This is a genomic window from Oleiagrimonas sp. MCCC 1A03011 (assembly GCF_003267965.1).
GTDB classification, from domain to species: domain Bacteria; phylum Pseudomonadota; class Gammaproteobacteria; order Xanthomonadales; family Rhodanobacteraceae; genus Oleiagrimonas; species Oleiagrimonas citrea.
This window is the reverse complement of the sequence record NZ_MSPY01000001.1, coordinates 450,870-508,540: the sequence shown is the minus strand read 5'-3', so window position 1 is coordinate 508,540 and position 57,671 is coordinate 450,870. Positions and strand designations below refer to the sequence as shown.

The 57,671-nt window shown below is 65.8% G+C and carries 41 protein-coding genes and 2 pseudogenes (2 of these 43 cut by a window edge); 24 read left to right on the top strand and 19 right to left on the bottom strand.

Going from position 1 to position 57,671, the window contains the following annotated elements:
- The 5 genes from BTJ49_RS02305 to BTJ49_RS02285 form a co-directional block, all read right to left on the bottom strand.
- Positions 1 to 1,176: the 5' portion of a peptidylprolyl isomerase gene (locus tag BTJ49_RS02305; RefSeq protein WP_113063726.1), read on the bottom strand. It extends 174 nt beyond the left edge of the window; the window shows 1,176 of its 1,350 coding nt (coding positions 1–1,176); its start codon is at positions 1,174 to 1,176; the stop codon falls past the left edge of the window.
- Positions 1,177 to 1,311: 135 nt separating this feature from the next.
- Positions 1,312 to 3,729: an LPS assembly protein LptD gene (lptD, locus tag BTJ49_RS02300; RefSeq protein WP_113063725.1), complete on the bottom strand. Its 2,418-nt coding sequence runs from the start codon at positions 3,727 to 3,729 to the stop codon at positions 1,312 to 1,314.
- A 151-nt stretch (positions 3,730 to 3,880) separates the two neighbouring features.
- Positions 3,881 to 4,798: a histone deacetylase family protein gene (locus BTJ49_RS02295; protein ID WP_206098362.1), complete on the bottom strand. Its 918-nt coding sequence runs from the start codon at positions 4,796 to 4,798 to the stop codon at positions 3,881 to 3,883.
- 7 nt (positions 4,799 to 4,805) lie between these two features.
- Positions 4,806 to 5,372: a cob(I)yrinic acid a,c-diamide adenosyltransferase gene (locus BTJ49_RS02290; protein WP_113063723.1), complete on the bottom strand. Its 567-nt coding sequence runs from the start codon at positions 5,370 to 5,372 to the stop codon at positions 4,806 to 4,808.
- 10 nt (positions 5,373 to 5,382) lie between these two features.
- Entirely contained in the window at positions 5,383 to 5,955 is a 573-nt protein-coding gene (locus BTJ49_RS02285; RefSeq protein ID WP_146742237.1) for a DUF6580 family putative transport protein, read from the bottom strand.
- A gap of 97 nt (positions 5,956 to 6,052) precedes the next feature.
- Here BTJ49_RS02285 and ubiH point away from each other — a divergent pair, with 97 nt between their 5' ends.
- The 4 genes from ubiH to BTJ49_RS02265 all read left to right on the top strand — a co-directional run bounded on the left by ubiH (position 6,053) and on the right by BTJ49_RS02265 (position 11,828).
- A complete protein-coding gene (gene ubiH, locus BTJ49_RS02280; protein WP_113063721.1) occupies positions 6,053 to 7,261 on the top strand; it encodes a 2-octaprenyl-6-methoxyphenyl hydroxylase in 1,209 nt (402 codons plus the stop codon).
- Positions 7,258 to 8,475 (top strand): FAD-dependent oxidoreductase, encoded by a 1,218-nt coding sequence (locus BTJ49_RS02275; protein ID WP_113063720.1) that lies wholly within the window; start codon positions 7,258 to 7,260, stop codon positions 8,473 to 8,475. Before ubiH ends, BTJ49_RS02275 begins: the two co-directional genes overlap by 4 nt.
- 63 nt (positions 8,476 to 8,538) lie before the next feature.
- Complete coding sequence (locus tag BTJ49_RS02270; RefSeq protein WP_113063719.1) at positions 8,539 to 10,140, top strand: tetratricopeptide repeat-containing sulfotransferase family protein; 1,602 nt, start codon at positions 8,539 to 8,541, stop codon at positions 10,138 to 10,140.
- A gap of 389 nt (positions 10,141 to 10,529) precedes the next feature.
- Positions 10,530 to 11,828 carry an IS4 family transposase gene (locus BTJ49_RS02265; protein WP_240601692.1) on the top strand — a complete coding sequence of 433 codons (1,299 nt, stop codon included), beginning with the start codon at positions 10,530 to 10,532 and terminating at the stop codon, positions 11,826 to 11,828.
- Here the strand turns inward: BTJ49_RS02265 and BTJ49_RS02260 are convergent.
- The gene (locus BTJ49_RS02260; protein WP_113063718.1) at positions 11,804 to 12,805 is read right to left on the bottom strand and encodes a polyprenyl synthetase family protein; all 1,002 of its coding nucleotides are present in this window, start codon (positions 12,803 to 12,805) and stop codon (positions 11,804 to 11,806) included. The two genes, BTJ49_RS02265 and BTJ49_RS02260, sit on opposite strands and share 25 nt — an antisense overlap.
- A gap of 125 nt (positions 12,806 to 12,930) precedes the next feature.
- Here BTJ49_RS02260 and BTJ49_RS02255 point away from each other — a divergent pair, with 125 nt between their 5' ends.
- From BTJ49_RS02255 to BTJ49_RS02245, 3 genes are all read left to right on the top strand, one after another.
- Positions 12,931 to 14,133, top strand: a complete 1,203-nt coding sequence (locus BTJ49_RS02255; RefSeq protein WP_113063717.1) for an MFS transporter — start codon at positions 12,931 to 12,933, stop codon at positions 14,131 to 14,133.
- A 261-nt stretch (positions 14,134 to 14,394) separates the two neighbouring features.
- Positions 14,395 to 14,919, top strand: coding sequence for a single-stranded DNA-binding protein (gene ssb / locus BTJ49_RS02250; RefSeq protein ID WP_113063716.1), 525 nt, complete (start codon positions 14,395 to 14,397; stop codon positions 14,917 to 14,919).
- A gap of 187 nt (positions 14,920 to 15,106) precedes the next feature.
- A complete protein-coding gene (locus BTJ49_RS02245) occupies positions 15,107 to 15,517 on the top strand; it encodes a VOC family protein (protein ID WP_113063715.1) in 411 nt (136 codons plus the stop codon).
- A gap of 15 nt (positions 15,518 to 15,532) precedes the next feature.
- On the opposite strand, the gene BTJ49_RS02240 is transcribed toward BTJ49_RS02245, so the two are convergent.
- The 7 genes and pseudogenes from BTJ49_RS02240 to pgmB all read right to left on the bottom strand — a co-directional run.
- Positions 15,533 to 16,924, bottom strand: coding sequence for a sigma-54 dependent transcriptional regulator (locus BTJ49_RS02240; protein WP_113063714.1), 1,392 nt, complete (start codon positions 16,922 to 16,924; stop codon positions 15,533 to 15,535).
- 87 nt (positions 16,925 to 17,011) lie between these two features.
- Positions 17,012 to 18,073: an alpha/beta hydrolase gene (locus tag BTJ49_RS02235; protein ID WP_113063713.1), complete on the bottom strand. Its 1,062-nt coding sequence runs from the start codon at positions 18,071 to 18,073 to the stop codon at positions 17,012 to 17,014.
- Positions 18,074 to 18,089: 16 nt separating this feature from the next.
- Entirely contained in the window at positions 18,090 to 19,346 is a 1,257-nt protein-coding gene (locus tag BTJ49_RS02230; protein WP_113063712.1) for an MFS transporter, read from the bottom strand.
- A 79-nt stretch (positions 19,347 to 19,425) separates the two neighbouring features.
- Positions 19,426 to 21,711 carry a glycoside hydrolase family 65 protein gene (locus BTJ49_RS02225; RefSeq protein ID WP_113063711.1) on the bottom strand — a complete coding sequence of 762 codons (2,286 nt, stop codon included), beginning with the start codon at positions 21,709 to 21,711 and terminating at the stop codon, positions 19,426 to 19,428.
- A gap of 132 nt (positions 21,712 to 21,843) precedes the next feature.
- A complete protein-coding gene (locus tag BTJ49_RS02220; protein ID WP_113063710.1) occupies positions 21,844 to 24,354 on the bottom strand; it encodes a TonB-dependent receptor in 2,511 nt (836 codons plus the stop codon).
- Positions 24,355 to 24,451: 97 nt separating this feature from the next.
- Positions 24,452 to 24,595 (bottom strand): annotated as a pseudogene (locus tag BTJ49_RS15930) (IS701 family transposase); the annotation flags it as partial.
- A pseudogene (gene pgmB, locus BTJ49_RS02215) lies at positions 24,573 to 27,452 on the bottom strand (beta-phosphoglucomutase); the annotation flags it as partial. The pseudogenes pgmB and BTJ49_RS15930, both read right to left, overlap by 23 nt.
- A gap of 302 nt (positions 27,453 to 27,754) precedes the next feature.
- On the opposite strand from pgmB, the gene BTJ49_RS02210 reads away from it, so the two are divergent.
- Positions 27,755 to 28,714, top strand: coding sequence for a LacI family DNA-binding transcriptional regulator (locus BTJ49_RS02210; protein WP_113064012.1), 960 nt, complete (start codon positions 27,755 to 27,757; stop codon positions 28,712 to 28,714).
- A 27-nt stretch (positions 28,715 to 28,741) separates the two neighbouring features.
- Here BTJ49_RS02210 and BTJ49_RS02205 read toward each other — a convergent pair whose 3' ends face one another.
- Positions 28,742 to 30,337: a HAMP domain-containing sensor histidine kinase gene (locus BTJ49_RS02205; RefSeq protein WP_113063708.1), complete on the bottom strand. Its 1,596-nt coding sequence runs from the start codon at positions 30,335 to 30,337 to the stop codon at positions 28,742 to 28,744.
- Between the two features lie 284 nt (positions 30,338 to 30,621).
- On the opposite strand from BTJ49_RS02205, the gene sucC reads away from it, so the two are divergent.
- The 3 genes from sucC (at position 30,622) to BTJ49_RS02190 (ending at position 34,518) form a co-directional block, all read left to right on the top strand.
- On the top strand, positions 30,622 to 31,782 hold the full coding sequence (sucC, locus tag BTJ49_RS02200) for an ADP-forming succinate--CoA ligase subunit beta (protein WP_113063707.1): 1,161 nt from the start codon (positions 30,622 to 30,624) through the stop codon (positions 31,780 to 31,782).
- 13 nt (positions 31,783 to 31,795) lie between these two features.
- Positions 31,796 to 32,668: a succinate--CoA ligase subunit alpha gene (gene sucD, locus BTJ49_RS02195; protein ID WP_113063706.1), complete on the top strand. Its 873-nt coding sequence runs from the start codon at positions 31,796 to 31,798 to the stop codon at positions 32,666 to 32,668.
- 200 nt (positions 32,669 to 32,868) lie between these two features.
- On the top strand, positions 32,869 to 34,518 hold the full coding sequence (locus tag BTJ49_RS02190) for an NAD+ synthase (RefSeq protein WP_113063705.1): 1,650 nt from the start codon (positions 32,869 to 32,871) through the stop codon (positions 34,516 to 34,518).
- 9 nt (positions 34,519 to 34,527) lie between these two features.
- Here the strand turns inward: BTJ49_RS02190 and BTJ49_RS02185 are convergent, their stop codons facing one another.
- Entirely contained in the window at positions 34,528 to 35,346 is an 819-nt protein-coding gene (locus BTJ49_RS02185; RefSeq protein ID WP_113063704.1) for an outer membrane protein assembly factor BamD, read from the bottom strand.
- A 69-nt stretch (positions 35,347 to 35,415) separates the two neighbouring features.
- Between BTJ49_RS02185 and rluD the strand changes: the two genes are divergently transcribed.
- From rluD to clpB, 3 genes are all read left to right on the top strand, one after another.
- Positions 35,416 to 36,375: a 23S rRNA pseudouridine(1911/1915/1917) synthase RluD gene (gene rluD, locus BTJ49_RS02180; RefSeq protein WP_113063703.1), complete on the top strand. Its 960-nt coding sequence runs from the start codon at positions 35,416 to 35,418 to the stop codon at positions 36,373 to 36,375.
- Positions 36,376 to 36,448: 73 nt separating this feature from the next.
- On the top strand, positions 36,449 to 37,201 hold the full coding sequence (gene pgeF, locus BTJ49_RS02175) for a peptidoglycan editing factor PgeF (protein WP_113063702.1): 753 nt from the start codon (positions 36,449 to 36,451) through the stop codon (positions 37,199 to 37,201).
- Positions 37,202 to 37,284: 83 nt separating this feature from the next.
- On the top strand, positions 37,285 to 39,870 hold the full coding sequence (clpB, locus tag BTJ49_RS02170) for an ATP-dependent chaperone ClpB (protein WP_113063701.1): 2,586 nt from the start codon (positions 37,285 to 37,287) through the stop codon (positions 39,868 to 39,870).
- A gap of 67 nt (positions 39,871 to 39,937) precedes the next feature.
- Here clpB and BTJ49_RS02165 read toward each other — a convergent pair whose 3' ends face one another.
- The 4 genes from BTJ49_RS02165 to BTJ49_RS02150 all read right to left on the bottom strand — a co-directional run bounded on the left by BTJ49_RS02165 (position 39,938) and on the right by BTJ49_RS02150 (position 47,518).
- Entirely contained in the window at positions 39,938 to 41,092 is a 1,155-nt protein-coding gene (locus tag BTJ49_RS02165) for an NADH:flavin oxidoreductase/NADH oxidase (protein WP_113063700.1), read from the bottom strand.
- Positions 41,093 to 41,103: 11 nt separating this feature from the next.
- Positions 41,104 to 42,366 carry an MFS transporter gene (locus BTJ49_RS02160; protein ID WP_113063699.1) on the bottom strand — a complete coding sequence of 421 codons (1,263 nt, stop codon included), beginning with the start codon at positions 42,364 to 42,366 and terminating at the stop codon, positions 41,104 to 41,106.
- 33 nt (positions 42,367 to 42,399) lie between these two features.
- The gene (ggpS, locus tag BTJ49_RS02155) at positions 42,400 to 44,730 is read right to left on the bottom strand and encodes a glucosylglycerol-phosphate synthase (RefSeq protein WP_113063698.1); all 2,331 of its coding nucleotides are present in this window, start codon (positions 44,728 to 44,730) and stop codon (positions 42,400 to 42,402) included.
- Positions 44,731 to 45,085: 355 nt separating this feature from the next.
- A complete protein-coding gene (locus BTJ49_RS02150) occupies positions 45,086 to 47,518 on the bottom strand; it encodes a TonB-dependent receptor (protein WP_113063697.1) in 2,433 nt (810 codons plus the stop codon).
- A gap of 272 nt (positions 47,519 to 47,790) precedes the next feature.
- Here BTJ49_RS02150 and BTJ49_RS02145 point away from each other — a divergent pair, with 272 nt between their 5' ends.
- The 10 genes from BTJ49_RS02145 to ybgC all read left to right on the top strand — a co-directional run.
- A complete protein-coding gene (locus tag BTJ49_RS02145; protein WP_113063696.1) occupies positions 47,791 to 48,084 on the top strand; it encodes a zinc ribbon domain-containing protein in 294 nt (97 codons plus the stop codon).
- A gap of 481 nt (positions 48,085 to 48,565) precedes the next feature.
- Complete coding sequence (locus BTJ49_RS02140; RefSeq protein WP_113063695.1) at positions 48,566 to 49,129, top strand: DUF3011 domain-containing protein; 564 nt, start codon at positions 48,566 to 48,568, stop codon at positions 49,127 to 49,129.
- A gap of 138 nt (positions 49,130 to 49,267) precedes the next feature.
- Positions 49,268 to 51,037 (top strand): aspartate--tRNA ligase, encoded by a 1,770-nt coding sequence (gene aspS, locus BTJ49_RS02135; RefSeq protein ID WP_113063694.1) that lies wholly within the window; start codon positions 49,268 to 49,270, stop codon positions 51,035 to 51,037.
- 138 nt (positions 51,038 to 51,175) lie between these two features.
- Positions 51,176 to 51,823, top strand: a complete 648-nt coding sequence (locus BTJ49_RS02130) for an alpha/beta fold hydrolase (protein WP_113063693.1) — start codon at positions 51,176 to 51,178, stop codon at positions 51,821 to 51,823.
- Between the two features lie 55 nt (positions 51,824 to 51,878).
- Entirely contained in the window at positions 51,879 to 52,616 is a 738-nt protein-coding gene (locus BTJ49_RS02125; RefSeq protein WP_113063692.1) for a YebC/PmpR family DNA-binding transcriptional regulator, read from the top strand.
- A gap of 87 nt (positions 52,617 to 52,703) precedes the next feature.
- Positions 52,704 to 53,222, top strand: coding sequence for a crossover junction endodeoxyribonuclease RuvC (gene ruvC, locus BTJ49_RS02120; protein WP_113064011.1), 519 nt, complete (start codon positions 52,704 to 52,706; stop codon positions 53,220 to 53,222).
- On the top strand, positions 53,219 to 53,818 hold the full coding sequence (gene ruvA, locus BTJ49_RS02115; protein WP_113063691.1) for a Holliday junction branch migration protein RuvA: 600 nt from the start codon (positions 53,219 to 53,221) through the stop codon (positions 53,816 to 53,818). The genes ruvC and ruvA overlap by 4 nt, the downstream gene beginning before the upstream one ends.
- Before the next feature lie 14 nt (positions 53,819 to 53,832).
- Positions 53,833 to 55,746 carry a potassium transporter Kup gene (locus BTJ49_RS02110; protein ID WP_113064010.1) on the top strand — a complete coding sequence of 638 codons (1,914 nt, stop codon included), beginning with the start codon at positions 53,833 to 53,835 and terminating at the stop codon, positions 55,744 to 55,746.
- Positions 55,747 to 56,054: 308 nt separating this feature from the next.
- Positions 56,055 to 57,098: a Holliday junction branch migration DNA helicase RuvB gene (gene ruvB, locus BTJ49_RS02105; protein WP_113063690.1), complete on the top strand. Its 1,044-nt coding sequence runs from the start codon at positions 56,055 to 56,057 to the stop codon at positions 57,096 to 57,098.
- Positions 57,099 to 57,431: 333 nt separating this feature from the next.
- Positions 57,432 to 57,671 carry the 5' portion of a tol-pal system-associated acyl-CoA thioesterase gene (gene ybgC, locus BTJ49_RS02100; RefSeq protein WP_113063689.1) on the top strand. The gene runs 180 nt beyond the window's last position, so the window shows 240 of its 420 coding nt (coding positions 1–240); the start codon lies at positions 57,432 to 57,434; its stop codon lies beyond the right edge, outside the window.

Below are 57,671 nucleotides of genomic sequence, written 5' to 3'. Positions count from 1 at the left end.
CTCGCGCACGCCGAGGCGCTGCACAATGTCCCAGACGCCCTTCTGCACTTCGAAGGGCTTGGACACCTGGCCGTCCTGCAGCGAATCCAGCTTCTGCTGAATCGAGGCGCCCCACGCATTGGCGGGGAACCAGTCCATGTCGCCGCCGGCGTTGGCGGTGGTGTCATCGTCCGAGTTTTCCTTGGCCAGCTTGGCGAAGTCCTCGTGCTTGTCGACAATGCGGCGATAGAGGTCGTTGATCTTCTTCTTGACCTGCGCCTCGGTCACCAGCTCGGTCGGCTTGATGAGGATCTGGCGCGCGTGATACTCGGTCACGACCTTGGCCTGCGGTGCACGGCGTCCGATCAGCTTGAGAATCTGGAAGCCGTTCGGGCCGCGCAGCGGCGGGGTGACCTGGCCGGGCTTCATCTTCGTCACGATGTCGACGAAGGCCGGCGGGATTTCGTCGAGGCTGCGCCAGCCGAGGTCGCCGCCCTTGAGGGCATCGTCGGCATCGGAATAGCGGATCGCGGCGGAATTGAAGTCCATGCCGCCGTGGATCGCGTTGACGGCCGCCTCGGCCTTGTTCTGCGCGGCCTGCAGATCGCTGGCTGAGCCGCCGGACGGCATGCTGACGCGGATGTGCGCCAGGTGCACCTCACCGCCCGAATAGGCGGGGTTCTTCAGCATGTTGTCGATCTCGGCATCCGTGATCGACACGTTGTTGCGGATGACCGAGTCGCGCAGATGCTGGACCATGACCTGCTCGGCCAGTTGCTGCTGGAACTGGGCGAAGCTGCCGCCCTGCTGCGTGATGGCGCTGCGCAGCTGGTCGACGGTCATGTTGTTCTGCTTGGCGACATTCTCGGTAGCCTGGTTGATGTCCTGGTTGGACACACGCACGCCCTGTTCGGCGGCTTTCTGCACCTGCAGCTTCATGAGGATGAGGCGCTGCAGGACCTGACGCTCGAGGATCTGGTGCGGCGGGAGCTGCTCGGAATGACCGGCATACTGCTGCATCACCGTCTGCATGGCCTGGTCCAGATCGCTCTGCAGAATGACGCCGTCGTTCACGACGGCGACGATGCGGTCGATCATCTGCGGCTGCTTGCTCTGCGCCTGAGGCAGCAGTTGCGCATGCAGCGGCGCGGCAGCCAGTGCCAGAAGAATCAGGAGGGACGTGACAATCTGCTTCATCGGAATCGTGCCCTGATGGGTCCGTGGGGCACCCCGCGGGTGCCGGTTTGAGTCGGGCGGTCGCGCGTCGGGCCCGTTCTGAATGCTGCGTGGGTGGCGGTTCGCGGGGGCGCCGAGGCCTCCAGGCGCGACCGCTTACTGATAGCCAAGAATAGCACGGTGCAGGAAGCTCTCGGTCTGTGGTGTGGTGCTGCCCAGGCCCTTGAACTCGATTTCCAGCATGATGGCGTTGTTGGTGTTTCCAAGGTTGTCGCGCACGTAATGGTGCCCGACCAGCCGGATGGCGACGCAGCAGCTGTCGTACTCGACGCCGGCGACGGCTTCGAGGGTCTTGGGGTGGCCGCGGTGCCATTGCGGGTTGGTGCTGACCGAATCACGCAGGGAAACATTCCAGCGACCCAGCAGACGCCAACGGGCCGATACGGGGTAGACCACAGAAGTGTCGAACTGTTCCAGGAACCGGTTGCGATAGCGGTAGGCGAAGTTGAATACGCCGTCCGCGCCCACGCGACGCTGCACGCCGAGCGTAGCAACCTGGTTGTGGCGGGTGTTCGGACTCCACTGGTAGCTGCTGTTGAGGCGCCAGTCATCTGAGAGCTTCAGCGACAGCTGACTGACGTAGGCCGAACCGCTGTAATCGGTCGCTGGCGTGTTCGGCGTCAGCTGCACCCGTTGAGGCTGCAGGTATCGGATCTGTCCGAAGCTGATCGAGGCACGCTCGTCGCCGTTTTCGTCCAGCAGGCGGGAGGTGACGGCCGCGGTCAGATTGTTCGCATCCATTTGCCGATCGGCGCCGGAGAAGCGATTGGTCGTGAACAGCTGCCAGAAGTCGAAATTCATCAGGCGCGTGTCAAAGCGTGGCAGATCGTTCTGGTTGCGGTATGGCACGTACAGATAGTAAAGGCGCGGTTCCAGTGTCTGGGTGTATTCATGGCCGAACAGGCTCGTGTTGCGCTCGAAGTAGAGACCGCTGTCGACGCTGTAGATCGGCAGCGAGCGCGATGGGGTCCGGTTCGGGTAGGTGTACGTGGTGTACTGGTTGAAGTCGCCGATCAGGTCGTAGCGCGTGTAGCGGTAGGCGATGCGCGGCTTCACGAACCAGGCGGCGCCGCCCAGCGACCAGGAGAGATAGGGCTGCAGGTCCAGTCGGTTGCCTTCGAGCGAGCGTATGCGGCGGAAGGCGACAGCCTCGCTCCTGAGACCGAAGTCGAGGTTGCGCGAGAGCGGAACATCCATTCTGAACACGCCGCGCGGCCAGCGTCTGTACTGCAGGTTTCGTTCGGTGAGCTGCGGGTCGACGCTTTCATAGCGGTCGACGCCAATGGCTGCGTTCCACCAGTCGCCGTGGCCGAGCAAGTATGCATTGGAGGCGAGTTCCGTGGTGGAGGCGCGGACGAGGTCGGAACTGAAGTCCTGGAAGTAGTACCGGTCCGATGCGTGCTTGTAGACCGTGGAGAAATTCCAGTTCTTGCCGAGGTTGGTGCGGTGATGGAAATCGATGAAGTAGCGATCCGCACCGTCGGAGAGATCAGAACGCACCTTGTCGTTGTGGTCGCTGCCGGCGTTCTTGTCGTTGGGCAGGTAATCGACATTCAGGACGCCGCGGCCGAGATCGGTCAGGTAGCGGAATTGCGAGCCGAGCATCACGCCACGATCGCTGTAGATTTTCGGCGTCAGCGTGGCGTCGTAGTTCGGCGCCAGGTTGAGGTAGTACGGCTGGCTGTACATGAAGCCGGCGTTGGAGCTGTTGCCGAAGGTCGGGTACAGAAAACCGCTCTTGCGCCGATTGTCGATCGGGAAGCTCATGTACGGTAGATACAGGATCGGCACATGGTGATAACGCAGCGTGGCGTGATGCGCCACGCCGACGCCGGTCTGCTTGTTCAGGTCGATCTGCTTGGCGCGGAATTCCCACACGCGATCACCCGGGTCGCATGTGGAGTAGGTGGCCTGTTTCAGTTTGCTGTGCTGCGGATCGAACAGCCATGCCGTGTCGGCGGCGCCGTTGCCGTGCGATTCCAGCAACTGGTACTGGACACTGTCGGCGGTGCTGCGGTCCGGCATCGTCGTGCCCTGGATGCGGTGCGCCGACAGCAGCATGGTGCTGTCCTGGTAGCGCACGTTGCCTTGGGCATTGTAGGCCGTGGTGGTGTCGTTGTAGTCGACATGATCAGCGCGCAGCAGCTGGTCGTAGCGCTGCAGGCGCACCTGTCCGTCCAGCCGGTAGACAGAGCGGTTCGAGCTGTCCACGTGCGCGGCGCGTACATCTGTCTCGGCCTGCTCGCGACCGGTGGTGTCCTGCGGCAGCCCCGGCTGGTAGAAGTTCAGCAGCGCGTTGGGACGGCACAGCGCGTAGCTGACTGGGCGCGGCGGGCAGAACAGCGATCCCAACGGACAGGGCGGCGGCGATTTCTGGCCGCGCATCACGGGCGGCACAGGCGCGGTTGCTGGGGCCTCGGGCGCATCCTGGGCGTGCGCGGCGCTACTGGCAGCTAGAGCAATGGCCAGGGCGAGCAGGCGTCTGCGGGGCGGGGCGGGCAGGCGGGTCGACAAGGCCCGGTCTCCTCAGTGTTGATATCGGTTCAGGCCACGACCGCAGCGGCGCACGGCGCCGGTCGTACGGCAACTTAACGGACGTACGCTAGCAGAAACCGCGTTCGGACGGCAGCGCGTGCGAAGGAAGCGCGGTTTCGATGCGTCGGGATCAGCTCATGAGTTCTTGAACGTGTGCGGCGCTGGAGGCGGCGAGAGCGCTGAGGTCGTAGCCACCTTCCAGGCTGGACACTAGGCGTCCGCCGGCATGTGCGTCCGCGAGCTGCATGAGTCGGCTGGTCAGCCAGGCGAAATCCTCGGCTTCCAGTTGCAGTTCGGCCAACGGGTCCCGCCGGTGTGCGTCGAAGCCCGCGGAGACCAGCACCAGTTGCGGACGGAAATCGTGCAAGCGCGGGAGCAGAAGGCCGTCCCAGATCTGGCGGAATTCCTGCGATCGCGTGCCTGGCGGAAGCGGTGCGTTGACGAGATTGCCGACGCCAGTCTCGGTCGCCTCGCCGGTGTCCGGGTACAGCGGGGCCTGGTGGCTGGAGACGTACAGCACCTTTGGCTCGCGCGCAAAGATGTCCTGCGTGCCGTTGCCGTGATGCACGTCGAAATCGACGATGGCGATGCGTTTCAGGCGATGCTCGGACAGGGCGTGCGCCGCTGCCACTGCGACGCTGTTGAACAGGCAGAAACCCATCGGCGTCTCGGCGGTAGCATGGTGGCCGGGAGGTCGCACGGCGCAGAAGGCGCGCTCGCAGGCTCCTGACATGACGGCGTCGACGGCAGCGATCACCGCGCCGGCGGCGCGCAGCGCGGCTTCGGCCGAGTCCGCCGACATCACCGTGTCCTCGTCCAGGCGCAGGCGATGTTCATCGGGGCGCGCTTCGAGCACGCGGGCCAGATGCTCGGGCGTGTGCACACGCAGCAGCTGTTTTCGACTGGCGCGCGGCGCTTCGACACGGTCCAGCGCGGCGAAATGGTCGTGATCGAGTGCATCGAGCACGGCGCGCAGGCGGGCCGGCGATTCGGGATGATCCGGGCCGGGATCGTGCAGCAGGCACGCCGGGTGGGTGTAGAGCCGGATCAAGGCTTCAGGAAGCCGGTTTCTTGCGCCGCTCGTGCTGCCAGAGCACTTCGCCATGCCCGCTGGCGCGAGCCAGCACGCGGGCGATCACGAACAGCAGGTCGGAAAGGCGGTTTAGATAACGCACGGCTTGTGGGCGGACTTCCTCGTCGCGTGACAGCGTCACCACTTCGCGTTCGGCGCGCCGGCAGACAGTGCGCGCGAGATGGCACTGCGCGGCCGCCATGCCGCCGCCGGGCAGGATGAATTCCTTCAGCGCGGGCAGGTCGGTGTTGAAACCGTCCAGTTGCTGTTCGAGGCGTTCGATGTCCCCATCGTGGATCATCGCCATGCCGGGAATGCACAGCTCGCCACCAAGGTCGAACAGGTCGTGCTGCACCTGGGTCAGCACCTCGCGTACGGGATCGGGCACGTGCTCGCAGGCCAGCACCATGCCGACCGTGGCGTTGAGTTCATCGGTGCTGCCGTACGCGACGACGCGCGGCGCATCCTTGGCGATGCGCGAACCGTCGCCGAGGCCGGTGCTGCCGTCGTCGCCCGTGCGGGTGTAGATTTTCGACAGGCGCTTGCCCACGGCGTCGGACTCAGCGGGCCGGCTGCGGCAACGCGTTCAGCGCCTTGTAGCGATGCGAAAGCAGGGCGAAACCGCCGAACAGCACGCCGCTCCACAGCAGGGTGCCGGGCAGGGAGCCGTACTGGTAGAACGGCAGGCCGGCCAGATAGCAGGCGCCCAGGCCGGCTGCGCTCATGGCGTACATGCCCGAGGTCAGCCAGACGAAGAAATTGGTGATGAGGTAGAAACCTGTGGCGCCACCGACGGAGGCGGCGATCACGCGCAGCGCGCTGCGCTTGCGGCGCAGCAGACCCGAACCCAGCAGAACGCCCAGCGCCATGCATCCGTAGACCACCGGAATCAGTGCGTGCAGGCCGATCACCAGGTCGGAGGCGAACATCGCCAGCAGCGGCACCAGCAGCGCCAGGCGGCGGTCCGTGAACAGCGCGCCGCCGAAGATCGCGATCGCCATGACCGGCGAGAAGTTCAGCGGCAGCGCATCGGGCTGGAAGTAGGCCAGCAGGCGCACGGCGACGGCGAAAACGATCATGCCGCTGAGCACCAGACTGCGTGGCGTGATCAGGCGAGGCGTGTTGGGCTGCATCAAGGGCACCATGAAGTAGGCGGTGAATATCCACGCAAGGATACTGCATCTGTCGGATTTCGACAGACTTGACCTCGCAGCGAGTATCCTACGCGGCATGACTGAACGTACCGACATTCTGGTCATCGGCGGCGGCCTGGTGGGCGCCAGCCTGGCCATTGCACTGGACGCAGCCGGTCTCGCGGCCACCCTGGTCGAGTCCGCCGCGCCGCGCCGCGAGGCGCCGCCGCGCTACAGCGAGCGCAACCTCGCCCTGGCGCGCGCGACGCGGAACGGACTGCGTGAGCTGGGCGTGTGGACGCACGCCGAGGCCAGCGCCACGCCGATCCGCCAGATCCACGTGAGCCGCGCCGGTGAATTCGGCAGTGCGCGTCTGGACGCCGCATCGGCCGGCGTCGATGCGCTCGGCTGGACCATGCCGGCGCGCGAACTCGGTCATGCGCTGCAGCAGCGGCTGGATGCGTGCAGCGGCCTGCGCCGTCTGACACCCGCCACTGTGCGTTCGCTGCAGGCCGATGACGAAGGCTGGCGGGTCCGGATCGAGGATGCCGAAGGCGAGCGCACGCTGCATGCCCGCCTGCTGGTGGGCGCGGACGGCACCGGATCGATGGTGCGGGAAGCATTGGGCATCGATACGGACACGCATGATTACGAACAGACACTGTTCGTCTGCACGGTCACGCCGCAGCGCCCGCTACAGGGGCGCGCCTACGAGCGTTTCAGTGATGACGGTCCGGTGGCGCTGCTGCCGCTGAAGCAGGATCGTGCTGGTCTGGTGCTGACGGTATCGGCAGACGAGGCCGAGCGCGTCGCGGCGCTGGACGACGAGGCCTATGTGGATTTCGCGCAGCAGCGTTTCGGCTGGCGCGTGGGCCGATTGCGTCAGCCGGGTACGCGATTCGCCCATCCGATCCGGCGCGTCGCCGCGCGGCGCATCGTCGGTCCGCGTGCGGTGCTGGTCGGCAATGCCGCGCAGACCGTGCATCCGATCGGCGCACAGGGCTTCAATCTGGGACTGCGCGATGCGCTGACCCTGGCCGAATGCGTGATTGACGCCTCCGATCCGGGAGATGTCGATCTGCTGCGCGCCTACGCTGCGCGCCGCGCGCCGGACCGCGAGGGCGTGATGGCCATGAGCCATGGCCTGGTGCGTCTGGCCTGCCTGCAGCAGCCCTTGCTGGCGCCCCTGCGTTCGCTGGGTCTGCTCTCGAGCGCGTTCTTGCCGCCGTTGCGCGATGCCTTGCAGCGTCACGGCATGGGGTTTCGAGGACAGCCGCCGCGTGCGGTGCTGGAGCGTGCGCCATGAGTCTTCCGGAATCGCGGGCACGGCGTCGCCGTCGTGAGAATGCGCTGGATGTGGTCGTGGCCGGTGGTGGTATGGCCGGTGCGGCCACGGCGCTGGCACTGGCCGTCGAAGGATTCGAGGTGGCGCTGGTCGAGGCGCGTGAACCCACGCCCTGGCGTGCCGAGGATGAGGTCGACCTGCGCGTCGTGGCGCTGGCGCCTTCGTCCGCGCAATTGCTGGACGAACTGGGCGCGTGGGAGGACATTCTCGCCGCGCGCGCCTGTGGCTATCGCCACATGCATGTCTGGGATGCCGAGAACGGCGCATCGCTGGATTTCGACGCTGCCGAGCTGCAACGCCGGGATCTGGGCTGGATCGTCGAGAATCGACTGGTCCAGCATGTGCTCTGGCGCGCACTTGATGCGGCAGGCGTGCGTCGTCATTGTCCGTCGCGCGTCGTCGACCATGAAGCCCGTGCGGACGGTGTGCGAATCCGCCTCGACGACGACCGGACGCTGGATGCGAGTCTGCTGGTCGCCGCGGACGGCGCGGGTTCACCCCTGCGGCAGCAGGCCGGCATCGGCACCCGCGGCCGCGATTATGCGCAGCGCGGCGTGGTGGCACATGTGCGCACGGAGCGTGCGCATGCATCGACGGCCTGGCAACGGTTTCTGCAGGAGGGGCCGATCGCCCTGCTGCCGCTGGCCGACGGCCGTTGTTCCATGGTCTGGACGCTGCCCGAGGCCCGCGTCCGCGAGGTGCTCGCGCTCGATGACGCCGCGTTCTGCCATGCGGTGGGCGTGGCGACCGATTTCCGCCTTGGTCCGATCGCGGAAACCAGTGCGCGCGCTGGATTTCCGCTGCGTCTGCAACTGGCCGAGTGCTATCAGGCCGAGCGTCTGGTGCTGCTCGGTGACGCCGCGCACGCGGTGCATCCGTTGGCTGGTCAGGGCGTGAACCTGGGGCTGCGCGATGTGGCCGAGTTGCGCGATACGCTGCGCGACGCGCGCCGGGCGGACCGTGATCTCGGTGCGGATGCTGTCCTGCGCCGTTACGCGCGTCGTCGCCGGAGCGCGGACGGCATGGATGCGCATGCGTTCGACATGATCGAGAGACTATTTGCGATGCGTCACCCCATGCTTCGGTTCGCGCGAGGTTGTGGGGTTATGGGGTTCGATCATGTGCCCATACTGAAACGATGGTTGATCGGGCATGCGCTCGGTTCGCGCGTGTGATGCGGGGCAAGACTGAGCCGTCCGGGTTTGAGGAAAGGCTGTGCTGCGAAGTATTCTTCTCTGATGAACACACTCAATGCCGATACCGACGTAGATCTCCTGAGAAGCCGCGCTAGTCAGCAGATCCGCTCTAACCAACTGGATGCCGCGCAAGCGACATTGCAAGCACTCATACGCGCAGCTCCGGATGACGTTCCGGCGTGCCTCGAGTTATCCGATTTGATGTTCCGGTCCGGGGAGTATCAGGCGTCTAGCCGCCCGTTGCTACAGGCTGCCGAGCATCTGCCCAAAAATGCCCCCTTACTGGTGCATCTTGTGCAGCATCTCATTGCCCGAGGTGAAATTGTGACGGCGCGGATGTGCCTTGATTTTTTGGCTCAGGCGCCCAATCCGCCATCCGAGCTTCTTGTTGCCGAAGCGCATCAGCGTTTTACTCTTGGGGAGATTGAAGTTGCCAAAGAGCATGCGGAGAGAGCGCTGGCTTCAGGCGCGGATTCTCCGGATGATTATCATCTCTATGCCATGCTTTTGCAGTTTACTGGCGACGTTGAGAAAGCGGAAGGCGTACTCGAGAAAGCTTTGCGTCGGTGGCCGGATTTCGGTGATGCAATGGTCGCGCTTGTGAATCTTAGGAAGCAGAAGCCCGATACCACTTTTCTAGAGCATATTGAGAAGCAATTGAAAACGATCCCGTCTCATGATGGGGGGGCGACGAAAAAGTTTATCCGTGCCGAGTTCGAGTACGCGCGATTTAAGACTTTGGATGATCTGGGGTGTGAAGACGAAGCTTGGTCTTCCCTAGAGCGATGTAATGCACTCATGCATGAGCTGAACCCGTATGACATTCAAGCTGAGGATGCATTGATCAATGCTTTCGTTGAGAGCTCAGATCTTTTCGGCGAAGTTGAAAGTGTCAAGCAACGTTTCGAGGGGCCGACGCCAATCTTCATCGTTGGCATGCCGCGCACCGGAACGACGTTGCTGGATCGTATGTTGTCGAGCCATTCAAAAGTGACGACGGCTGGCGAACTCATTGAATTTTGGCGGCAGTTGCACTGGGTTGCGGATGAACGCCCTCAAAAAACGCAAAGCTTGCGTAAGATCGTTGCTCGTAATGCCGAGATCAATTTTCGAGAGGTTGGCGAGCGTTACCTAGAGCATACGCAGTGGCGTGCCAATGGATGTGCTTTCTATATCGACAAACTGCCAGCTAATATTCAGATGGTGGCGTTTATTCGACGTGCACTGCCTCATGCGCCGATTCTTCATATGGTGCGTGCTCCGATGGATGTTTGTTTCTCGAATTTCAAAGCTCTCTTTGGAAATACGTCATCCTACAGTTATGACCTTGAGAGCATGGCGCATTTTTATCGAGGTTATTCCCGTCTTTGCGCGCATTGGCATGCCTCGTCGCCGAACTGCATGCTTGATGTGCCCTACGCATCGCTGGTCAGCGATCCTCAGTCGGTCATGCAAAAAGTATTGGCATACTGCGGGCTTGATATCGAGGAGGCATGCCTTTATCCGGAGCGCAATATGGCGCCAGTAGCTACGCCCAGTAGTGTGCAAGTGCGAGAGCCAATTCATCAGCGTGGTGTCGGGCAGTGGCAGCGATATGCTAAGCATCTGGAGCCGCTACGTGAGGCCTTAAGCGATCTTCTCTGAATATCTTGAAATTCAGTGTCGGTTGCTTTGCTGCGAGTTGTGCGTCAACGCACTGCGTTGATGAGCTTGCATATGCTTATGGTCGGGAGGCTGGTAGGGCTGACGGAAATATCTTTCCGAGTAACAAGTCTGGTGGACCTTAGGCCTCGTTTATGAAACGTGTTCAGTCATCTTGAATGCGCGAAGCTGATTTGATAGCAAGCGTTGTGACTGTGCGTCAAAAAAAGCGCCGTGTCAGTGGGGTGGAAAAATTTCTAAACATATCCTGGGTCTGAGGTTTCCCCAGGAACCCATCAGCCAGATCAGCAGTTTGCTGCCGATCTGGTTTGGAAAAAGTGCGCGCATGGCACAGTCTTCAAGGCGACGAAACCAACGAAGGCCGCCCACCCATGCGCGCCAGTTCAGTATTGCAGAAGTGCCTGTTCGATTCATTGAGCCTCATGCACAAGGCTCGCGCACGGGTGTTGTTGCTGGCCGTCGAGGCGCTCATCGCCGGGCGACGCCTGACCTTGATCGATGTGGCACGCAGTTGGCCAGGTGCCGAACGTATCCGTGCACCTTTGAAGGCCTTCGACCGACTGTTGAGCAATCGCCATCTGCATGCCGAACGTGAGCATGTCTACGCCAACATGGCGCACTGGCTGCTGCGCAGCCCACAGCCGGTCATCGTGGTCGACTGGTCGGACCTGAAAGCCGACAAATCGTGGTGTCTGTTGCGTGCGGCGATTCCGGTGGGTGGCCGCGCACTGCCCATCCTGGACATGGTATTTCCCGCTTCGCAGGCCGGTTCACCGAAGGCCGAGCAGCGTTTCCTCGAACGGCTTGAGCGGATCGTGCCCGCGTCCGCCACGCCCATCCTGGTCACCGATGCCGGCTATCGCACGCCGTGGTTTCGCCAGGTGGAAAAGCGCGGCTGGCACTGGCTGGGCCGTCTGCGCCATCGCACGCGGGTCAAGCCGGTGGATGTGCATGCCCAGGACGATTGGGTGCCTTCCCCGGCGCTGTATGCCTTGCTCGATCGTGACGGTACCCGAGACATGGGACTCATGGATACGGCCCGCGCCACGCCATGGACGTGCCGCGTCGTGCTGCACCGAAAGAAGGCGCGGGGCTGTAAGCATCGCACCCTCAAAGGTGCTCCGGTACGCAGTACGCAAAGCCGCAAGTCAGCGGCCCGGCAGCGCGAGCCGTGGTTGCTGGTCGCGACCCCCTCGCTCCGGCTCAGCGCCCGCCAGCTCGTCACGCTGTACGCGCGTCGCATGCAGATCGAGCTATCGTTCCGGGACCTGAAATCACACCGCTACGGCAACGGTTTCGAGGACAGTCTCACGCGCAGCGGCAAGCGCATCGAGATCCTGCTGCTGGTCCACGCCATGGCCAACTTCGCCAGCTGGCTGGCCGGACTGGCCTGCCGCGCCACGGGCATGGATCATTGGCTGTCGCCCGGCTCATCTAGACGCAGGCTGTATTCGATCATGCGCATGGGGCGCGAAGCGCTAGCACGATCATGGCCGATGCAACGGACATATCAGTGGTTGCAGCGACTACGAACTTTGCCAGCGGATGTGCTGGAACAAGTGCAGGCCCCACATGAATTCGTGGGGAAACCTCAGCGCCTGGGTAGTAATGCTGCGATTGCTGAGATATTCGTTTTTTGCATGACTCAGAACGTGCGCTCGACCGCGTAGTCGGCCAGCGTCAGCAGGGCGTCGCGATGAGCATTTTCGGGCAATGTGTCCAGCGCCTGGCGCGCGGCGGCGGCATGCTGCTGAGCCCGTTCCCGAGTACGCTCCAGGGCGCCCGATTCGCGGATGGCGGCGATGATGTGATCCAGCGAATCCAGGCCGCCGTGCCGAATGGCCTCGCGCAGGGCATCGGCCTGCGCCGGCGGCGCGCTCTGCAGCGCGTAGATCAGCGGCAGCGTCGGCTTGCCTTCGGCCAGATCGTCGCCGATGTTCTTGCCGATGGTGTCGGCGTCCGACACGTAGTCGAGCAGGTCGTCGGCGATCTGGAAGGCGTAGCCCAGTTCCATGCCGTAGCGGCGCAGCGCTGCGCACTGTGTCTCGGAGAGGTCGGACAGCACGCCGCCGAGTTCGGTGGCGGCGGCGAACAGCACCGCGGTCTTGCGCTCGATGACTTGCAGGTAGTCGTCCTCGGAGACGTCGGCGTTGCCGATGTTGAGCAACTGCATGACTTCGCCAGCGGCGATGGTGTTGGTGGTGTCGGCGAGAATGCGCAGGATCGACAGCCGGTCCAGTTCTACCATCAGCTGGAACGAGCGCGAATACAGGAAGTCGCCGACCAGCACGCTGGCGGCGTTGCCCCAGACCGCGTTGGCGGTGCTGCGTCCACGGCGCAGATCCGATTCGTCGACCACGTCGTCGTGCAGCAGGGTCGAGGTGTGGATGAACTCGATCACCGCGGCCAGCTTGATGTGCTCCTCGCCGTCATAGCCACCTGCGCGCGCGGCCAGCGTATGCAGCATCGGGCGCAGGCGCTTGCCACCGCCGCCGATGATGTGCTCGGCGACCTGGTTGATCAGCACCACGTCCGAGCTGAGACGGTCGCGGATCAGTGCGTCGACGGCAGCCATGTCGGGAGCGGCCAGGTCGCGCACGGAGGTGAAATCGACAGAGCGCGAGCGGGCGTCGGCGGGTACGGACATGGGTGCTGCGGCCTCGGAAAACGGAAGTGGAGCGGCCAATTATAGAGGTGCGACGCCGTGTCGGGGCGAGGGATACGGATCGGCGCCTATAATGGGCGTTTACTCGACGTGAGGATGGTCATTCCGTGAGCAAGCTCAGCAGGCAGGAAATCCGCAGCGCTTCGGCGTTGGCCAGTGTGGTCGGACTGCGCATGTTCGGCCTGTTCCTCATCATGCCGGTGTTCAGCGCCTACGCGCGACACCTTCCGGGCGCGACGGCGTTCCTGGTCGGTCTGGCCATGGGCATCTACGGTTTCGGCCAGGCCTTGCTGCAGGTGCCGATGGGCATGCTTTCCGACCGTGTGGGCCGTCGTGCGACGATCACCATGGGCCTGCTGGTGTTCGTCGCCGGTAGCCTGATTGCAGCGTTCGCGCACGGCATCGTCGGCATCATCATCGGACGCGCGATGCAGGGCATCGGCGCGGTGTCCGGCGCCAGTCAGGCGCTGGCGGCGGATCTCTCCGAGCCGGAGAACCGCAGCAAGGTGATGGCGATCATCGGCATCAGCGTCGGCATGGCGTTCATTCTGGCGATTATTCTCAGCGCGCCGCTGGCGGCCGCGGGCGGGCTGGAAGGCCTGTTCGGCACGACCGCCGCGCTGGCGCTGGGCGCGCTGATCCTGTTGTGGGTCCTGGTGCCCAGGCCGCAACTGCATCGCGCACCGGCCGCGGCCGGCTTCGGCGACGTGCTGCACATGCTGGTCAAGCCGCGGCTGCTGGTACTCAATGCCTCGGTGTTCGTGATGCACACCATGCTCACGGCCAGCTTCGTGGTGTTGCCGCTGGTGATGCTGCACGAGACCGGCCTGCCGTTGCAGCACCAGTGGGAGCTGTATCTGCCGGTGATGCTGTTCTCGATCGTGGTCATGGGCGGCGTGCTGCGCCGCGTGCGTACGGTGTCCGGCAGTCTGAAGCTGGTACTGGTGTGTGCGCTGGGCCTGGCGCTGGCATTGTGTGGTTTTGCCGCAGCGGGCGAGAGTCATGCGTGGCTGTGGATCGGTGCAGGCGTGTTCTTCAGCTGCTTCAACCTGCTGGAGGCGACGCTGCCCAGTCTGGTCTCGCGTCTGGCCCCGCAGCACATGCGCGGCGCGGCCCTCGGCGCGTATGCGACATGCCAGTTCCTGGGGGCCTTTGTCGGCGGTCTGCTTGGTGGTATCGGCATGGGTCAGTGGAGCTACGCCAGCGTGTTCCTGATCGCGGCGGTGCTGGCGCTGCCCTGGGCGGCGCTGGTGCTGTGGGGTATGCGCAAGGTCGACTTCGACGTCACCGTCGGGCCCCAGCCGGCCTGACGGCTCCATCCCGCTCCCTGTCGGCCTGCCCGCCGATGGCGGGACATCCCTTTCCCGGGCATGCGGGAAGCCCCTACGCCGCGTCGGGGGGGGGGGCGCCGCGGCTCCGGGTGGCGCGCATGCAGTACCATCTGGTATCCAAGTCCGGCCGTGGCCCGCTACTATGGTCCGGCCCAGGCGGGCTGTCGGGTGCCGGAACGCACGATCCGGTCGAGGGGCCTGCCCAACGACACGAAATATCCAGATAAAAGGCGAAAGAATATGGCGAGCAGAGGAGTCAACAAGGTCATCGTGGTCGGCAATCTCGGTGCGGACCCGGAGACGCGCTATACCGCCAGCGGCACGCCGATTACCTCGCTGAGCGTGGCCACCAGTGAGCAGTGGACCGACAAGCAGTCCGGCCAGAAGCAGGAACGCACCGAGTGGCATCGCGTGAAGATGTTCGGCCGCCTTGCCGAGATCGCCGGCGAGTACCTGCGCAAGGGCCGCCAGGTCTACATCGAAGGCTCGCTGCGCACCGACAAGTACACCGGCAAGGACGGCATCGAGCGTTATTCGACCGAGATCATCGCCAACGAGATGCAGATGCTCGGCGGCGGCAGCGACATGGGTGGCGGCAGCGGTGGTGGCGGCGGCGGTGGCGGTGGTTACCGCAATCGTCCTCCGCAGCAGTCGGGTGGCGGTCGTCCGGCGCCGCAGCAGTATGGCGGCGGTGGTGGTGGTGGCGGTAGTGCGCCGCCGCAGGGCGGTGGCGGCGATTTCGTCGACGACGACGTACCGTTCTGATCCCGCACGCGTCTTTCGTACCTGTTTCGACCGAAAAGCCCGCTTCACCGCGGGCTTTTTCGTGCCTGCGCGCTGTTCGACGTGTGCTTGGCGGACATCCTGCTGACACCACGCTGTCAGTGGGAGGCGACTAGCTTCTCCTTCTCGTGCCGCGCTATGTCGCGAGGCACCTACGAAGGAGGCCGTCATGGATTTTGTATCGATCCGCCTGATCACCGACGACATCAAGCGTCTGGTGAATTTCTATGCCCACGTCACCGGCAGCTCGCCCACGTGGTACACCGAGGACTTCGCGGAGCTGAAGATGCCGTCCTGCACGCTGGCCATCGGTAGCACGCGGACACTGGCGTTGTTCGACGCCGGGGATGCGGCAGGTCCGGCCGATAACCGTTCGGCGATCCTCGAGTTTCGCGTCGAAGACGTCGATGCGGTCCACGAGCAGTTACGCGACAACCTGGCCGAGGTCGTGCAGAGGCCGAAGACGATGCCCTGGGGTAACCGCTCGCTGCTGCTGCGCGATCCGGATGGAAACCTGGTCAACCTGTTCGCGCCGGTCACGGACGCGGCCCGCGAGCGGGTCGGTGGCGTGACGGCCTAGGCGGGGCTGATACGCTCAGTCGATGTCGAGCTTCTTCAGCTTGTAGCGCAACGCGCGGAAGGTGATGCCCAGCTTTCGCGCGGCGGCGGTCTTGTTGTAGCGCGTCTCTTCCAGCGCCTTCATGATCGCCTCGCGCTCCAGATTGGAGATGTAGTCGTCCAGTGGCTGGTCGCTGTTGTGCGGCAGCGGTGCGGCTTCGGTGCTTGCCGCTGTGGCCGATGTGCCGGGGGCGCCCAGGGAACGCGGCGCGTGGTCGGGCAGCATGAGGTCGTCCGGTTGCACGGTGTCGCCTTCGCACATCGCCAGGGCGCGTTCGAGAATGTTCTCCAGTTCGCGCACGTTGCCGGGGAAGGTGTAGGTGTGCAGCGCGGCGAAGGCGTCTTCGCTGAGCGATACGGGCGATTCGCCGTTCTCGCGAGACAGCCGCTCCAGAATCACGTCGGCCAGTTCGCGCACGTCGTCGCCGCGATCGCGCAGCGGCGGGATTTGCAGCTCGATCACGTTGATGCGGTAGAACAGATCCTGGCGGAAGTGGCCCTGTTCGACCAACTCGGCGAGGTTCTTGTGCGTGGCCGACAGGATGCGCACGTCGACCGTGACTTCGCCGCGGCCGCCGATCGGGCGCACGGCCTTTTCCTGAATGACGCGAAGCAGCTTGACCTGCATGTGCAGCGGCAGTTCGGCGACCTCGTCGAGGAACAGGGTGCCGCCGTGCGCGGCCTGGAACAGGCCTTCCTTGTCGGCGTGCGCGCCGGTGAAGCTGCCCTTCATGTGGCCGAAGAACTCGCTTTCCATCAGTTCGGACGGAATCGCGCCGCAGTTGACCGGCACGAACGGCGCGCCGGCGCGCGGACCCTGCTCGTGGATCAGCCGCGCGGCCAGCTCCTTGCCGGTGCCGGACTCGCCGCTGATGTAGACCGGCGCCTGGCTGCGCGCCAGTTTGCCGATGGTGGTGCGCACCTGCTGCATGGCGGACGACGAGCCGATCAGCCGGCTGCCGATCGGCGCCTCCTCTGATTCTTCGCTGTTGCGGCGTTCCTCGGACAGACGCAGCGCGGTCTGCACGAGGTTGCGCAGGACCTTGATGTCGACCGGCTTGGAGACGAAGTCGAAGGCGCCGGCCTTGAGCGCATTTACCGCGGCGTCGACGTTGCCGTAGGCGGTGATCATCGCCACCGGCATGTCCGGATGCTGTTCCGCGATCAGCTCGATCAGGTCCTGGCCGGAGCCGTCCGGCAGGCGCATGTCGGTGAAGCACAGATCGTAGGTGTTCTCACCCAGCAGCTGCCGCGCCTCGGCGACATTGCTGGCTGCGTCGACCTCGAGGTCCATACGTCCGAGGGTGATGGTCAGCAGTTCACGGATGTCGCGTTCGTCGTCGACGACCAGGACGCTCTGTTTGCTCATGGCATCTGCGTGGGAAAGGGGCGGGTAGAAGCATACCCGCAGTATTCAGTAGCGGCAAAGACGTTTCGTTGCCGGTTTCGGCCGCGGTCAATGGCCCAGATGGCGGTCGAAGAAGCGAACCATGACCGCGTAGGCCTGCTGCGATTCGGGCATGCCCGGGTCGGAGAAGAAGGCGTGCCACATGCCATTCCAGACGTGCAGTTCGGCGTCCACGCCTTCGCGTTCGAGCAGGTTGGCGCTGTAGACCATCGAGCTCATGGTGAAGTCGCGGGTGCCGGTGATCAGCAACGTGGGCGGGAAGCGGGCGACCAGCTTCGGATCGTTGGCCGGGAACGCCAGCGGATCGTCGGCCTGCACGCCGCGGAAGTACGGCAGGTCGAGCAGCTTCAGCGGATGGGTCACCGGGCCGCCACCGGTGAGCATCGGTGCCAGGTAGGCGGAGTCGCCGCCGAGGTCGGTCAGCGAACTGCAGTAGGTGCCGATGGCGCCGGGCGCGGGCAACTTGTGCACGAGGATGCGCGCGGTGGCCTCGGCGGTGAGGATGCCGCCGGCCGAGCAGCCGTAGAGGCCGATGTCGGCGGCCTTGTAGCGCTTGAGCAGCACACGGTAGACCGCCTCGACATCCTCGCTGGCGGCGGGAAAGACATGTTCCGGCCCCTGCCGGTAGTCCACGCTGATGACCTTGTAGCCTCCCAGTCCCGCCAGCGGAATCGACTCGACCAGTCCACCGTATCGCGCGCCCCACAGAAACGCGCCGCCGTGCAGGTTGACCAGGACGCGATCGCGCTGCGCCCTGGCGATGCCCGCGGCCGGCGTAACGATCTGCACCGGCACGCCTCCCAGCGTGCTGCGCTCGATGTGCACGGCCCAGCGCTTGCGCATGACCTGCACGCGGACGCGGTTGATCTTCGCGTAGTAGGCGCGACTGGCCTGGATCGGTCCGTCCAGCGGCGGCGCGTGCCGTCCCTGTTCGAGCATGCGTCGGAACACCTTGCGCGAGGCCGCCGAGGCGAAACTGGAATACGGCACCGTGCTGGCCGAAAGCTGCACGGCGTCCGCCCGACGCGCGGTCGAGGTCGATGGGGCGACGCCCGCGGCGCTGGCTACGAACGCCCACGCGGCGAGTGCTAGAAACACGGGGATGCGCATGGCGAGGGTCTCTCTGTCAGGCCTGGGCCGGCACCAGCCGCGTCTCGCGGCGGAACACGACCAGGCAGCCCAGGATCAGCACCATCGGCACCAGCGTCAGATAGAACGCGTCCTGGCCGCTGAACAGCCGGAACACGGTGCCGGTGATGAACGAACCCAGCGTGCCGCCCAGTGCTGAGAACACCACGATCAGGCCAGTCATGGCCGCGTGGCGATCCTTGGGCAGGGCGCTGAGCATCACTGAATTGACCACCGGGTAGATCGGCGCCATCAGCAGGCCGATCAGCGGAAAGGCGTAGGTAACCAGCGGCGCGTTGAACCAGGTCACGTCCGGGTTGTGCGGCACGTGTGCGGCCAGCGGCAGGGTCAGCAGCACCAGCGCGGCCATGCCGACCAGGCAGATCGTGATCAGCGTGAACCAGTGGATGCGTCGCAGCAGCAGGCCGGCGCTGAGGCGGCCGATAGCCAGCGAGCCGGCGTAGATGCTGGCCGCCTGCACGCTCATCGCCGCCGGCAGCTGCAGGATTTCGCGGTTGAAGGTCGGCAGCCACGTGCCCACGCCCTGTTCGATCAGCTCGTACAGGAAGATCAGCGCGATGAAGGTGTAGATCATGCGCTTGACCAGCAGCCGCAGCATGTCCATGAACGCCGCGGGGCGACCGGCCTCGTCGCCGTGTGCGGCCGATTCGTCCATGCGCGAGAACGCCAGCAGCACCGCCACCGCGAGGCTGATCGCGGCCAGTACCCAGTACACGTTCACCCACACCAGGTTGCCGGGATCGGCGTCGTCGATGAAGGCGCCGAACAGCCAGTAGCCGCTGAGCATGCCGGCCATGAACAGGCCTTCGAGGATGTTCATCATGCTGGCGTGGCGCTGGCGGTCGGGCGTCAGCAGTCCGATGGACGAATACACCGCGACCTTGATCAGGGCGAAGGTGCTGCCGATGATCGCGAAGGTGATCTCGGTCATGCCGAACACCGGATGCATCGCCATCGCCACGCAGGCGCCAGCGACCAGCACATGGCCGAGAATCATCGCGCGCCGGTAGCCCAGCTTGGGCAGGTACGAGGCGGTGACGAAGGACACGGTGGCGATGGACAGGTCCTTGAACGCCTCCAGCACGCTGCCGGTTTCCTTGCTGATGGCGAAGCTGGCGATGGACTGCGCGATCACCGTGCCGACGCTGTTGAGCAGCACGGCGTAGACCATGTAGCTCAGTCCGATGGACAGGAAGATGAGGTATCGGGACGAAGTCGAGGTCGTGGTGGGCATCGGCGCTACCGGTCGGAAAGGGAAGGGCGGGACACCGGCGTACCGGCGCAGTATGTCGGGGGACGGTGCGCGGCGCACATCACGGATGTTGTGCCTTCGCGGCTGCGTGGACGATGCCCGGCGGCAGGCCGCGCAGGCGGACGTGTCCCGAGGCGTCGCGGTCGACGACGATGTCGTAGCGCCTGCCGCGGTAGTCCACGTTGCGCAGTGTCATGGCTTTCCATGACGGCGGCAGCACCGGCGGATACGCCGCGGTCAGCCCGCCGTGCTCCAGGCGCAGGCCGCTGAGGCCGTACACCAGGCTCTGCACGAAGCCGGCCGAGGTTGCCAGGATGTAGCCGGCGTTGTTGGCGCGGGTCTCGGTGCGCACGTTGAACGGCGGTTTCAGGAAGCCGTGCAGGTTGTGGTCGATCCAGTAGCCGGTGCGCTGGGCGTCGCCGAGTTCGGCTTCGGCCACGGCCAGCATCACCATCATCATCTCGTTGGGATCGTCGCCGTGGGTTTTCAGCTGTTCGAGCTGCCAGGCCAGGTCGTTGCGGCGCACCGTCGGCGTCATCGGCAGGTCCAGGTTCGGATACATCAGCCAGGCCAGCGACGAGCCCATCCAGGTGATCTTGTCGTGCGGCGCGGACGGGTCGAAGTCGTAATGACGCTTCGCCTTCGCATCGAACGGGACGTACAGGGCATCGGCGATGGTCGCCCAGCGCGGATCGGCTTTCGCGCCGACGATGTTCGCGGCGCGCGTGGCGATGCGCAGCGCTTTGCGTCCGGCGGCATTGGTGAAGCTGTCGTTGGGCACGTCGTCGTAGGCCTCATCGGGCGAGGTGACGTGCAGGATTTCGTAGCGCTTGGCGGCCTTGTCCCAGGTGACGCGGCTGGCCCAGAAGCGGGCCACGTCGCGGATCACCGGCCAGCCGGTGCGGCGCAGCCAGGCGCGGTCGTCGGTGGCGAGGTAGTACTGCCACTGCGCGATGGCGACGTCGGCGTTGACGTGGATTTCGCGCCAGGCCTCGTGGGCGAAGTGCGGTGTGTTGTCGATGCCGGTCTGCGGATCGGCTTCCCACGGATACATCGCGCCCTTCACGCCGAATTGTTTGGCGCGGTCGAGCGCCTGGGGCAGCGTGCGGTGGCGGAACATGACGATGGGTTTGGCGCGCTCGGGATGCAGCAGCAGCAACGCCGGGAACACCCAGGAATCGCTGTCCCAGAAAGCGTGGCCGGCGTAGTTCGGTGTCAGCGCACAGGCGCCCATCGGCCAGGCGGTGCCGGTGGTGGTGTTGGACAGCAGGTAGTAGAGGTCCGAATGCACGGCCTTCTGCGCGCGCGGATCGCCGTCGATGACGATGTCGCTGCGCCACAGGCGATGCCAGGCGGCGCGATGTTCGGCCAGCAGCGCGCCGAAGCCGCGTTGGCGCGCCGTCAGCGCCAGCGCCCGGTCGGCCTGCGCATCGCCGCCCCAGCCCTGGCGCGAGGCGGCGACATACTTGACGAAAGTGTAGGTACGACCGGCCTCGACCTCGGCGGTCAGGTCCAGCGAAAGCCGGTGCGGCCCCTTGTGCAGCTTGAGCGAATGCACCGTCAGTCCGTCGGGCAGGGCCAGCGCCGCCGCCATCGCCATGCGCAGGCCGCGTACGGCCCGGCCGTCGACGCTCAGGGTGCGCGCCTTCGCATTGCCGCGCGTATCGAGCATGCGCGTGTAGCCCGGATACCAGATCGGCGCGCGATCGGCGGTCGGTACCGGCTTGTTGCCGAGATTCTGGCCGCTGGCGATCACGGCGTCGGTCAGTTGCGCGTAGTCCAGTTTGCCGATGGCGAAGCGCGGCGCATGCCGCGACCACAGCCGTAGCGGGAAGCGCAGTTTCACGGTGCCGTTGAAGTGCGGGGTGAGGGTGAAGCGCGTCGCCGCGAGATGCTTGTCGGCCTGACTGACAAAGGTGGTTACGCGCACGTCTGTGGCGCGGTGCGCGTAGTCGAAGCGGTAGCGCGTGCTCAGGGTGCCGTCGCGCATGTTCAGCGTCTGTGCGTAGTCGGCGAAGTGCCTGGCGTCCAGGCGCACGGCGTTGAGCCAGCCGCCGCCGGGGTTGTAGTCGACTTCGCTCCAGCCGGGGATGGCCGCCGGGCGCGAGATGTCGTCCTTGGTGTAGTCCATGAACGCGACCATGTAGGCGCGCGCCGGGCCGGTGCCGCGCGGCGTGCTCATGGTGGAGAAGTAGCCGTTGGCCAGGTAGGTCGGGAAGTAGTGGCCGAAATCGCGCTGGGTCGCGGTCAGGAGAAAGCTGTCCGGTGTCGCGGCCACGACTGGCGCGCTCATGCAGGCCAGGGCAAGCAGGCTCGACAGCAAGCGTGCGGAGGACGGTGGTCGCATGGGTGGACTCCGGCAGGTTGCGCTACGTCGTCCCTGGCGTCACGCGGAGAATCGGGCGGCGGGGCCGCAGGAAGAGGAAGCCCCGGACGCGTTCGGGGACGCGTCCGGGGAAAAAGCGGGGGAGACCCGCGATCAGAGCTTGTACTTGGCCTGCAGGAACACTTCGCGGCCGAAGATCGGTCGCACCATTTCCAGGCCGTTGCTGACGCCCGAATCGGTCACGCGAGCGTTGCCCTCGGTCAGGCCGATCTGGTTGGTCAGGTTGCTGCCCTGCAAACGGAACTGCAGATGCTGGCCGACGTTGGCGACCACGCCGGCGCCCAGCGTGTAGTACGACGGCAGCGGCTGCGAGTTGCCGATGTCGGAGTAGCGGAAGCCGACATGCGTGTAGGTCACGAACATGTTCAGATCGCCCCAACTGGTCGGCATGTCGTAGTCCGGCGTGAAGCGGAACTGCAGGCGCGGCTGGCGCTGCAGCACGTTGCCGTTGTAGTCGAAGCCCGGCGAGGTGCCGACCGCGGCCGAGTAGTAGTGCGCGTACACGCTGTCCTGCCAGTTGCCGGTCAGGTCGAACGACAGGTTGCGCGTCGGGCTGTAGCGCGCGGTGAAGTTCAGGCCGTGCGAGCTGGCGCCGTAGATGCTGGTGACGTTGTTGCCGTCGGCGGTGAACTGCTGGTACGGCACGCCCGAGAAGATGCGGCGGAACGCGGTCAGGCTGGTGTAGAACTGGCGGTTCTGGAACTTGAAGCCGGCTTCGAAGTTCTTGATCCGCTGCACGTTGGCCTGGCCGCTGCGCAAGTCGTCGAAGCCGGGGAAATGCACGCCTTCGTTGACGCGACCGTAGACGCTCATGTGCGGCGTGATCTCGTAGTTCGCACCGACGGTCCAGGAGCCGTGCGTGTGCGAGTAGCTGATCGGCGTGAACGAGCCGTTCTCCACGGCGGTATTGTTGTTGTAGGCCGTCAGCGGGTTGCCGTCCAGGTCCATGCTGGTGTCGTTGGACACGGTGCCGTCGGCCTTCTGGTGCTCGACGCGCCAGCCGGCGTCCAGGGTCCACTTGCCGAGCGTCCACTGGTCGGAGATGTAGCCGGCGACGTTGCGGCCGCTCCAGTTCTCGGTCAGCGCATAGAACGGTCCACTGATGACGCCGTTGCGCGACAGCTGCACGCCGTTGTTCAGCGAAGCGTCGATCAGGCGCGCGTTGTTCTCGGCCGTGACCAGCATGTTGTTGCCCAGGTACCAGTGGTCATCGGACGAGTAGCTGGCCAGATAGGTGCCCATGGTCAGGGTGTTGTTGTCCGACAGCTGCGTGCTGAGGCGGAACTCGTCGGAGAACGAGCGGATCTTCTTGTCGACCACCCAGAATCCCAGCGAGGCCACGGCCTGGTTCGGATCGACCATGCCGCCACCGTTGACGTAGGTGCCGCTGCCGCCTGTCGCCATGCCGCCGGCGGCGGTGACGATGTCCGGGTTGCCGTTGGCGTTGGCGATCTCGCCATTCAGATACTGGCTGAAGGATTCCGGCGAGAAGTTGTTGAACAGCGCGTTGGTCGGCATGTGGCCGGCGGTGACGTGGAACTTGTTGCTCAGCGTCCAGCCGTTGTCGAAGTACATATTCAGGTTGGAGCCGAACATGTGGATGTCGCTGCCGCGGCCCTTGGCCAGATCGGCATTGATGGAGCCGGGCGGGTTGCCGGGCGACACCTGGAAGTTGGCCGAGCGCAGCTCGTTGCTGGCGAAGGTGCCGGTCAGCGGATCGAAGTTCTGGAACTGCGACACGCTCTTGCCGTCGGCGCTGACGCGCACCGGCACGTCGGTGATGAACAGGTTCTTGTCGTTCAGCGAACGCGCGTAGAACATGATGTCGCCGTTGTCGAAATCGCGCGACAGCGTGGCGGTCAGCTGGCCGCCCTCGTCGGCCGGGAACTGCGGCGAACGCACGCCGTCGGAGGTGCGGTAGAAGCCGCCGACGCTGAAGAACCAGTTGTCCGAAAGCTTGCCGCCGTAGAAACCGTCGACGCGGTACAGGCCTTCCGAGCCGTAGGTCACGCCGATGTCGCCGCTCGGCTTGGCCGTGCCCTGACGCAGGATGAAGTTGGCGGTGGCGCCGATCTGGCCGTTGCCGTAGACGGTGGACGGGCCGCCCTGCAGTACTTCGACGCGCTGGATGGTGTCGTCGATGCGGAACAGCGAGCCGTTGGCCATGAACGACAGCGTCGGCGTCGGATACACCGCCGAGCCGTTCAGGGCGAAGGTCACGAACGGCGCGTCGCCGCCGCCCGGGAAGCCGGCCAGCTCGATGTTGGCGCCGGTCTGGCCGCCGCTGGACTCGGCCCAGATGCCCGGGACGATCTTCAGCAAGTCGGCGGAACTGGACGGGTTCGCCTTCTTGATCTCGGTGTCGTTGGCGGTGGTGATCGAGAAGCTGGCGTCGATCTTCTTCACGCCGGCATAGGTCGGTGCGCCGGTGACCACGACCTGTTCGAGGTCCTGCGTGGTCTTGGCGTTCGCCTTCTGCTGCGTGTTCTGCGCGGTGCCTGCGGTGCTCTGGCCGCTGTCCGCCGCGAAGGCGGGCGCGGAGACCAGCGCCGCGACGATGGCGGCCGAGAGAGCCAGTCGGGTCAAGCGAGTTTGGCGTTGCATGGTGCTACCTCCCCAATCGTTCTGTTGTGTCTAGTGTGGTTGTGGGTGTTGCGAATCCGGTCACGAGCGACGTTCGACTACAGCGTCGCGAAAGCTCCTAGGTCGAATGCGGCGATGCTCGGCAGGACGGCGTCGGCGTCGCCGAGCGTCTCGTACGAACCGATGCCGACGGCGCACATGCCGGCCGCACGAATGCTGGCGACGCCGGCCGCTGCGTCCTCGATGCCGAGGCAGGAGGACGGGGCGACGCCCAGGCCGGCCGCCGCGGCGAGAAAGATTTCCGGGTCGGGCTTGGAATGGCGGATGCGGTTGGCGTCGACGACGTGGTCGAACAGGTCGGCGATGCCCAGGCGTTCCAGTAGTAGCGGCGCATTGCGGCTGGCCGAGGCCAGTGCGATGCCGAGTCCGGCCGCGCGCACCGAGGCGATCGCCTCGCGGGCACCGGGCAGCAGGTCCTGTGGGCCGAACTGCTCGATCCGTTCGCGGTAGTAGCCATTCTTGCGCGCCGCTAGTGCCTCGCGCTCGGCGTCGTCGAACGCGCGCGGGGCCTGTTCCAGCACGATGTCCAGCGAGGCGCGGCGATCCACGCCCTTGAGGCGTTCGCCGATGTCGTCGGCCAGCGGCACGTCGATCTCCGCGGCCAGGCGGCGCCAGGCGGCTTCGTGCACGCCCGCGGTGTCGGCGATCACGCCGTCCAGGTCGAACACGACGGCCTCGAAGCGGCGCGGGAAGACGGTCGGCGCAGGTGCCGCGGCGGGCAGCGGACGCGACACGGTGTGGTTGCCCCGCAGGTCCAGTGTCTCGCCGTGGTGTTCGATGCGCAGGCGGTCGCCCTCGATCAGGGTGTAGTGCGCGCCATGCGCATCGACGGCGACACGCAGTCGTGCGCCGTGCCAGGTCAGGCCGAAGCGGTAGCCGTTCCACGCGTTGGGAAGACGCGGCGCCAGAATCGGGTGGTCGGCATGCAGGCGCAGGCCGCCGAAACCCCAGGCCAGGGCCTGCCAGCTGCCGGCCATGGCGGCCAGATGCACGCCATGCGCGGCGTTGCCGTGCGAGTCGTCGAGGTCCACGCGCAGGGTGTCGAGGAAGTAACGGTGCGCCTTCTCGACATCGCCGACGTCGGCGGCCAGTACGCTGAAGGTCGAGGCCGACAGCGTCGAGTCGTGCACGGTGACGGCCTCGTAGTACTCCAGATTGCGGCGCTTGGCGATGCGGTCCACGTGCTCGCCGGCCAGCACCAGCGCCAGCACCACGTCGGCCTGCTTGCAGACCTGGTGGCGGTACAGGGTGAGTGGATGCATGCGCAGCAGCAGCGGATGCTTCTCGCCGCCGTCGTCGCGGTGGGGCAGGCGCGGTTTGTCGAGGAAGGTGTCGTCCTGCGGGAACACGCCGGTGGCCTCGTCCACGGGCAGGTACATGGCGTCGGCGGCGCGTCGCCACTGCCCGGCCTCGTCTTCGCGCAGGTCGATGCGTGCAGCGAGAGCAGCGTGGGCGTCCGGGTGATTTTCCGCGAGCCAGCCGGCGACCTCGGCGGCGTAGCGCAGATGCCGCTGCGCCATGCGGTTGGTGTAGTGGTTGTTGTCGACCAGGGCGGTGTATTCGTCGGGACCGGTGATTGCGGCGATGCAGAAGGCGTGGCCGCGTCGCGGATCGTGATGGCCCACGTCGAGCCAGACGCGCGCGGTCTCGAACAGCATCTCCGCGCCGCAGTCGATCAGAAACGCTTCGTCGCCGGTGGTCTCGACGTAGGCGCGAAGCGCCCACGCCACGGCGGCATTGATGTGGTACTGCGCCGAGCCGCTGGGAAAATAAGCCGAGCACTCGTCGCCGCTGATGGTGCGCCAGGCGAACAGCGCGCCGCGCGGGTGATTCATCTCGCGAGCGTGGCGACGGGCCGGTTCGAGCACCGAATGGCGGTATTCGAGCATGCTGCGGGCCAGCGCCGGGGCGCTCGCCAGCATCGCCGGAAGCATGAAGATTTCGGCGTCCCAGAAATAGTGGCCTTCATAGCCCTCGCCGGTCAGGCCCTTGGCGGCGACACTGGCGCTGCCATCGCGGCAGGTCGACTGGAACACGTGGAACAGGTTCAGGCGCAGCGCCTGTTCGGTGGCCGGATCACCGTCGATGGCCAGATCGGCGGCATCCCAGAAACGCTGCATCTGATCGGACTGGACTTGGCTCAGCGCGTCGTAGCCTTCGGCGGCGACTGCTTCCACGTCGGCGATGGCCCGGTCGGCCAGTTCACCGGCTTCAACGTTTTTGCCGGGGCGCGTCCAGGCGTAGGCGACGTATTTCTCCAGCGTCACGGCTTCGCCGGGGGCGAGGTGGTGCGTGAAGGTCTGGCCCACGGTGTCCGCGCCCTGATCCAGCTGGGCTTCGTCCGCGTTGGGGTGGCACTGCGCGCAGGCCAGCTGGATGTCACTGTGCGTGGTGCGCTGGGTCAGCCATGCGCTGGCCTCGCGCACGCCGAGGTCAGTCACGCGCAGTCCGCCTTCGACGCGCGTGCCGAAACGCGGGTCGTCACCCTGCTCGGCGGCGTCGCGCGCGCTTTTCAGCTGCGAGCGCAGTGTCAGCGTGCCGGTGAAGTCCACCGAACGCACCCGATAGCGGATTGCCAGCGCGGCTCGGTGCTGCAACGGAACCAGGCGCTCGGATTCGATCTCCAGCGTGGCACCCTGCGGCGAGCACCAGCGCAGGCGGCGGTGGTAGCGCCCATGCCGCAGGTCCAGGCGACGCTCGAAGTCGAGCCATTCGCCGGCATCCAGGTCCACGGCTTCACCGTTCAGCTCCAGGGCGATGCCGATGCCGTCGGCGATGGGCAGGCGCGTGTCCGTGGTGCGGGCGAAGCCGGGAAAGCGTTCGTGGTATTCGATCGGCGTGCGTTCCCATACGCCGCTGAGGAAACTGCCGTGGCTGGCGCCGCGGTCTTCTTCCAGCCCGGCGCGCACGCCGAGGTGGCCGTTGGCGAGGGCGAACAGGCTTTCGTCCTGGGCGAAACCGGCGCGGTCGCTACGACGGCGAACGAACTGCCATGGATCGATCGATGCCGTCTGGGTCTCCAAGGCGTCGCTGGCGTCGGGCGTCGTGGCCTCGTGCATGTCTTCGTCTGCTCCCCGGTTCCGATGTCTGGTTCGGGTGAGTGCATGCCACGAAAGCATCCCCATCCCGTGAATGATCGGCGAGCATACGTCCGAATGATATCGATATCAAGTTATCGATATCATTTCTCGCCGGCCATGCGGAAAACAACGCCGGCGCATGTGCCGGAAGCCATGGACGGCAGCGGCGCGAACGGTAATACTGGCTGGCGGGGCCGTCCGGCCACGGATCGGGTATCCGGGATAGACCGTTGACACGAAGCAAGAAGAAACAACCCAGCGCACCGCGTCCGGGCCTGACCATGGCCGATCTGGCCGAGTTGGCCGGCGTATCCAAGATCACCGTTTCCCGCGCGCTGTCGGACAGCCCGCTGGTGAACATCCGCACGCGTACCCGCGTACAGGAGCTGGCGCGCGAGCACGGTTACAAACTGAACGTCAACGCGCGCAATCTGCGCCTGCGTCGCAGTCACACCATCGCGGTCATCGTCGAGATGATGCCCAGCAGTGACCGCACCATGTGGGACCCGTACCCGCTGACTTTGCTGGGTGGTATTTCCCAGGAGCTGACTTCGGCCGGCTACAGCGTGTTGCTCACGACCCGTCAGGGATCGACCGCCGCCGCCGTGCAGGCCGCCGACGGCGTGATCCTGCTGGGCCAGGGTGTGCGGCAGGAGGCTGTGCGCCTGTACGACAAGCTGGGGCTGCCCATGGTGGTGTGGGGCGCGAAGTCGGAAAGCGACAAGCATGTCGTGGTCGGGAGCGACAACCGCCACGGCGGCATTTCCGTGGCCGAGCGCTTTGTCTCGATCGGCCGGCGCCATCCGGTGTTCATCGGCAACCCGGACCATCCCGAGATCGCCGAGCGTCTGCACGGTTTCGTTGATGAACTGGCGCGGCACAACATCAAGCCGCTGCTGCTGCGGCGTGACGAATTCACCTTGTCGTCGGGCGTCGACGCGGTGCATTCGCTGGCGCGGCGCAAGGTGCGTTTCGACAGCATCTTCGCCTGCAGCGATCTGCTCGCCATGGGCGCGATCCGCGCGCTGGTCGAGCTGGGGCATCACGTGCCCAGCGACGTGTCCGTGGTCGGTTACGACGATTCGCCGCTGGGCGCCAGCTTCCTGCCGCCGCTGAGTTCGGTGCGGCAGAACTGGCAGGAGGGCGGCATGCTGCTGGCGCGCAAGGTGCTGTCACTGGTCGAGGGCAAGCCGGCCGAGTCGGAAATGCTGCCGACAACGCTGGTGGTGCGTTCGACCTAGCGTCACATCGCCTGGGTCGGGGCGCGATCAGCTGTCGCTGGAGACCGGCGCCTGCGCCGGCGGCGCCAGGGTGATGCGGAAGCAGCTGCCGCCGCCGGCGACCGGCACGTATTCCAGTTCGGCCTGGTTGGCGTCGCACATCTGCTTGCACAGGTACAGGCCCAGGCCGGTGCCGTATTCGTGCGTGGTGTAGAACGGCTCGAAGATCTGCGCGGCAACCTTGGTCGGAATGCCCGGTCCGCGGTCGACGACTTCGAGCAGCGGCGGGCCGGCGTCGCTGGCGGCGCGCGAGATCAGCATCACTCGCGCCGGCTCGCCGGGCATGCGGCCGTAGCGCAGGGCGTTCTGCACCAGGTTCCAGATCACCTGCTGTAGGTGCTGCGGATCGATCACCGCCTCGACCGCCGTCGGCTGCACGATGGCGCGCAGCGAATCGCTGCCCAGGTCGTTGCTCTCGGAGTATTCCTCGACGAAATCCAGTGCCCAGGCGTTGAGGTCCAATGTCTCCGGCCGCGAGCGCTCGCGGCGGGACAGTTGCAGGATGTTCTCGATGATCTCGTTCAGGCGGCTGCAATGGTTGTTGATGATCTCGACCATGCGCTGGTCGGCGTCGACCAGATCCTCGGACTCGGCCAATAGCTGCGCCGAGTAGCGGATCGCGGCCAGCGGGTTGCGGATCTCATGCGCGATCGACGCCGAAAGGCGGCCCAGCGAGGCCAGCGTCAGCTCCTCGGCGCGGCGCGAGACCAGTGACGTGTCGTCGAGGAAGATCAGGATGTTGGAATCGTCGTTGGCGGCCAGTCGCGTGAAGCGTGGCACGACTTCCGGGACGCCTTCGGCCAGTGCGATGGCGGTCTCGTCCAGCTTGTCGTAATGCCGCCAGTGGAACAGGCGGCGGGACAGCTCCGGCGCCAGCGTGCCCAGGTCGCGCTGGTTCATCGGCGGACTGCCGAGCAGCATCCAGGCCGATTCGTTGAACTGGTGCACCTGATTGCCATCGTCGACCAGCAGCACGCCGGTCTTCATGCGGCGGATGATCAGTTCGTTGACCTGGGCCAGGTTGGCCAGATCCAGGCCGCGGCGCTGAGCCAGCTCCTCGGAGGCACGCATCTGCCGGCCGAGGATGTTGCACATGCCGGAAGCGGCCAGGTAGACGATGCCGAACAGCGCGCTTTCCAGTAGCTCGCCGTCGAAACCGTTGAACTTGGTGGCGAAGAAGACTTGTGCCAGCAGCCCCAGCGCGGCTACCGCCGCGAAGAACAGCGCCAGGCGCATCGGCAGAACCAGTGCGGCGCCGGCCAGATTGACCATCAGCATCATGGCGATGCCGATGCGCGCGTTGTGCATCGCCAGGACTGCGGCGATGGCGATGAGAATGTCCAGACTGATCGCCACCGAGGTATACAGCACCGGGTGCGTCAGCCAGGCGCGGGTGCGCAGCAGGGCGATGACGGCGTAGACGACGGCGACGATGGCCACGATCTGTGCCACCGCGGGGTGGTCGGGGTTGAGCCATTTGCTGCCGGTGGTGCCGTAGGCCAGGAGGCCGTAGACCAGGGCCTGGGCGAGTCGGAACCAGTTGAGGAAATACAGTTCGCGGCGAGCCATGCTGGCGCTGGACATACGATTCCCGTGGCGTGAGGCAGTGGAGCAGGCGCCGTCTGAGGGCGGCTTGAATCTCGCTGAAGTATAGCCGTGCCGGGCATTTGAGCGCGTGTTCGACAGCACGTATGCGCAAAGGCCCCTTTCCATCGCGCGGCGGTTCTTGGACAATAGTGGGCTGTCGCGCGCGGATTCGCCAGGGCTTCCCGCCCATTCCCGCCGCCGTGCATCCATCGCCGTCGCCGTGCCCGCGCTCTCCGCGCCCGCCGCCCGACTGCGCGTTCCACGAACGTTCGAGGTATCGAATGAACTTTCACGAATATCAGGCAAAAGAGCTGTTCGCGCAGTACGGTGTGACCGTGCCGCCGGGCAAGGTGGCCGATTCGGCCGACGCCGCCGTGGAGGCCGCCAAGGCCCTGGGCGGCAGCCAGTGGATGGTCAAGGCCCAGATCCACGCAGGCGGTCGCGGCAAGGCCGGCGGCGTCAAGTTCTGCAAGAGCCTGGACGAGGTCAAGGCCGCCGCGGCAGCGATGCTCGGCACCAACATGGAAACCTACCAGTCCGGCGGCCGCGCGCTGCCGGTGAACCTGGTGCTGGTCACCGACGCCACCGACATCGCCCGCGAGCTGTACCTGTCGGTGCTGGTCGACCGCGACACCAAGTCGATCTCCTTCATCGCCTCCAAGCACGGCGGCGTGGACATCGAGCAGGTCGCCAAGGACACGCCCGAGGACATCCACACGATTGCCATCGACTACGTCGAGGATCTGCAGCCGTACCAGTGCCGCCAGATCGGTTTCGCGATGGACCTGAACGCCAAGCAGGTGCGTCAGCTGACCGGCATCATGATGGGCCTGTACAAGCTGTTCAACGAGAAGGACCTGTCGCTGGTCGAGCTGAACCCGCTGGCGGTGCTCGAGGACGGCAGTCTGGCCGCGCTGGACGGCAAGGTGAACTCCGACGACAACGCCGAGTTCCGCCATGCCGACCTGAAGGCCATGCGCGACCTGACCCAGGAAGATGCGGCCGAGGCGGCTGCGCTGCAGCACAACCTGAACTACGTGACCATGGACGGCACCATCGGCTGCATGGTCAACGGCGCGGGTCTGGCCATGGCCACCATGGACGTCATCAAGCTGGCAGGCGGCGAGCCGGCCAACTTCCTCGACGTCGGCGGCGGCGCCACCAAGGAGCGCGTGACCGAGGCCTTCAAGCTGATCCTGTCCTCGGACAAGGTCAGTGCCATCCTGGTCAACATCTTCGGCGGCATCGTGCGCTGCGACCTGATCGCCGAGGGCATCATTGCCGCGGTCAAGGAAGTGGGCCTGCAGATCCCCGTGATCGTGCGCCTGCAGGGCACCAACGTCGAGAAGGGCCGCGAACTGCTGGCCAACTCCGGCCTGGCGATCACGCCGGCCGACGATCTCAACGACGCGGCGCAGAAGGCCGTCGCCGCGGCGAAGTGAGGAGCATCAAGGCATGAGCGTACTTGTCAACAAGAACACCAAGGTGATCGTGCAGGGCTTCACCGGCCAGCAGGGCACCTTCCACGCCGAACAGGCGATCGACTACGGCACCCAGATCGTCGGTGGCGTCACTCCGGGCAAGGGCGGTGAAACGCACCTGGAGCGCCCGGTCTTCAACAGCGTCTCGGAAGCCGTTTCCGAGACCGGCGCCAATGCGTCCGTGATCTTCGTGCCGCCGCCGTTCGCGGCCGACTCGATCCTGGAAGCCATCGACGCCGGCATCGAAGTCATCGTCGCCATCACCGAGGGCATTCCGGTGCTGGACATGCTGCGCGTGCGCAACGTGCTGGACGCGCATCCGGAAACCGTGCTGATCGGCCCGAACTGCCCCGGCATCATCACCCCGGGCGAGTGCAAGATCGGCATCATGCCGGGTCATATCCACACGCCGGGCAACGTCGGCATCGTGTCGCGTTCGGGCACGCTGACCTATGAAGCCGTGTTCCAGACCACCAACGAGGGCCTGGGTCAGTCGACCTGCATTGGCATCGGCGGCGATCCGATCCAGGGCATGAACTTCATCGACTGCCTGAAGCGCTTCCAGGACGATCCGCAGACCGAGGGCATCATCATGGTCGGCGAGATCGGCGGCAGCGCCGAGGAAGACGCGGCGGAGTTCATCTCCGAGTACGTGACCAAGCCGGTGGTGTCGTTCATCGCCGGTGCGTCCGCGCCTCCGGGCAAGCGCATGGGCCATGCCGGCGCCATCATCTCCGGCGGCAAGGGCACGGCCGAGGCCAAGTTCGCCGCGCTGGAGAAGGCAGGCGTGACCACGGTCAAGTCGCCGGCCGACCTGGGCAAGGCCCTGGCCGAGCGCATGAAGTAAGTCATCGTCCGATCGATGGATGATGGACGAAGGCCGCGGCTTGCCCGCGGCCTTCGCGTATGCGGCGCGGCGCCCATCGGGCCTGCATTGCACGGCCTGCGTGTCGTGCAGGTCGTTCGTCCGCGGCGCGCCTGGCCCACGCAAGGCAGGCATAGTGGCTATCATGCCGCCTGCACCGAACAGAGCTGAGCACCCCTGACATGGCAGTACTGCGGTTCGCTTTGGCCCAGCATGATTTCGCCGTCGGCGCGGTCGACGCCAACGGCGCGCGCGCGATCGAACTGGCGCACCGTGCGCGCGAGGCCGGCGCCGATCTGGTGGTCTTCCCCGAATTGGCCATCAGCGGCTATCCGCCGGACGACCTGCTGCGCCGTCCCAGTTTCATCGCGGCCTGCGATGCGGCGATGGAGCGTGTCGCGCGCGAGACCTTCGGCGTCGACGTGCTGATCGGCCACCCCGCGCAGGCGCGCGCCGTGGCGCACACGGCCGACGAGCACGCCTTCCAGCGTCCACTGCTGAATGCGTTGAGTCTGCTGCGCGACGGCGCGGAGCGGACTCGTTACGCCAAGCACGCGCTGCCCAACTACGGCGTGTTCGACGAGAAACGCTACTTCACGCCCGGCACCGATCCCCATGTGATGGACATCGCCGGCGTGCGCGTGGGGCTGCTGATCTGCGAGGACGTGTGGATCGACGCGCCGGTCGACGCGGCCTGCGCGGCGGGCGCGCAGCTGCTGGTGGTGCCGAATGCCTCGCCCTACGACACGGGCAAGCAGACCGAGCGGCTGGCCGTGCTGCAGCGCCAGGCGAAGCGGCATGGCGTGGGCATTGCCTACGTCAACGTTGTCGGCGGCCAGGACGATGTGGTGTTCGACGGCGCCTCGTTGTTGATCGATGCGGACGGCCGCGTCGCCGCGCGTGCGCCGGCGTTCCGCGAGGCGTTGCTGTCGGCCCGCTACGATGCCTCCAGTGGTCGTTTCGTCGCGGAGGACTGGCCCGAGGCCGGCGACGATCCCGAGCAGGCGCTGTACGACGGCCTGGTGTGGGGCATCCGCGACTACGTGACCAAGAACGGCTTCCCCGGTGTCCTGCTGGGGTTGTCCGGGGGCATCGATTCCGCGTTGACGGTGGCGCTGGCAGTGGATGCGCTGGGCCCGGAGCGGGTGCATGCGGTGATGCTGCCCTCGCGCTATACCTCGCAATTGTCTCTGGATGGCGCGCGCGCGCAGGCCGAGGTCCTGGGCGTTGGGTACGAAACCGTTGCCATCGAGCCGGCGTTCGAAGCCATGATCGGTGCGCTGACGCCGGTCTTCGCCGGCAAGCCGGCCGACCTGACCGAAGAGAACCTGCAGGCGCGCATCCGCGGCACGCTGCTCATGGCGCTGTCCAACAAGCACGGTCGACTGCTGCTGGCGACGAGCAACAAGAGCGAGATGGCAGTCGGCTATTCCACGCTGTACGGCGACATGTGCGGCGCCTATGCGCCGATCAAGGATGTCTACAAGACGCAGGTCTACCGCCTGGCGCGCTGGCGGAACCGCCAGGGTGCGGTGATTCCCGAGGCCGTGATCGAACGGCCGCCGTCCGCGGAGCTTCGCGCGGATCAGACCGACCAGGATTCGCTGCCGGCCTATGACGAGCTGGATGCGATCCTGGAGCGTTTCGTCGAGCGCGAGCAGTCGCGCGCGGACATTGTTGCCGCCGGTTTCGACGCCGAGACCGTCGGTCGCGTGGCGACGCTGGTGCTGCGCAACGAGTTCAAGCGCCGCCAGTCGCCGCCGGGTCCGAAGGTGACGCCGCGCGCGTTCGGTCGCGAGCGGCGCTATCCGATCACGTCGGGATGGAAGTGATCCGAACCGTCAGTGGTGATTGACGAAGGGCACCATGCGCTTCCAGACCGAGGCGAAGTGCGGCCAGTTCGGGTCCTTCAGGTACGGATGGTTCGGGAAGTTCAGCTTCAGGACCTCCCGGGCCTGCGCGGCCAGTTTGTCGCGGCCCAGGCTCTTGTAGCTGCGCGACAGGATCGCCAGTGCGTCGCCGGCTTCCGGCGCGCGCTGATAGTGTTCGATCACGTACTTGGCGCGATGCGCCGAAGCCACGTACATCTTGTGCTTCAGGTAGAAGGTGGCCACGTTGATCTCGAACTGAGCCAGGCCGTTGCGCAGGAAGATCATGCGCTGGCGTGCGTCGGCGGCGTACTTGCTGCCGGGGAAGCGGCGGGTCAGCTGGCTGAAGTCGTCGAAGGCCTGCAGGCGGTAGCCCTGGTCGCGGCGCGACTGGTCCTGCTCGACGAAGCGCTCGACGATGCCGGTGGTGCGGTTGAAGTTGATCAGACCGCGCAGGTAGTAGGCATAGTCGATATGCTTGTGCGTCGGGAAGGTCTTGATGAAGCGGTTGATGGTCGAGTACGCATCATCCGGCTTGTTGTCCTTGTACTGCGCGTAGGCCAGATCGACCTGCGACTGCTCGTTGTACTTGCCCGAGGGAAAGCGCGCGATCAGACGCTTGTAGGCCTTCTCGGCGGCGGCGTAGTCGCCTTTCTCCAGTGAGGTGTGGGCGTTCTGGTAGAGCGCGCCGACCGGCATGGTATTGATGTCCGCCTTGTGGCGAAACATCGAACAGGACGCCACGGACAGAACCAGGACGAGAATGCAAAATTGCTTGAAGAAAACGCGCATAGAGGGCAGTCGAGTGCTTGAGCGAAGGGCCATGATAGCGGAAACCGGACGTTCGCCGGTGGCGGCGGCATGAGTGCGGTCCAGCATCGCGCGCAGGTTCCCCTGGACGAGGCGGGTCGGCGTTTGGACCAGGCGCTGGCGGCAATGTTCCCGCAGTATTCGCGCTCCCGCCTCAGCAGTTGGGTGCGCGAGGGCGCCGTGACCGTGGATGGTGCCGTGGTGGCGCCGAAACAGCGCCTGCAGGGCGGCGAGTGGGTGCAGATCGACGCCCGGCTCGAAGACGAGGTGCCGCTGGCGCCGCAGGCCATCGCGCTGGACATCCGTCATGAGGACGACGACCTGCTGGTGCTGAACAAGCCGGCTGGTCTGGTGGTGCATCCCGGCGCGGGCAATGCCGACGGCACGCTGCAGAACGCGTTGCTGCATCACGACGCGCGCCTTGCCGAGCTGCCGCGTGCCGGCATTGTGCATCGCCTGGACAAGGACACGTCCGGCTTGATGGTGGTGGCCAAGACGCTGCCTGCGCACACCGCGCTCGTCGCCATGCTGTCGCGGCACGACGTGCAGCGCCAGTACGCCGCCGTCGTGCGTGGCGCGCTGGTGGCCGGCGGCACGGTCGACGCGCCGCTGGGCCGTCACCCCGTCGACCGCCTGCGGCAGGCGGTGCGCAACGAGGACACCGGAAAACGCGCGGTGACGCACTATCGCCTGCGCGAACGCTACCGCGCGCACAGCCTGATCCAGTGCAACCTGGAAACCGGCCGCACGCATCAGATTCGCGTGCACATGGCCCACGTGCAGCATCCGCTGGTCGGCGATCCGCTCTATGGCGGTCACCTGCACCTGCCCAAGGGCGCGAGCGAGCATCTGGTCGAGACGCTGCGCGGATTCCGCCGTCAGGCGCTGCATGCCGAACGGCTGGCCTTCGTGCACCCGATCCGGGAGGTGGAGATGGCCTTCGAGGCGGATGCGCCCGAGGACATGCAGAACCTGATTGCCGCCTTGCGCGAGGATGCAGCGCAGGCGTGAAGCATTTTCTGCGCGCGTCCACGACCGGGTATGCTGATGCGCTTTCGATGATGGATTGAAGCGCACTCCTCGCATGCACGATTCCTGGATCATTCCCGATTGGCCCGCGCCCGCCACGGTGCGCGCGGCAGTGAGCACCCGAATCGGTCCCGGTCTGTCGCAACCGCCGTACGACCGCTTCAATCTGGGGCTGCGCAGTGGCGATGACGTCGAGGTGGTGCGCAGCAACCGGCGTGCGCTGGTGCAGGCATTGGGACTTCCCTCGGCGCCACGCTGGTTGCAGCAGGTGCACGGCACTACGGTGGCCGAACTCGGACCGCTGGCCGTTGCGGACGAACCGAAGGCCGACGCTGCCGTGTCGCGCGTGTCGGGCACGGTACTGGCGATTCTCACCGCGGACTGCCTCCCGGTTCTGCTGTGCAGCGACGACGGCGGCGAGATCGGTGCTGCGCATGCCGGCTGGCGCGGGCTCGCCGAAGGTGTTCTTGAAGCCGTCGTGCAGTCCATGACCGTGCGCCCGGAACGTCTGCTGGCCTGGTTGGGACCCTGCATCGGTCCGCAGCGCTACGAGATCGATACCCCCGTGCGCGATGCCTTCGTTTCCGTCGACGCACAGGCCGAGGCGGCGTTTCGTCCGACCCGAGCGGGGCACTGGCACTGCGATCTCGCTCTGCTGGCCCGGCAGCGATTGCGCCGACTCGGTGTGACGCGGGTGCATGGTGGCGGTTTCGACACGTACAGCGACGAGCGCCTGTATTCCTATCGCCGCGAAGGGGCGGCCAGCGGCCGTTTCGCCAGCCTGATCTGGACCCGGCGCGCGGTGTGACTTGAAGCCCGTCCGGGCGACCGCATTTCGTTATGCAGAGAGGCGGCGCGGCCGTCCACCATCTTTGCAGGAGAGATCCCGAAATGCGCATGGACAAACTGACCTCGCGTTTTCAGCAGGCGCTGGCCGATGCCCAGTCGCTGGCCGTGGGACGCGACCACAACATGCTCGAGCCCGTGCACGTGATGACCGCCTTGCTAGACCAGCAGGGCGGTTCCACCACGCCGCTGCTGTCGCAGGCCGGCGTCAACGTGCCGCTGCTGCGCGAGCGTCTGGGCGAGATGCTCAATGGCCTGCCGCAGGTCAGCGGGCAGGCCGGCGAACTCAATGTCGGCAACGCGCTGAACCGCGTGCTCAACCTCACGGACAAGCTGGCCCAGCAGCGCGGCGACCAGTTCATCGCCAGCGAGCTGTTCGTGCTGGCGGCGCTGGAGTCCGGCGGCGAGCTGAGCAAGGCGCTCAAGGCCGCCGGTGCCGACAAGGCGCGTATCAATGCCGCCATCGACAAGATCCGCGGTGGCGAGAAAGTCGCCAGTGAGAACGCCGAGGACCAGCGCCAGGCGCTCGAGAAATACACCATCGATCTCACCTCGCGCGCCGAGTCCGGCAAGCTGGACCCGGTGATCGGCCGCGACGAGGAGATCCGCCGCGTGGTCCAGGTGCTGCAGCGGCGCACCAAGAACAACCCGGTGCTGATCGGCGAACCCGGCGTGGGCAAGACCGCCATCGTCGAGGGTCTGGCCCAGCGCATCATCAAGGACGAGGTCCCCGAGGGCCTGCGCGGCAAGCGTGTGCTGAGTCTGGACATGGGCGCGCTGATCGCCGGCGCGAAGTTCCGCGGCGAGTTCGAGGAGCGTCTGAAGGCCGTGCTCAGTGATCTGGCCAAGAATGAAGGCCAGATCATCCTGTTCATCGACGAGCTGCACACCATGGTCGGCGCCGGCAAGGCCGATGGCGCGATGGATGCCGGCAACATGCTCAAGCCGGCGCTGGCCCGCGGCGAGCTGCACTGCATTGGCGCCACCACGCTGGACGAGTACCGCCAGTACATCGAGAAGGACGCCGCGCTGGAGCGCCGCTTCCAGAAGGTGTTCGTGGGCGAGCCGACGGTGGAGGACACCATCGCGATCCTGCGCGGCCTGAAGGAGCGCTATGCGGTCCATCACGGCGTGGAGATTACCGACCCGGCCATCGTCGCCGCGGCCACGTTGTCCAACCGCTACATCACCGACCGTCAGCTGCCGGACAAGGCCATTGACCTGATGGATGAGGCCGCCTCGCGCATCCGCATGGAGATCGACTCCAAGCCGGAGGAGCTGGACCGCCTGGAGCGTCGCCTGACGCAGCTGAAGATCCAGCGCGAGATGCTGAAGAAGGAGACCGACGACGCCTCCAAGCAGCGTCTGGCCGACCTGGAAGCGGACATCGACAAGCTGGAGCGCGAGTTCTCCGATCTCAACGAGATCTGGAAGTCCGAAAAGGCCGCGCTGCAGGGCGCGACCAAGGTCAAGGAGCAGATCGAGGCCGCCCGGGTCGAGCTGGAGGCCGCGCAGCGCCACCAGGACTACACCAAGATGAGCGAGATCCAGTACGGCACGCTGCCGGAACTGGAGAAGCAGCTGGCCGCGGCCCAGGTTGCCGAACAGCAGGACTTCAAGCTGGTGCAGGATCGCGTCACCGAGGAGGAGATCGCCGAGGTGGTATCGCGTTGGACCGGCATCCCGGTGTCGAAGATGCTGGAAGGCGAACGCGAGAAGCTGCTGAAGATGGAACAGGCGCTGCACGAGCGCGTGGTCGGTCAGGACGAGGCCGTGACCGCCGTGTCCGACGCCATCCGCCGTGCGCGCGCCGGCCTGTCCGATCCCCATCGTCCGTACGGTTCGTTCCTGTTCCTCGGCCCGACCGGTGTGGGCAAGACCGAGCTGTGCAAGGCGCTGGCCGGTTTCCTGTTCGACACTCAGGAAGCGATGATCCGCATCGACATGAGCGAGTTCATGGAGAAGCACTCCGTGGCTCGCCTGATCGGCGCGCCGCCGGGCTACGTCGGCTACGAGGAAGGCGGCTATCTGACCGAAGCGGTACGCCGGCGTCCGTACAGCGTGATCCTGATGGACGAGGTGGAGAAGGCGCATCCGGACGTCTTCAACATTCTGCTGCAGGTGCTCGACGACGGTCGCCTGACCGACGGGCAGGGCCGTACGGTGGACTTCCGCAACACCGTCATCGTGATGACCTCCAATCTGGGCAGCCAGATGATCCAGGAGATCGACGGCGAAGGCGAGGAGAGCTACACCAAGATGAAGGCCGCGGTGATGGGTGTGGTGCAGGGTCACTTCCGGCCCGAGTTCATCAACCGTCTGGACGAGATCGTGGTGTTCCGCCCGTTGGAGAAGGCGCAGATCCGCGCCATCGCCAAGATCCAGCTGCAGCAGCTGGAGAAACGGCTGGAGGAGCGTCAGCTGAAGCTGTCCATCGGTGACAAGGCGCTGGACTTGCTGGCCAACGTCGGTTTCGACCCGGTGTACGGCGCACGGCCGCTCAAGCGGGCCATCCAGCAGCAGCTGGAAAACCCGCTGGCGCAGAAGATCCTGAGCGGTGATTTCGCGCCCGGCGACACCATCTTCGTCGAGGCCGAAGGCGGCCATCTGGTCTTCAGCGCCGGCGGCTGACGGCATCGGTACGACGAGAACGAAAAGGCCGCGGTGCATGCCGCGGCCTTTTTCGTGGTGCGTCGTTTCAGCCGAACAGCTTGCTCAGCCCGTGCGGCGGGCAGCGCAGATACTGCGGCGGCGCGTGCGCCGTGGAGCCCAGTTCGGCGGCGGCGTGCCATGGCCAGCGCGGGTCGTACAACATGCCGCGTGCCAGGGCCACGGCGTCGGCCTTGCCTTCGGCGACGATGGCTTCGGCCTGCGCGGCCTCGGTGATCTGGCCCACGGCGATGACCGGCATGGCCACTTCGGCCTTGATCGCCGCGGCGAACGGTACCTGGTAGCCGGGCCCGACCTCGATCTGCTGGCGTGGGTCCAGGCCGCCGCTGGAGACATGGATGAACTGGCAGCCGCGGGCGTCCAGCGCCCGGGCCAGTTCGATACTCTGGGCCAGATCCCAGCCGCCCTCGACCCAGTCGCTGGCGGAGATGCGGATGCCTACGCTCATGCGATCGGACACCGCAGCGCGCACGGCGTCGAAGACCTGCAGGGTCAGTCGCATGCGGTTTTCCAGGCTGCCGCCGAAGTCATCGTCGCGGTCATTGCTCAGCGGCGACAGGAACTGGTGCAGCAGGTAGCCGTGGGCGGCGTGGATCTCGATCAGGTCCAGGCCCAGTCGGTCCGCGCGCCGCGCCGCGTCCGCGAAGGCCTGCGCGACGTCGTCGATGTCCGTCTGTGTCATCGCGCGCGGTGCGGGATCGCCATCGTGGAAGGGGCGGTCCGAGGCGCTGACGACCTGCCAGCCTCGGACGTCGTCGGGCGCGATTGCGGCGCCGCCGTCCCAGGGAACATGCGTGGAGGCCTTGCGGCCGGCGTGCGCAAGCTGGATGCCGAGTGCAGTCGGTGCGTGCTGGCGCAGCGCGCCGACGACCTTGCGCAGCGCCTGCTCGTTGCCGTCGCTGTACAGGCCCAGGTCGGCCCAGGTGATACGACCGCGCGCCTCGACGGCCGAGGCCTCGAAGATCAGCAGCCCAGCGCCGGAAAGCGCCAGATTGCCCAGATGCATCATGTGCCAGTCGGTAGCGCTGCCGTCTTCGGCCGAGTACTGGCACATGGGGGCGACGACGATGCGGTTGGCCAGTTCGAGCGGGCCGAGTTCGAGCGGTGAGAACAGATGGCTCACGTGAGATTCCTTGTGGGGCGGGGAAGGGTTTTCCTGCTGTGTGGGCGAAGGGCGTCGCATGCAAGCGGAGCTCAGCGTTCGTCCTGGTGCATGGTGGTCGCCTCGGCTTCCGTTTCCGCGTCCACCACCGGATGCATTTCCATCGCCGTCGGAGTGGTGCGCAGCATCGGCACGAAGGCCGATGCATCGGTCTGTTCGCGTTCGAACGTGAGCAGCCGGAACGCGACGTAGCCTGCGGTGCCGCCCATGCACAGCACCACCCAGCCGAACAGCCATGCGGTGCCCAGCGATCCCATCAGCAGACCAGCCAGCAGCGGTCCCGCGGCGGAACCGACCCCGTTCACCAGCAGCACGCTGGTACTGGCCGGAAGCAGTTCCTCGGCGGGAACGTGATCGAGCAGGTGAGCGACCACGATGGGATACACCGCGAACGCCATGCCGCCGAAGACGAACAGCAGCACGTTCGCGGTGATGGGAAATCCGGCCAGCATCGGCAGCAGCGCGGCGGCGATCGCGCCCAGCGCGCTGACCACGATCAGCATGATGCGGCGGTCATGGCGGTCCGACAGCCGGCCCATCGGCCATTGCAGCGCCGCGCCGCCGAGAATGAACACGCTCATCCAGGTGCCGATGCCGGCGGCGCCGAGTCCGGTCGAGGCGGCGTAGACCGGCGCCAGGCCCCACATCGCGCCCATGGTCAGACCCGACAGCAGCGCGCCGACGCCGGCGCTGGGAGCAAGCTGGAACAGACGGCGTGTACGCAGGCGCGGCATCGGCTGCACCTCGGGCTGGCGCATGCGCGTGGCCAGGACCGGAAGCGTCGAGGCACACACCAGCAGGGCGACAAGCACGAACAGCACCGCGCTCTGCGACGGACGGAATTGCAGAAACTGCTGCGCCAGCGCCAGCGAGCCCAGATTCACCACCATGTAGGTCGCGAACACGCTGCTGCGCTGCTGCGGCTCGGCCTGACTGTTCAGCCAGCTCTCAATAACGGTGTACAGCCCAACCACGACTACACCGATGGCGAAGCGCAGCAGTAGCCAGATCAGCGGTTGCGTGGTCAGTGAAAGCAGCAGGACCAGGCACGCGAAGCCAGCGGCGCAGAACGCGAACGCCCGGATATGGCCCATGCGCCGCACCAGTGCGGAAATGATGAAGGTGCCGGCGAGAAACCCGGCGAAGTAGGCCGATGTCATGGCGCCGAGCAGGCCGCTGGAGAAGCCCAGCGTGCTGCCCAGCACGGGAATCAGGGTGTTCAGCAGGCCGTTGCCCAGCAGCAGCAGGGCAACGCCGGTCAGCAGCGAGGCAAGCTGTCGAGCCGTGCGGAGCATGAAAAATCCTTCGTGGAATCGTGATCGGTTGGGTCAGGCTGGTGCAGGAACGGCGGTGCCCGGACTGTCTCCGGTCTCGGCGACCGCGTCCAGGAAACCCTGCCCCCAGCGGCCCAGATCGTGATGCTCGACGATATCGAACAGACCCTGCAAGCGGCTGCCGGCTTCCTTGGCGTCCATGCGGATCGCGCGCAGGCAGACTTCGGCCAGATCGTCGATATCGTGGGGGTTGGTCAGCAGCGCGCCCTTCAGTTCGGCGGCGGCGCCGGCGAACTCCGACAGCACCAGCACACCGGCATGCGGATGGCCGACAATGCCCTGCACGGCCACGTATTCCTTCGCCACCAGATTCAGGCCGTCGCGCAGCGGCGTGATCCACATGACGTCGGCGACGCCGTAGTAGGACAGCAGTTCCTCGAACGGCAGCGCGCGGAAGAAGAATTGCACTGGTGTCCAGCCCAGTTTCGAGAAGCGGCCGTTGATGCGTCCGACGGCCTGCTCGATCTGCGTCTGCAGCTGCCGGTAGACGGTCATCTCCTTGGCTGCCGGCACGCATACGCAGAACAGCGTGATTTCGCCGACCAGGTCGGGATTGCGTTCCAGCATGCGCTCGTAGGCCTGCAGCTTCTGCAGCGTACCCTTGGTGTAGTCGAGACGCTCGACGGACAGGATCAATTTGCGGCCGTCCAGTTCGCTGCTGAGATGGCGGCGGCGCTGGCGCGAGTCGTCCGCGTCCAGCAGCCGGCGCACGCGGTCGACGTCCAAGCCGACCGGGTGCGCGCCCAGATGCACGCGACGGCGGCCGACGTCGATGATGCGGCTGACGCGATCGAGTCCGGCGGCGCAGCCGTAGGTGAGGAAGCGCGGCGCGCAGTTTTCGCGCTTGATGACTTTCACCGGCGCCACGCCGCGCACCACGTCGACGAAGTTTTCGACCTGGCGCGGAATGTGGAAGCCGACGTAGTCGCACTGCAGCAGACTGCCGATGATGTCGCGCCGCCACGGCACCACGTTGAACACATCCGCGGAAGGGAAGTGTGTGTGATGGAAGAAGGCGATGCGCACGTCCGGCCGCAGTTCACGCAGGTAGGCCGGCACCATCCACAGGTTGTAGTCGTGGATCCACACCGTGGCGCCGGAGGCGGCCTCGGCGGCGGTGCGCTCGGCGAATGCGCGGTTGACGCGGCAGAACACGCGCCAGTGCTTTTCGCGGAAACGCGCACGCTCCCAGAAGGTGTGTAACAGCGGCCAGAAGGCTTCCTTGGAGAAGGACTTGTAGAAGATGTCGATGTCCTTCTTGGTCAGCGGCACGCGCGCCGCAGTGAGGTCCGGGTAGCGCTTGGCGTCGACCGCGGTGTGCACCTCGAAATCCTCGCCCGACTTCGGATCATGGGTGGACCAGGCGATCCACGACCCCTTGCGTCCGCCAGCGAAGAACGAGAGCAGGGTGGGAATGATGCCGTTGGGCGACTTCGGCCGCCGCCGGTGCACCTGGCCGTCCTCGACGACTTCCTCGTAGGGCAGGCGGTGGTAGACCATCACCAGCTCGGCCTTGCCGGTGTCGGGCACGATGTCTTCGGCATCCAGGTGCTCGGCGTCCAGCAGTTCGAAATGCGCCAGTGCCTCGAGGATGCCGCCGCAGCCGGGTTTCTCGGCATGCAGGGTCTGATCGGTGTTCGCGGTGGCTTCGAGCAGACCAGGTTCGGATCGGCCCACGCAGACACCGGCGAAGCCCTTGCCGTACATCGAGTGATCGTTGAGCGTATCGCCGGCGACCAGCACGCGTTCCTGGGGAATGCCGAGGTGATCGATCAGTCCGCGCAGGGTCGCGCCCTTGTTCACGCCGAACGGCAGGACGTCGAGATACCGTTCGGCCGAATGCAGCAGTTCGCAGCCCAGTTCGCGCACCTGCTGTTCGAGCTTGTCGCTGATGGCGTCGCTGGAGCAGTAATACGAAACGCGGCGTTCCTGTGGCACGTCCTGGCGGATCAGGCCTTCGTGCTCACCGATGTGTTGCACCACGGCCTGTTCGCCCGGCCAGCGTGCGGCGATGCGGCCCTGTAGCGGTTCCACGGCGTGGATGTCGTGGCCGTCGACCACGGTCGCGCCGACGTCGCAGATGATGTAGTCCGGATGCGGCAGCGTGGGATCGGCCAGCAGCGGCAGCACGGCTTCCAGTCCGCGTCCGGTGACGTAGACCAGCAGCATGTCCTCGCGTCGACTGATCAGCTGGTACAGCCGTAGACGCTGCTCCGGCGAGCCGGCCAGGAAGGTGCCGTCCAGATCGGTGGCCAGCAGGCAGCGCACGTCCTCGTGCGAAGTGGCAGGTTCGGGGGGCTGTTCGCTTCGTGCAGTCGGGTTCACGCGGACTCCTCGTCGATGCGGCGAGCTTCGCGGAACCGTGGGCCGGATTGTGGTGCGGTGGCGGTCGTGCGACCGGCAGCGTGCACTGCATGGCGTGAGCCGCTGACTGGCGCGGCGCCGTTCGCGACGTGAACGGGCATCGCGCAACCACCTCCGGGCCGTTGTCGGCTAGCCGCGAAGTGTGCGGTATGCGCAGTGACGGTTTTCATCCTAGCAGGTTCACTGTGCGCGGCGATGAATCGATCATGCATAAAAGGCATGAAGTGTCCCGGCGTTTGGACGCCCATCATTTGGACGTCCAAAAAAAAGGCCCCGCGGGTGCGGGGCCGAAAAGTTGGAGCAGGTTTGCGGTGTATTACCAGTCGTACGCCACACTTCCGTAGTAGTACGCGCCGCTGAAGCCGTACGGCGAAGTCAGCGGGTAGGTCAGGATGCCGTGGTAGTTGTTGTTGGCATCGTTCTTTTCCGGATACACGTTGGTGACGTTGTTGCCGCCCAGCGTGAAGGTCCAGCCCGACTGCGCGTAGCTGACGGAGAGGTCCAGCAGCACCTTGGCGCTGAAGGTCTGGTCCGAGCTGGCGCTGCTGCCGCGCGAGGTCCAGGTGCCGTAGCGCGTGGCCTGGGAGTGGAAGGTCCAGTGGTTCACGGACCAGTCGGCGCCGACGAAGGTCTTGGTGCGCGGCGTGCCCACAGTGATGCGGCCCTGTTCCTGGCGATCGATGATCGGCAGGGTCAGGCCGGCCAGACCGAGCTGAGGCGGATTGTTCGCGATCTTGCGGATGTCGGTCTTGTTGTAGTTCATGCCGCCGGTGAATTTCACCGTCGAGCCGCTCTGCAGGTACCACGGATAGGTCGCCACCAGGTCGGCGCCGCGGGTGCGGGTGTCGACGGCGTTGGTGAAGAAGCGACCGCCGCCGACATCGGTGAAGCCGGCCGACATCAGATAGGTCTGCACCGCGCTGCCGGTCAGGTTGCCCGACAGGATGATGCGGTTGTCGATGTCGATCTGATAGGCGTCCAAGGTGGCGTACAGGCCGTTGGCCGGGGTGAACACCAGGCCGAAGCTGTAGTTGTGCGACTTCTCAGGCTTCAGCGGCTGCGCGCCCAGCGCCTGCGCGGCCGGGTCGTCGACCGGGAAGGTGCGGATCTGCACCGGCACCAGGCCGCTGCCCGTGTTGACGAAGTTCGTCGCGGTGCTGGAGTAGTACTCCTGCTGCAACGACGGTGCGCGGAAGCCGGTCGACACCGTGGCGCGCGCGGCTACGGTGTCGTTGAATGCGTAGCGACCGGAGGCCTTCCACGAGGTGGTGCCGCCGAAGTCGCTGTAGTGCTCGTTGCGCACGGCCAGGCCAGCGCTGAACTTGTTGGTCAGGTCGCTTTCCAGATCCAGGTAGATGGAGCGATTGTGACGCGAATGCGAACCGGCGTCGTTCGGCGTGTAGCCGGAGAACACCTGGCCGCCGCAGCTCGGGTAGCCGCTGGCGCCGAGCACCGGACCGCAGGCGTAGGAGGCACCGTCACCCTGCTTGATCTCGAACTTCTCGTGGCGGTACTCCAGACCCCAGGCCACGGTCACCGGCGCGTCCATGCCCGGGAAGTGCACGTCACGGCTGAAGTCGGCGTTGAGCAGATTCTCGCGGTTGGTCAGCGTGCCGATCTGGAACACGGTCGGCGAGTTCGCGCCGAGCGAGTAGTTCCAGGTGTTGCTGGTGTGCATCTTCCAGTGGTTGCCGCCGGTGTTGTAGCTGACGTCGTAGTTCCAGCCGGCGACCTTGCCGCGCACGCCGAGTACCTCGGAGTCGTCGCGGATGGCGCTGTTCTCGACCGGCAGGTAGCCGCCCGGATACTGCGCCACGGCATTCGGATACTGCGAGGCGTAGGTCGACAGCGAACGGAAGAAGCCCTGCGAGGACACATTGCGCTTGTTGAACAGGCTGAAGGCATACAACTGCGCGTTCGGCGTCAGGTCGTACTGCAGGTTGATCGCGGCCTGCTTGGCCTTGGTCTGCGGCAGGCCGTAGTGGAAGGTGACGGTGTTGTAGGTCGGATCGGCGGGGTAGCGCGGATCGGGGCCGGCGCGGTTGGTCGGGTCCTGGTGCATGTAATTCGCGCTCAGGTGCACCCAGCCGCCGTCGCCCAGCTTGAAGCCGCCGTCGGCGCCGCCGTGCCAGGTATCGCCGTCGCCGGTGTCGTACTGGCCGCCGGTGATGCTGGCCGAGCCGTGCTTGGCGCCGCCCTTCAGGATCACGTTGATGACGCCGGCAATGGCGTCGGAACCGTACTGCGCCGCCGCGCCGTCACGCAGCACTTCGATGTGATCGATGGCGTTGATCGGAATCGCGTTGAGATCGACCGGAGAGGAACCGCGGCCCAGCGAACCGTTGGTGTTCAGTACAGCGGTGGAATGCTGGCGCTTGCCGTTGATGAGCACCAGCGTCTGGTCCGGGCTCAGGCCGCGCAGCTGCGCCGGCTGGGTGGCGTCGGTGGCGTCGGTCACGGACGGTTGCGGGAAGTTCAGCGACGGCAGCAGGGTACGCAGCGCGCTGGCGAGGTTGGTGGCGCCGGTATTCTTCAGGTCCTGCGGCGACAGCACGTCGATCGGCGCCATCGAGTCGGCCTCGGTGCGGTCGAAACTGCGCGTGCCGGTGACGACCACCGTCTGCAGTTCGGTCGCCTTCTTGTTCTTTGCGTTGTCGGTATTCGTGGATTGCGCGTGTGCTGTGGACATCAGCGCAGCTGCGATGCACCCGGCCAGCAGGCTGCGGGTCAGTGTTCTGGACAAAGGCATTGTCGTACTCCCCATAACTCGGAAAAACGAATTTCGCGCAGAGGGTGCTTCAGAGCCTCCGCGCCAGGTATGGACATCCGTTTCTGCTTCGAACCTAGGCGCACTGTTATAAAAATGTCAACGAATATTTCCTCATGGTGTGGTTTTAATGCGCGGTCGTGCACAGCTTCTCCGCGTTGCTCCGGTTTGCCGCAGGCGCGATAATCGTGCGTCTGTGCACTCTGCGCCGATGACGGCGGGGTGCTGGGAATTCCGTGAGAGCGATACTTCCGATGCCGATCTATGCGTTTCAATGTCAGGCCTGCGGCCACGCCTTCGACCGCTTGCAGAAACTGTCCGATGCCGATCCCGAGACCTGTCCGGTTTGCGGCGAACCGAAAGTGCAGCGGCAGGTCACTGCGCCGTCGTTCCGGTTGGCCGGCAGCGGCTGGTACGAGACCGACTTCAAGAAGGACGGTGACACCAAGCGCAATCTGGCGGACAAGGGCGACAAGCCCGCTGCCGCAGATGCGCCGGCCGCCAAACCGGCAGAGAAACCCGCAAGTCCAGCGCCTTCCGCGGACTGAACAGTCGGGCTTGAATACGCAGGGGATCGCGGCCGTTGCGACAAGGTGACGAAGGCGAATGCCCGTGGCAGGCAGGCTCAGCGTCCCTGGGTGTGCCAGATCGTCGTGCCCAGCGTGCGGCCTGCGGGAGGATGACCCGTGGCGTGCCGCGAGCCGCGAGCACGTCGATCCGGGCGGTGATAAGAGAAGCGGTGGCGATGACTGCATAGTTGAGTGCACCGGACAGACCATGTTCCCGGTGCGCGATCTGATTCTTTCCAGCGGAACATGCATCAATGGACGATGCAAATCGCTACAGGTCCATACGGCAAAGGTGCTGCTCCGAGACGCAAAGGCATGAGCCGTTCGTGCAGGGAGCGTTCCGCCCGCGACTCCCGGTGATAAGGTCCGGGAAGGCTTTGCTGCGAGAACGACGTCGACAGCGAAGCGGCCCGTATCCGGTTCGGATACGGAGGTACTTCATCCGTGATCGGAGGCGGTCATGAACATATCCATCTCCACGCTGTATGCGCTCGCCACGAGCGTGCTGTCCGGGGTCATGCTGTTCGGGTCGGTCCCGGCTCAGGCACAGACGCGCCAGACCGACACTGTCTACTGCGCCAGTAACAGCAACAAGTACCAGGAGTGCGCCATGCCGTGGCGGGATGCGCGACTGGTGCGGCAGGAGTCCAAGTCCGCATGCGTTCGCGGTCGGAGCTGGGGCGTCAATCGTCACGGAATCTGGGTGAAGAACGGCTGCCGCGGGCGCTTTGCCGCGGCGGGTCGAGCGCACCGCTACGGACACAGCGACTGGCGGCACGCAACGCATCATGGCGAACACCGTCGCGGATACGGTCGGGATCGAGAAATCCGTCTGCAGTGCGACAGCAACAAGAAGCGCTACCAGATGTGCCGTGTGGACGTGGGTCGTCGCGGCTACGTGCGGCTGGTTCATCAGATGTCCGATGCGCGCTGCACCAAGGGCTACAGCTGGGGCTACAACCGCGCAGGCGTGTGGGTCAGCCACGGCTGTCGGGCCAAGTTCGTCGTTCATCGGCGCTGGTGAGGCGTTCGGCGCGTCGATCGCCAAGGAGGGTGCCGGACCGTCCCGAATGGCGGCGATCCCGGCCGATGCGCCGGCGATGGTAGAATTCCGGGTCTTTTTCATCTGCACCGCCGCTCAGCGGCCCGGAGTTCCAAGCGCATGCGCACGCATTACTGCGGCCTCATCGACGAGGCGCTGATCGACCAGACCATCACTCTTTGCGGCTGGGTGGACGGCCGTCGCGATCACGGCGGCGTGGTGTTCCTGGATCTGCGCGATCATGAGGGCATCGTGCAGGTCGTGGTCGACCCGGATACCGAGGCGGCCTTCGCCACCGCGGTCGAGGTCGGCTATGAGTTCTGTCTGCGCGTGAAGGGCAGGGTGCGTGCGCGCGTGTCGTTCAACGACAAGATGAAGACGGGCCGCGTGGAAGTGTTGGCCAGCGAGGTCGAGGTGCTGAACGCGGCGCGTGATCTGCCGTTCGCGCTGCACGAGAACCCCAACGAGGACATGCGCCTGACCTACCGCTATCTGGACCTTCGCCGTCCGGAGATGCAGCGCATGATGCGCACGCGCATCCGTCTGGTGCAGGCGCTGCGCCGCCGTCTGGATGCGGCCGGTTTCCAGGATATCGAGACGCCGATCCTGACCAAGGCCACGCCCGAGGGCGCGCGCGACTACCTGGTGCCCAGCCGTGTGCACGAGGGCGAGTTCTACGCGCTGCCGCAGTCGCCGCAGCTGTTCAAGCAGATCCTGATGATGGCCGGCTTCGACCGCTACTACCAGATCGCGCGCTGCTTCCGCGACGAGGATCTGCGTGCCGACCGTCAGCCGGAATTCACCCAGCTCGACATGGAGTTCGCCTTCGTCGAAGAAGCCGACGTGCAGGACTACGTCGAGAATCTGATCCGCGAGGTGTTCGACGAGGTCGTCGAGGCGCAGCTGGAAGCGCCGTTCCCACGCATGACCTGGCACGAGGCGATGCGTCGCTTCGGCTCGGACAAGCCGGACCTGCGCATCGCGCTGGAGCTGGTCGATGTCGCCGAGGCGGTCAAGCATGTCGAGTTCAAGGTCTTCGCCGGCCCGGCCAACGATCCGAACGGTCGTGTCGTCGCGCTGCGCGTGCCCGGCGGCGCGGAGCTGTCGCGCAAGCAGATCGACGAGCTGGCCGCGCACGCTGCCAAGCACGGTGCCAAGGGCCTGGCGTGGATGAAAGTCGACAACGCCCAGGGCGGTCTGGAGGGCGTCAGTTCGCCGGTGGCCAAATTCCTCGACGAGAAGGCGCTGTCCGGCATCCTCGAAGCCACGCAGGCGGCCGATGGCGACCTGCTGCTGTTCGGCGCCGGTCCGTGGGGCACGGTCAGTGAGTTCATGGGCGCGCTGCGGCTGAAGGTCGGCAAGGACCGAGGTCTGGTCGAGAATAGCTGGAAGCCGCTGTGGGTCACCGATTTCCCGATGTTCGAGCACGACACGGAAGCCGGTCGCTTCGTGGCGCTGCACCACCCGTTCACCGCGCCCAAGGCCGACGATGTCGCCATGCTCAAGGCCGATCCGCACAACGCGGTCAGCCGCGGCTACGACATGGTGCTCAACGGTGCCGAGATCGGCGGCGGCTCGATCCGTATTCATCGTCCGGACATGCAGAGCGCGGTGTTCGAGCTGCTCGGCATCGGCGAGCAAGAGGCCGAGGCCAAGTTCGGCTTCCTGCTCAAGGCGCTGAAGCTTGGCGCGCCCCCGCATGGCGGCATCGCCTTCGGCATCGACCGCATCGCTGCGTTGATGGCCGGCACGGAATCGATCCGCGACGTGATTGCCTTCCCCAAGACCACCAGTGCGCAGGATCTGATGACCGCCGCCCCGTCGCCGGTATCCGTGGCGCAGCTCGACGAGCTGCACGTTCAGGTCGCGCCGAGCGCTTCGGACGACTGACGCGCGGCCGGCGCCGGCGCTGCTCGGATGAGTGCGACATCCTGCCGGCGTTTTTCGCCGGCAGGTACGCGTTCACGTAAACCCTACGTTTGACGCAGTAAGCTGCGGGCTGTTTTCACCGAGCCACTGAACCCTCGCATGTCCGACCACCTCATACTGCTGCATGGACTGTGGATGCGCGGCATCGCGCTCCTCATGCTCCGGCGACGCTTCGAAAGCGAGGGTTTCGAGGTCGACGTGTTCGACTATCTCAGCGTGGCCGCGCCGCTGGAACGCACGCTGGAGCGTTTGCGCAAGCAGCTGCGCGAGACGCCCGACACGGTGCATGTGGTCGGCCACAGTCTCGGCGGTCTGGTCGCGCTGCGCGCCTGCCGCGGACAGGACGACCTGCCGCTCGGCCGCATTGTCTGCATGGGGTCGCCGCTCAACGGCAGCGCCTCGGCGCAGCGGCTGGCCGAGGCCGGCGGCGCCTGGATGCTGGGACACAGCAAGGAACTGCTCGAACACGGCCTGCAGCGCTGGGACGGCAAGCGCGAGGTCGGCGTGATTGCCGGTTCCAAGCCGGTCGGCCTGGGCGCAGCGCTGGGTTCGCTGCAGGGCGACCACGACGGCAGCGTCGCGGTCAGCGAAACGCGCTTGCCGGGCATCCGCGACCACTGCGTGGTGACGGCCAGCCACAGCGGTCTGATTTTCTCCGCCGAAGCGGCGGCCCAGGCCGTGCGATTTCTGCGTCAGGGACGGTTCGAGCATGCGCATGACAAGGCGGGTGTCGAAACGGTTTCATGATCGCCCCGTGCCTGCATTAGAATTGCGTCTTTCGATTTCTTGACGGAAGCAGCACATGGCCGGACATTCCAAATGGGCCAACATCCAGCACCGCAAGGGCAAGCAGGACGCCGCGCGCGGCAAGGTGTTCACCAAGCTGGTGCGTGAAATCACCGTGGCCGCGCGTATGGGCGGCGGCGATCCGGATGCCAATCCGCGCCTGCGGCTGGCCATGGACAAGGCGGTGGCCGTGTCCATGCCCAAGGACAACATCGAGCGCGCCATCAAGAAGGCCACCGGCGAGCTGGAAGGGGTCGAGTACGAGGAGATCCGCTACGAGGGCTACGCGCCGCACGGCGTGGCGGTGCTGGTCGAATGCATGACCGACAACCGCAACCGCACCGTGGCCGAAGTGCGTCACGCGTTTTCCAAGTTTGGCGGCAACCTGGGCACGGAAGGTTCCGTGGCCTACATGTTCAAGCGCCTCGGCGTGCTGTCGTTCGCACCCGGCGCGGACGAGGACAAGATCACCGAGATCGCGATCGAGGCCGGTGCCGAGGACGTGACGACCTTCGACGATGGCGCGCTGGAAGTGCTGACCGATGCGGACAATTTCCAGGCGGTCAAGGACGCCATGGTCGCCGCCGGTCTGGAACCCGACGATGCCGAGATCACCCAGCGCGCCGATGTCGAGGTGGCGCTGGAAGGCGAGGACGCCCAGACCGTCGCCAAGCTGCTGGATTTCCTCGAGGATCTGGACGACAGCCAGAATGTCTATTCCAACGCCGATCTGCCGGCCGAAGCGTATGCGTAAGCGCGCGCTTCGCCGCGGATGGACGGGGATCGCGGTCGCTTCGTGACCGCATCCACCACAACGACGCAGCCGGCGGCACCCGCCGCCGTGCGTATCCTGGGCATCGATCCCGGCAGTCAGCGCACCGGCGTCGGCATCATCGACGTCGATGCCAAGGGGCGCAGCGTGCATGTGTTCCATGAAACGCTGACGGTGCTGGGCGAGGGCGGATTTCCGCAGCGCCTGAAACGCATCTACGACGGACTGTGTGCCATCATCGCCGAGCACCGGCCCGGCGAAGTGGCCATCGAGCGCGTGTTCATGGCGCGCAATGCCGATTCGGCACTGAAGCTGGGACAGGCGCGCGGCGCGGCGATCTGTGCTGCGGTCAGTCAGGGGATGAGTGTGCACGAATATGCCGCTTCGGAAGTGAAACAGGCCGTGGTTGGCGGCGGCCGCGCGGACAAGACACAGGTGCAACACATGGTGAGTGTGCTCTTGGGCCTGAAAGGCCCGATCCAGGCCGATGCCGGCGACGCGCTGGCAATCGCTTTGACGCATGCGCACACCCGCGCCAGCACGGCGCGCGTGGGCATTCCGCGCAGCGCCTGGAGACGACGTCGATGATCGGGCGGCTGCGCGGCATTCTGGTATCCAAGCAACCGCCGTGGCTGCTGGTGGACGTGGGTGGCGTCGGCTACGACGTCGAGGCGCCGATGTCGACCATCTACGACCTGCCGGCCACCGGCAAGGAAGTCACGCTGCTGACGCATCATGCGGTGAAGGACGACAGCGTGGTGCTGTACGGCTTCCTGCAGACGTCCGAGCGCGAGCTGTTCCGCAGTCTGCTGAAGGTCAGCGGCATTGGCGCGAAGATCGCGCTGGCGGTGCTGTCGGGCGTGTCCACCGACGAATTCGCGCGCCTGGTGCAGGCCGGTGACGTGACGGCACTGACCAAGATCCCCGGTATCGGCAAGAAGACCGCCGAGCGCATGGTGGTCGAGCTGCGCGACCGCGTGGACGGTCTGGCCGTGGCTGGCGTCACCCGCATCGGCGGTGGCGAGCCCGCGCCGCAGGACGCCCAGTCCGAGGCGGTCATCGCGCTGCAGCAGCTCGGCTACAAGCCGGCCGAGGCCGCGCGTCTGGCGCAGAAGGCGACCGCCGAGGGCGACGACGCCGAAACCATCATTCGCAAGGCATTGCGCGCCGCTCTCGGCGGTTGAGCAACGGAAACGACATGAGCGAACAGACGCAGCAACCCCTTCCGCCGTCCGGCGAGCAGCTTCACGGCAGCATTCCGGCGCTGGTGCTCGGCGCCATCGGCGTGGTGTTCGGCGACATCGGTACCAGTCCGCTGTACACGATGCAGGAAGTGTTCCTGCCCGAGTACGGCCTGGAGCCAAAGCACAGCACGGTGCTGGGTGTGCTGTCGCTGGTGACTTGGGCCTTGATCACCGTAGTGGCGGTCAAGTACGTCAGTCTTGTGATGCGCGCGGACAACCGTGGCGAGGGCGGCATCATGGCCCTGATGACCATGGCCCAGCGCGCGGTCGGTACCGGCTCGGTGCGAATGCGCCGCATCGTCATGCTGATGGCACTGCTGGGTGCGGCGCTGTTCTTCGGCGACGGCGTCATTACGCCTTCGATCTCGGTGCTTTCCGCGGTGGAAGGCCTGGAAGTCGTGGCGCCGCATCTGGAGCACTGGGTGGTGCCGTTGGCGGTGGTGGTGCTGCTGGGTCTGTTCTGGTTGCAACGGCACGGCACAGCCAAGGTGGGTGCTCTGTTCGGGCCGATTTGCGTGGTGTGGTTTCTGTCGCTGGCTGTCATTGGGGTCTGGAACATCATCCAAGCCCCGGATGTACTGGCGGCACTGAATCCGATCTATGCGGTGGACTTTTTCCGCCTGCATGGCAAGTACGCATTCATCGCGCTGGGCGCGGTGGTGCTGTGCGTGACCGGCGCCGAGGCGCTGTACACCGACATGGGTCATTTCGGTCGCAAGCCGATCCGCCTGGCCTGGTTCTTCTTCGTGATGCCGGCGCTGCTGCTGAACTACTATGGTCAGGGCGGCCTGCTGCTGCATCATCCCGAAGCGATCAGCAATCCGTTCTATCACGCGGTGCCGGACTGGGCGCGCTACCCGATGATCGGCCTGGCTACCGCAGCGGCGGTGATCGCTTCGCAGGCGGTGATCTCGGGTGCGTTTTCGGTGACGCGGCAGGCCATCCAGCTCGGCTTCGTGCCGCGCATGCAGGTGGTGCACACCTCGCCCGAAGCCATCGGCCACATCTTCCTGCCGTGGGTGAATCGCCTGTTGATGGTGGCGGTGATCCTGACCGTGGTGGCGTTCGGTTCGTCCAAGGCGCTGGGCGGTGCGTACGGTATCGCCGTGACCGGCACCATGGCCATCGACACGATTCTGGTGATGATGGTGGCCAAGCGGCTGTGGAACTGGAGCTGGCTGGTCGTGCTGCCTGTCGGCCTGGCACTGCTGACCGTGGATCTGGCGTTCTTCGGCGCCAACACACTGAAAATTCCCGATGGCGGCTGGTTCCCGCTGGTCATGGGTCTGTTCCTGTTCACCATCATGACCACCTGGCGGCGCGGTCGCGAGCTGGTGGTGCGCGAGATCAAGCAGGGCGGTCTGGCGCTGCAGCCGTTCATCGAGAACATCGCCGAGCACCCGCCGACGCGGGTGCCGGGTACGGCCATCTTCCTGACCGCCAACCAGAGTTCAGTGCCGCATGCGTTGTTGCACAACCTCAAGCACAACAAGGTGCTGCATGAACGCAACGTGTTGCTCACGGCGGAGACCCTGGAGACCCCGGTCGCCGACGCCGACGAGCGCATCGAGATCACCGCGCTGGGCGGCGACTTCTTCCTGCTGACCCTGCGCTTCGGCTTCGCCGAGGACCCGGACATTCCGCAGGCGCTGGCGCTGTGCGGTCAGCGTGGTCTCGACTTCGACATGATGGACACCACGTTCTTCCTGTCGCGCGAGACCATCGTCGCCGACACTCGCCGTCCGGGCATGGCACTGTGGCGCGACAAGCTGTTCGCGTTCCTGTCGCGCAATGCGCTGCCGGCCACGGCGTTCTTCCAGATTCCGGGCAACCGCCTGATCGAGCTGGGCGCGCAGGTGGAGATCTGAGGCAAGGCTTGCGGTACGTTTGGTGTGCGGAGCGGGGTGCCGGGCTTGGGCAGGGCTTGCGGCGAGTATGGTGCGGAGCAGGACCGGTTTTTGCGGCGAGCTTGAATCGTGCGGGGTACCGGGTTCACTTATGGGCCACGCTACGTCGCCTACGTGTAGGGATATCGTGCCCATAAGTGAACCCGGTACCCTGGCAAGCTCCGGCATGACGGCAAGTCTTGTCCTGGCAAGCTCTGGCGTTCCGGCAGGCCGTGCACGGCAAGCGCGCTCGTTACCCTGACCCCACGCGCATCGTCCATAATGACGACATGACCGACACCCGCGTACTCGCCAACGATGCCACGCTCGAAGATGATGCCATCGAGGCCTCGATCCGTCCGCAGCGGCTGGACGACTATCTTGGCCAGAAGCCCGTCCGCGAGCAGCTGGCGATCTACATCGAGGCCGCACGGCGACGCCAGGAAGCGCTCGACCATGTGCTGATCTTCGGTCCTCCGGGTCTGGGCAAGACCACGCTGTCGCACGTGATCGCCAACGAACTGGGCGTCAACGTGCGCTCGACCTCGGGTCCGGTGCTGGAGCGCGCCGGCGATCTGGCCGCGCTGCTGACCAATCTGGAGCGCGGCGACGTGCTCTTTGTCGACGAGATCCACCGCCTCTCGCCCGTGGTCGAGGAAGTGCTGTACCCGGCGATGGAGGATTTCCAGATCGACATCATGATCGGCGAGGGTCCGGCCGCGCGCTCGATCAAGCTGGACCTGCCGCCGTTCACGCTAATCGGCGCCACCACCCGCGCCGGCCTGCTGACCGGTCCGCTGCGCGATCGCTTCGGCATCATTCAGCGGCTGGAGTTCTACAACGCCGAGGAACTGCTGGCCATCGTGCGGCGTTCGGCGCGCATTCTGGACATCGAGTGCGACGTCGAGGGCGCGCGTGAGATCGCCAGACGGGCGCGGGGCACGCCGCGCATCGCCAACCGCCTGCTGCGCCGCGTGCGCGATTTCGCGCAGGTGCGCAGCGGTGGCGTCATCACCCATGAGGCCGCCAGCGCGGCGATGGACATGCTGCGCGTCGATGCCGAGGGCTTCGACGATCTCGACCGCCGCCTGCTGCGCATGATCATCGAGAATTTCGACGGCGGTCCGGTCGGCGTCGAGTCGCTGGCCGCCGCGCTCAGCGAGGACCGCGGCACGCTGGAGGACGTGGTCGAGCCGTACCTGATCCAGCAGGGCTTCCTGGTACGCACCGCGCGCGGCCGCATGGCCAGCGCACGCGCCTGGCGGCATCTTGGCCTGCAGCCCCCGCCGACGGCCTCGCATGCGACCGATCTGTTCGATGGAGATGGGGGCTGACGCAAAGGAGGGGGCCGGGGTCGGGGCTTGCCGGGAGGTTGGTGCTTGCCAGGGTGCAAGGCTTGCCGAAACGCTCAATCTTGCTGGGTAGAAGGCTTGCCGAAACGCCCAATTTTGCCAGGGTACCGGGTTCACTTATGGGCACGAGATCTTTGCATGTAGGCAGCGTGGCTGAGCCCATAAGTGAACCCGGTACCCCGCACAGCTCCACACTTGCCGTAAGCCATGATGTGCGAACCCGGTACCCCGCTCCGGTCGCGGCCGCCTGCGTTGCCTGCACGGGATCGACCGGGTCGGGTAGGATGAACCGGATCACGCAATCAGTACGCACGCATGCCGCAGAACACGCCGAGTGAAGCCCCGTTCAGGTGGCCGATACGAGTCTATTGGGAAGATACGGACGCGGGCGGCGTGGTGTACCACGCCGGCTACCTGCGGTTTCTCGAACGCGCACGCAGCGAGTGGTTGCGTGCGCGGGGGGTCGACCAGCAGCGTCTGCGCGATGCGACCGGCATCGGTTTCGTGGTGCGTGACATGCAGATCGGCTTCGTGTCGCCGGCGCGACTGGACGAT

Coding starts and splice junctions, on each gene's coding strand:
- ruvB (WP_113063690.1), top strand. CDS start 56,055: ATGACCGACACCCGCGTACTCGCCAACGATGCCACGCTCGAAGATGAT.
- BTJ49_RS02240 (WP_113063714.1), bottom strand. CDS start 16,924: ATGAGCAAACAGAGCGTCCTGGTCGTCGACGACGAACGCGACATCCGT.
- BTJ49_RS02210 (WP_113064012.1), top strand. CDS start 27,755: ATGGCCGATCTGGCCGAGTTGGCCGGCGTATCCAAGATCACCGTTTCC.
- BTJ49_RS02150 (WP_113063697.1), bottom strand. CDS start 47,518: ATGCCTTTGTCCAGAACACTGACCCGCAGCCTGCTGGCCGGGTGCATC.
- BTJ49_RS02260 (WP_113063718.1), bottom strand. CDS start 12,805: ATGTCCGTACCCGCCGACGCCCGCTCGCGCTCTGTCGATTTCACCTCC.
- BTJ49_RS02140 (WP_113063695.1), top strand. CDS start 48,566: ATGAACATATCCATCTCCACGCTGTATGCGCTCGCCACGAGCGTGCTG.
- BTJ49_RS02185 (WP_113063704.1), bottom strand. CDS start 35,346: ATGCGCGTTTTCTTCAAGCAATTTTGCATTCTCGTCCTGGTTCTGTCC.
- BTJ49_RS02230 (WP_113063712.1), bottom strand. CDS start 19,346: ATGCCCACCACGACCTCGACTTCGTCCCGATACCTCATCTTCCTGTCC.
- BTJ49_RS02130 (WP_113063693.1), top strand. CDS start 51,176: ATGTCCGACCACCTCATACTGCTGCATGGACTGTGGATGCGCGGCATC.
- BTJ49_RS02270 (WP_113063719.1), top strand. CDS start 8,539: ATGAACACACTCAATGCCGATACCGACGTAGATCTCCTGAGAAGCCGC.
- clpB (WP_113063701.1), top strand. CDS start 37,285: ATGCGCATGGACAAACTGACCTCGCGTTTTCAGCAGGCGCTGGCCGAT.
- BTJ49_RS02245 (WP_113063715.1), top strand. CDS start 15,107: ATGGATTTTGTATCGATCCGCCTGATCACCGACGACATCAAGCGTCTG.
- BTJ49_RS02275 (WP_113063720.1), top strand. CDS start 7,258: ATGAGTCTTCCGGAATCGCGGGCACGGCGTCGCCGTCGTGAGAATGCG.
- ssb (WP_113063716.1), top strand. CDS start 14,395: ATGGCGAGCAGAGGAGTCAACAAGGTCATCGTGGTCGGCAATCTCGGT.
- rluD (WP_113063703.1), top strand. CDS start 35,416: ATGAGTGCGGTCCAGCATCGCGCGCAGGTTCCCCTGGACGAGGCGGGT.
- ruvA (WP_113063691.1), top strand. CDS start 53,219: ATGATCGGGCGGCTGCGCGGCATTCTGGTATCCAAGCAACCGCCGTGG.
- sucD (WP_113063706.1), top strand. CDS start 31,796: ATGAGCGTACTTGTCAACAAGAACACCAAGGTGATCGTGCAGGGCTTC.
- BTJ49_RS02225 (WP_113063711.1), bottom strand. CDS start 21,711: ATGCGACCACCGTCCTCCGCACGCTTGCTGTCGAGCCTGCTTGCCCTG.
- BTJ49_RS02165 (WP_113063700.1), bottom strand. CDS start 41,092: ATGCGACGCCCTTCGCCCACACAGCAGGAAAACCCTTCCCCGCCCCAC.
- ubiH (WP_113063721.1), top strand. CDS start 6,053: ATGACTGAACGTACCGACATTCTGGTCATCGGCGGCGGCCTGGTGGGC.
- BTJ49_RS02110 (WP_113064010.1), top strand. CDS start 53,833: ATGAGCGAACAGACGCAGCAACCCCTTCCGCCGTCCGGCGAGCAGCTT.
- BTJ49_RS02160 (WP_113063699.1), bottom strand. CDS start 42,366: ATGCTCCGCACGGCTCGACAGCTTGCCTCGCTGCTGACCGGCGTTGCC.
- BTJ49_RS02190 (WP_113063705.1), top strand. CDS start 32,869: ATGGCAGTACTGCGGTTCGCTTTGGCCCAGCATGATTTCGCCGTCGGC.
- BTJ49_RS02235 (WP_113063713.1), bottom strand. CDS start 18,073: ATGCGCATCCCCGTGTTTCTAGCACTCGCCGCGTGGGCGTTCGTAGCC.
- pgeF (WP_113063702.1), top strand. CDS start 36,449: ATGCACGATTCCTGGATCATTCCCGATTGGCCCGCGCCCGCCACGGTG.
- BTJ49_RS02125 (WP_113063692.1), top strand. CDS start 51,879: ATGGCCGGACATTCCAAATGGGCCAACATCCAGCACCGCAAGGGCAAG.
- BTJ49_RS02220 (WP_113063710.1), bottom strand. CDS start 24,354: ATGCAACGCCAAACTCGCTTGACCCGACTGGCTCTCTCGGCCGCCATC.
- BTJ49_RS02205 (WP_113063708.1), bottom strand. CDS start 30,337: ATGTCCAGCGCCAGCATGGCTCGCCGCGAACTGTATTTCCTCAACTGG.
- BTJ49_RS02145 (WP_113063696.1), top strand. CDS start 47,791: ATGCCGATCTATGCGTTTCAATGTCAGGCCTGCGGCCACGCCTTCGAC.
- BTJ49_RS02265 (WP_240601692.1), top strand. CDS start 10,530: ATGCGCGCCAGTTCAGTATTGCAGAAGTGCCTGTTCGATTCATTGAGC.
- sucC (WP_113063707.1), top strand. CDS start 30,622: ATGAACTTTCACGAATATCAGGCAAAAGAGCTGTTCGCGCAGTACGGT.
- aspS (WP_113063694.1), top strand. CDS start 49,268: ATGCGCACGCATTACTGCGGCCTCATCGACGAGGCGCTGATCGACCAG.
- BTJ49_RS02285 (WP_146742237.1), bottom strand. CDS start 5,955: ATGCAGCCCAACACGCCTCGCCTGATCACGCCACGCAGTCTGGTGCTC.